Below are 57,671 nucleotides of genomic sequence, written 5' to 3' on the forward strand. Positions count from 1 at the left end.
TCGAAAACAGCAAAAAAAAAGATTGAAAGTACACAAGCTTTGCTTGCCTACTTTCAATCTTTAAACAGTTTATATTAATATGAAACATATTTAAGTGGGTTAACCGAATTTGATCTAGCTCCGTTCCAAGGGCCGATATGAATTTCAAAATGGAGATGGGGACCTGTTGAATTCCCTGTGTTCCCCATATAACCTACCAATTGGCCTTTCTCAACACGCTGACCATTTGAAACGAAAAGGTTCTCGAGGTGGCCGTATACCGTCGTCATCACTTGTCCGTCTATGTAGTGAGTAATCATGACTACATTCCCATAGCTGCGGTCATAATTGGCGCGGATTACCGTCCCGGATGCTGAAGCAACAACGGGTACTGCTCCACTACGCCCTCCTTTACCGATATCAATTCCTGAATGCAGCGTTCCCCAACGCTGGCCGTAATGGGATGTAAGTCTTCCAGTTGTAGGGTTCATAAACACACCATTTGTAACAACTGGAGCAGGAGCAACCGAAGAAGAGCTAGATGAACCGTTGGCTTTAGCTTTAGCGGCTACTGCAGCCTGACGTTTTCTTTCTTCCTCTAGTTCCCGCTGCCTTTTATTCCACGCTTCTATTTCACGTTTAATCGCTTTTTCCTGAGCGGCTAGGATTGCTTCCTCATCTTCAAGTTCATGAAGCTCTTCATGCATTTCTTCTTCTTTATGTTTTAATTGAGTCAACAGTTTATTTTTTTCTGCAATTTGACCATCAAGCTTTTTCTTCATACCCTCAAGATCGGCCAATTTTTTACTTAGTTGGTTTAACTGTTCTTTCACTTCAGCCTCTGTGCTATCAAGTAATGCCTTATCCTCTTGATGCATTTTTATTAAATCTTTGTCAGCCTGCATGAATGAGGTAACAGCACTTACACGATTAATAAAGTCACCAAAGCTTTGTGACCCTAATAATACGTCTACATAACTAATTACGCCGCCGTTTTCCTGAATAGAACGAACGCGTTCTTTAAGAAGCTCGTCCCGTTTTTTAATCTGTTCCTTTAAAACTTCAATCTCCTTTTGGAGCCTTTCAATTTCTTGCTTTGCCTCTTCGATTTGGGCTTCTTTTTCGCGTATTTGGCTGCTTGTGTCCGCAACAGCAAAATCTAGTTTTTTGATTTCATTTCCAACAGCTGCCTGTTCGGCATTTATTTCAGTTACTTTATTTTTTTTCTGATTAATCTCCGATTGCACATTGGATCGTTTACTTTGAACATTTGCTTTTTGATTTTCTAATTGCTTATTAACTTGTACTGCATAAGCGGTGTTAATCGCAGGGGAAAATAAACTGCCGAGCCCCATCATTAACCCGATTCCCAAAATGAGAAGTTTTCGTTTCAAATTGCTTCAGTCTCCCTTCAATTCTCTATTCCCGAGTCGTCAATTTCTGAATTGAATAATGCAATTCCAAATTTTAGCTGTTTCTACTAATCTATTATTATGATCTAGCAAAAATAGGACATGAGCAGTCGATTTCTGTTAAGTTATCGTGAATATTGATACTGTTTGTTGAATGTTGAAATATGTATATATCCTTTTTTGGAAAATTTCCGCATAATTGCTCATATTTTGTTATTAATTTGCACAGTCTATATTATATCATTGTCATTTGGAAAATTGATCCCGAAAATTATTACAAATATATTTCAATAAATTAAGCTGTTTTCGCATATTTTGTTGTTTTAGCTTTCAAAGTTTGTCCGTTGATTTCCGCTGCGGGCACTTGCTTTCCGCGGGGAGGGACGGGAGCCTCCTCGGCGTTACCGCCTGTGGGGTCTCCCGTTCCCTCTATCTCCCGCTGGAGTCAAGTGCCCTCCGCTCCAATCAACTCAGATTATTAAATAAAAATCACATTATTAAAGCAACAAACTTTACGAAAACAGCCTTTAGAAAAGAGCCAAAAATTAAAAACACCGCCTAGTAGCTTGGCGGTGTAATAAATGTAGTGGTTAGTTTTCACTAAAAAATACCATAGACTTCTTCAATCCTTCAAGTTCCTGCTTTAACTGCTGATTTTCTTTTTGGATCGCAGCAATCTCATCGGATTTCGTCGATTCTTGATTATTCTTGGTTGGGGGGAGAAGGGTAACTTTATACCAAACCTTTCCGTCTAAAGTTTCCCTCGTCAGACTTTTGTTCAATTTGGCTTTTGGATATATTCTCTTAATATATTCCGTTTCATCATTAGATAACCGTAATTCTCTAATGGTTACTCCATCACCAAAAGACTCTGCCAAAAATTCTTTAAACTTTTCCTCTTCATTCAGTTTCAAACTTACCCCTCCCCCTAAATATCAAATTCGCCTTAGCAGATTTACTTAAGGCTGTTTTTGCATATATTGTTGTTTTTAGCCTACAAACTTTAAGAAAACAGCCTTACTTGATTGCTTTTACCTGCCCACCGGAATATTCGATTGATTTCTCAACGAGAACGTCCATTGCGTCAATGCAGAATTTCGTCACTTCATCACTTAACTTCATACAGGATAATTCAGTGCATGCGAGAATTACACAACAACATTTCTCTTTGGATATGAGATCTTTAATGATTTGTTCTATTACATTTGCATCTACATCCAAATCACTTTTTATCTTATATATTGTATTCATGACTTGTTCTTGAGAGACCTCGCTCGGAGTATGTAATTGCATATTATAGTTTTTACATCCTCTTTTATAAATCCCGCTGCTTACTGTTCCATTCGTAGCAAGGATTGCAACCTTGCTGTGATCCCCGTATTTCTGATGGATTTTTTTACACGTTTCATCCACCATGTTAATGATATTAATTTCTGTCATTTCTTGCATCTTTTCATAGAAAAAGTGCGAAGTATTACATGGGATCGCAATGTTAGCAACATCCGCTACTTCAAGAAGCTTTAGATCTTTTTTAACAGCTTCTAAAAAAGTATCTTCTTGATTGTTCAAAATAACACTTGTTCGATCTGGTAATGTAGCGTGATTAAGGATGACCATATCAATGTGTTCCTGGTCGACACTAGCGACAGTTCTATCAATAACCCGCTCAAAAAAAACAGATGTTGCCAGTGGTCCCATCCCGCCTATTACTCCTAAGCTTTTATTTCCCATTTTTCAACCTTCTCGATTCATGTTTTTTAACAATGGCTCTTTTCGCATAATAAACCAACAATGTTTACGAAAAAAACCTTTACAATTTGTCTTTAATTACGACCATCGCGTGGCTTCCTAATGCATGATAGCTTTCAAAAAACGCATCTTTCTTATAGGTCATTTGCCCTTTCAGCGGATTCATCACATGTACATTGTTCTCATCATAGCCATTTAAAACTACGGCATGTAAATTAACTGGTGCAGCAAATTTTTCTCCTGTCTCTTGAAAATACCATGAATAGGTCAGCATTGGCTTTTCAAGGTCAAGGGTTACCCAGATAACGACTGGAATTCCCTGATCGAGCTGCCCCAATATTTCTGCTCTTGTACTCCCACTCATATCAATTGTCTGAGCACTTTCTCCAACCGCAGCAAAATACCGGTTTGCTGCTTCTAAAATTGGTGGGGCATAGCTAAAAAAGCCCCCCGTTTCACTTCTCGGATTCCCTGCATACGCTTTATAAGGATTAGCCCCGTATCGCTTGTGATTCTTATGAATAAATGGCTGTTTTGGTAAATAGACATCAGCCATTTGCGTTTTTGAAACCTCATAGCCATACGTATTCAGGACAGAAGTTAATGAAGTAATTTCACAACCGTGGGGAAGCTCCGGCAACTGCATGACGGTTTTTACCGGAATAAATACTTCAGTTATTTGAATTTGACCGTCTACCCATTCATATTTCTGCACAAATTCAGGTTTATTAATTTTTGTAATTAACTCACTTTTTGTGAAATCCATTTCTGTATCATCAGATCCGCCATTAACCCTGATTAGATGACTTACATTGTTAAACATAAAGTAAACGACAAATACAAGGGCAATAAAAATAGTTATGTTTACTATTTTCTTCACTTATCTCTATCCCCTATGAAAGTAATAAAGAACCTTGTCCTACATTTCTTTAAAAAACTTTTTATACCAAACAAGGAAAACATAAACGGTCCAAATATACCGGGCATAATTATGTTTGTTCGTATAATGTTCATCAAGAAATCTCATCAGCTCATCCGTGTTGAAGAATTCTTTCGCGATCTCGGACTGGAACATTTCTTTTACTATATTATAGTATTTTTCTTCCTGTAGCCAATATCTGATAGGTACAGGGAATCCAACCTTTGGTCTGTTTGCCCATTCATCAGGGAGAACTTCACTTGAAGCAGCTCGCAAAGCATACTTTGTGTCTTTGCGATTGACACGAAGGGAACTAGGTATGTTTGAAGCCATTGACATCACTTCTTTATCTAAAAACGGAACTCTTAACTCAATGGAATGAGCCATGCTCATTTTATCAGCTTTTAAAAGGATATCCCCTGGAAGCCATAATTTAAGATCAAGATATTGCATTTTCGATAAATCATCTTTGCCCTTTACTTGATCATAAACCTCTTTCGTTATGCTTTGAACAGATGGACCATTTTTATATCCATCCCGTAATACCTTTAACGCATCTTCCTCTTCAAAAACCTTTGCTTGTCCGATGAATTTTTCTTCTACCTTCTGGCCGCCTTTTACTAAGAAGGTCGTGATTTTATTTTGCGGAAGCACACTGCTCAATTTTGAGAGCGAACGTCGAATAAAGTATGGCACTTTTTCGTATTGTTCTAATTTTGCTGATTTTTGATACCAAGTGTACCCGCCAAAAATCTCATCTGCACCTTCTCCGGAAAGCACAACCGTTACATGTTCACTTGCTAATTTTGATAAAAAGTATAATGGTACGGATGAAAGATTAGACTGTGGTTCATCCATATGATATTGGATCGTTGGTAAAGTTTCAAAGCATTCATCGGCGTTCATGAGCTTTTTATAATTTTCGATTTTGAGGATATCTGATAACTCTTCCGCCAAATTCGTTTCATTAAAGATCCCTTCATAATCTTTGAATCCAATTGAAAAGGTTTTATTTGGCTTTAACAAAGCGGTAGTATAGCTTGAATCCACTCCACCTGATAAGAATGAACCCACCTTTACATCACTGATTTTATGATAGTTAACCGATTCCCGCATTGTTTCATTAATTTGGTCAACATAATAAGATAAACTATTTTCTTTCTCATCAAAATCTATATTCCAATACTGTTTGATCTCCATTTTCCCTTTTTTATAGATCATATAATGACCTGGTTTAAGCTTGAACACACCTTTAAAGAAGGTTTCATCAAGTACAGAATATTGGAAGGTAAGATAAGGCATTAATGCATCCTTATTCAATTCTTTTTTAAAAGCTGGCTGCTTTAAGAAGGATTTGATTTCTGATCCAAAGATCAAGGAATTATCTGTTGTATTTTGCGTATAGTAAAGCGGCTTGATGCCAAAGAAATCCCTTGCAAGAAACATTGTTTCTTTTTTTGTATCCCATATCGCGATCGCAAACATACCCCTTAGTTTCTGCAATAAATCAACGCCATACTCCTCATACCCATGGATCACTACTTCACTATCAGAATCTGTTTTGAAAATATGGCCTTTTTCTAATAAGTCTTTTCTTAATTCTTGATAGTTGTAAATTTCTCCATTGAATACTAATACACAGCTTTTATCCTCATTATACATGGGCTGACTTGCTTCATCTGACAAGTCAATGATACTAAGCCTTCTAAATCCTAGTGCTACATTCTCATCCGTAAAGGATTCCCCACTATCTGGTCCTCTATGAATAATGGTTGTCATCATATCGTTGATTGTTTTTATTTTATCTATTTCTGGATTAGCATGAGCAAAACCAACAAAACCGCACATTTTCTTCTCACCTTTATATTAAGATTGTTATTGCAAGATATGATTTCAAACCATTTCTTTTTGACTTGAAACCCGATTGCGAAGAGGCAGGAATAGCTTTTCTTTTGGATAATGATCCTTTAACTCATGAAGCTGATACAAAGCAATTTCCGCTCCATGATCCATTCCCTGGCAGCCTGCTAACAGAATTAAGTCCCCAGCCTCTGCTTTAGCAAGTGCTCGAGCGATGGCATCTGGCAGCTCGTCATATAAATCAACTTTAATACCGGCTTCAGCCATAACCTCTTCGAATACCTGAAGTTCCTCATCTGTCACTTTATCCTTAGCAGTGACATGAGATACACTCTTGGTTGCAATCATCTCATTAAAACCAAGCTTTGAAGCCCAGCTGACAATGGCCTCCGCATTTTCTCGATTAACTGTGGGCCCTCTTTCACCTCTAATTGCATAAACGAGATGAAGCTTCTTGTATTCCATATACTTCAATGTTTGCAGCGTTACGTTAATATTTCCAGTATTAGCGAAATGATCATCAATAATTTTTATATCATCTTCAAAAATAAACTCAAAACGTCTTTCTACCCCACCGAAATTTTTCAGCGTTTTTTGAATGGTAGAAATTGAGACACCTGATAGTAATGCAACAGTTATTGCAACCATTGCGTTATAAACCGAGTGCAATCCTGGGACAGAAAGCTCAATATCAAACTCACCAGGGATATATTCAGAATCATCTACTTTAATAGACTTTAAAATTTCGAATGTGAATTTGGCTCTTCCAGTTGTTAGATCTAAATCTTTACAACAAATATGCCCTTCCTTACTCTCGACGCCAAATGTGATGACTTGAGCTTTTGTTTCATTTATAAGCGATGTGGAATAAGGACAGTCTAAGTTAAGGACAGCGAAGCTATTTTCGCTCGCATTTCTGATTAAGCTCGATTTAACTTCAAAATATTTTTCAAAAGAACCGTGAGAATCAATATGTTCACGACTTACATTATTTAAAGTCACAATATCATAATCTACCTTCTCTACACGGTGAAGCTCTAGAGCAGATGAGGATACTTCCATACTAACATGGGAAACATTCCGGTCGACCATTTGTTTTAAATAAGATTGTAAATCTAAAGATTCTGGTGTTGTAAGCTCCGATGGGATCACAGAATCGTCAATCTTTATTGATACAGTCCCAATCAATCCAGTTTTGTAACCTTCATTTTCGAAGATTGCATTTGTCATATAAGAAGTCGTTGTTTTTCCATTTGTGGCAGTAATCCCGATCATCTTCATTTTTTCAGATGGATGCTCATAATAGTAAGCAGCTAATTGGGCTAAAGCAATCCTGCTATCCTTCACTAGATATTGAGGGATATCGATCTCATCTTGGAACTCCTCAACAACAGCAGCGACTGCCCCATTCGCCACTGCTTGCGAGAGATATTTATGACCATCCGTTTTATATCCTTTAATACAGACAAAAAGGTGGCCATCAGAAACCTTTTGTGAATGATAGGAAAGGCCATAAACATTGATATCCTTATCATTTAAAACGCTTTGTACTTCTATCGAATGAAGGAGTTTTTCTAACTTCATTTTTCTACCTCTTTTCTATTTCCCAAAATGGGCGCAATGATCCAGATCGTTATCTTTTCTTAAAATATTTACTAGCGATATTTTTCAAAAAGGCAAAAGCAGGCTTAGGATCTTGCCAATCCCAAATGGAGTAAGCCTTTCGTTTGAACAATGAGCGAATGACTTCTTTCCTTGATAGCTGCCCCGTTTTAATATAGTCTCGGATGGCTAGCATATCCTCATAAGCGTACCAAAATACAATCTTTTTATCCTCTTTTACCGCTTTTGGCTCTAACGGCGCGCCTGTCAACTCCCGATATGTAATATAAGGGAAATTAACGCCTACTTTATATAATAGATTGTTAAAATTCGTGATCCTCGCATTGATTTCGATCACATAATACTTGCCGGTTTCAGCATCTTTCTTAAATTCTATTTCCGCAAACCCCTTGTATCCGATTCCTTCTAAAAATTTGGATCCTAATTCGTATAACTCTGGAACATATTTTTGCTCTGTATAAACAGATGCGCCAAAATTAATTGGATACTGGCGATGCTTTTGACACGTAACCCAATGAGTTACTTTTGAATCATGGTTTAAATAGGCATCAAATGTATACATATGATCATCAAAACCGGGAATAATTCGTTGTACGATCACTTCTAAGCCTGCATTCTTTGCTTTATCTAAAGCTTCCACTAATTCTTCTTTATTATGAACCTTAAAAAGCTTCCTTCTAAATGTTGCTACAAAGGAAGGTGAGTCCACAGGCTTCACGATGCAAGGGTATTTAATGATCGTGTCTACTTTTTCGAAAAAGTCTTCTTCATTTATTCTAACCGTTTCCGGGACAGCCATTCCCTTTTCAACTGCCAATTGATGCAGGGTTTCTTTATTCATTACCTTCCTATATAAGCCTTGCTCAATCGGCGGAAGAAGGTAGCTCTCTTTCAGTTCTTCCAAATGCTCATCGATTATCTCTACATATGAATCGTGACACGGAATAAGCACAGGAGGGGCACTTTGTTTACTCGCATACTCTTTTAAAAACCGAATAAACCCTTTCGGATCTTCTTTATAGTGGGGGGCTATTAATCTCTCAGAACAATACTTCGATTCCGCGCCATATCTATTTATATCGGAATAATCTACAGCAACCGTATGTATTCCGTTCACACCTAAGCATCGAATGGTGCTCAAGCCAATATAGTAATTGCATCCTAATATTACAGCCTTATTATTCATACTTTCATCTCCTTGAAAACCTCGTGCGGCATTCATCAATATATAGATAATTACATAGAATTGAGTGACCACGCAAGGTTTATTGAATAAATTCGGCCAAATATCATAGGTAGTTTTTGGGTTATGAATAAGATAAACGATATTTACCTCTATTATGAAAAAGACAAGTGATTGACCTCAGGTAAATATCATAATATTACCTTGAATTTTGGTTTTTAATTTTAGAAATTTGAATTTAATACAAACTAACTAATTTAGCAATCTTAATAAGCAGATATTATATTGAATTGTATAGGCAGATTTAGGTTTAAGTCTAATTTACCATTTTATGGATAATGCATTGAGGCGGATGGATGCTTGAGTATTTTAAATATTTTAAATTAATTGGTTGACATTGGAGTTTTACTAATGTATTATTCTTTTTAATATTATAATTTGTTTTCTTATCAAGAGAGGTGGAGGGACTGGCCCATCGAAGCCTCGGCAGCAGACTTTATTGTACTGTGCCAATTCCAGCAAGCGAAAGCTTGAAAAGATAAGAAGAGAAAAGAGATCGAATCCTTTAACCTCTTCTTATTCAAAGAAGGGGTTTTTATTTTTTTATCCAATAACCAAGTATCCCTATTGGACTAATAAATTACCCCGAAATTATTTCATAAATGCCCGTTAGTCAACTAAAGGCATATTTCCATTCGATAAATGTAATCGAATAGAAATATGCCTTTTTTGATAAAAAAACGCAAGGAAAGGAGATTGATAATTAACAAGAGATTGTCTTACTCATTTGAGTCACGAATGAGGAAAAGTATTTCGACACATTTATTGAAATAAGACATTTCTCAACTCAAGAAAAAGGAAGAGATTGAATAAGACAAAAAATGAAGGTGACGAAGGCAATCTAAATGTGTAGGCAATTGATCATCCCTATTAAAAAAATATTTCAAATGGAGGAGTATACAATGACAGTAACTAAATTGAATCAAAATAAAATTGGAGGGATTCACGCAATCCCTGAACTTGCACCACAATGGAAGAAACTTAATTTAGCCGAGATTCTCAAACGAAAAGCGGCCTTTGTTTCTGTCAGTCAGAATAAGTCACTCTATGAGTCTTGGGGGGCGCAGGGTCACGAGAATCATAGAGAGAGAGGCAATCTTCCAGCGACAATTAAGGTTGTTGAGGCTGCACGAAAAGCTAACAATTTCGTTTCGTTTAGTTGGATTGGCTATTCTGTCTTTCGAGAGGATTATCCTCAATCAATTTTTGATCAGGCACAATATAGTACTTGGATTGAAGGTCTGAACTTTTCTGATGAGAAGAAAGCGAAGGACAATGAACTCGTAGATGAGTTGCAGGCTTTAGTCCTACCCGAAGATTTACAATTTAATGAACTCGCGCTGCAAACAGCTTTTGTCGGTACTCAACTGCCACTTGAGTTGGCTAGAAAAAAAGTGGAGGTCATTGTATTTACGGGAATCCACCTCGATTGGTGCATAGAAGGAAATGTCCGCTCTGCCCGTGATCACGGTTATCTCCCAATCGTAATCGGTGATGCTACCGGCTGCCAAAAGCCCGAGCAGGAAGCTGCTGCAATGGAGCGGATAAATAACTACTTTGCACCTGTCATTTCAGCTGATACTTTCAAAAAGCTCCTTGAGCAGCCCATTTAGGATAATGATAAACCTTTTTCTTCAGACAGATGGAAAATAGGTTTCAACAACAATCTACGAGAGGAAGAATGATATGCAAAGTGTTGGTTTAATGTATTGCGGGGCTGTTCTTTTCATTAATGCCTTGATGTTACTCGGCAAAGTGCACAGCAAAAGTGCAGGAGTATTTAATCTATTTCTTGGGGCTATCCAAATGATTACTCCATTTTATGTGATTTTTACAGCAGGTTCAGATTCTTGGGTTATTTTTAATGCATCAGGTGTCTTTTTATTTAGCTTGACCTATTTATATGTTGGCATTACTAATATAAAGGATTTAGATGGAGCCGGAGTCGGATGGTTTTCTTTATGGGTAGCAATCATGGCTGCAGGTTACGGAACGTTGAGCTTCGTCCATTTCCATGACGCAAAATTCGGGATTATTTGGTTTATGTGGGCATTTCTTTGGACACTTTTCTTTATCCTACTTGCATTAAAAAAGGAAATTTCAATATTCACCGGTTGGGTCACTTTGATCCAATCAATCATCACCGCGACCATTCCCGGTTTTCTAATGTTAATTGGTTTGTGGGATTCAATCGGAGCTGAAGTCATGTGGGCGGTTGCCTTGCTTTTCGTCATCATCGTATTTACACTCTATTATCGTACTAAAGAGCACCTTCAGCATCAAAAGAGCGAATTTTCAACTGTAGCGGGCAAGCTGCCAACATAAATTCGAAAACTTATCCACAAAAGTGAAAAGGCCAAATGCGCTACGAGCATTTGGCCTTTCCAAGTTCCAAGTTTGGATGTTGACACCAGGCACCAAGATATTACCCATTTATTCCAACAGTATCTTGATCTACAAAAGTGGTATCTGCCTCATCAAAACCAAGATCAGTTAATTTTCTTCGGAAGAATCTTGTTAAGAAAAGCATATAAATAAACCCAATAGCAACCCACACGAGCCCACCTATAAACGCATCAGCATGCAAGTAATACCACAGGATTCCCGTGCTACCTGCCCCTAAAAGAGGCAAAACAAGATAAGTAAAAATATCATTTGCCGTTTTATACCTTTTGTTACCGATTACAAAATAGGCAATCACAGTTAAGTTTACAAATGTAAATGCAATCAATGCACCAAAATTAATAACTGCAGCAATTAATTCCAAACTAGGTCCTATTGCTAACAATGAAACAACACCAACTAATATTACATTAAAAGCAGGCGTTCGATATTTAGGATGAACATAACCGAATAACTTTTGAGGTAACACACCGTTTCGTCCCATTACATACAGTAATCGCGATACACTTGCGTGTGATGCCAATCCAGATGCCATAGTAGCAGCAAATGCACCTGCCAAAAAAATAAGCGAAAATATTTTCCCACCAACATATAAACCAATTTCCGGCAACGTATCATCTAAAAGATTAAATACCGAAAGATCAGGAAATAAGGCTTGGGCATAGTAAGAAGTCACAAAGAAAATACCTCCACCAATGAGAACCGTCATAAAAATTGCTCTTGGTACTGTTTTTGTATCTTTAGCCTCCTCCGTGTACATTGTTATAGCATCGAATCCAATAAATGAAAAACATACGACCGTTGCTCCTGTCAGAACAGCAACCATCTGTACATTGGAGTGATAAAGCGGATTAATTGTAAAAAGCGTACCTGTTCCCATTCCTTGATACAATTGCACAGAGGCAAGTACAATAAAAATGATGATTAAAAGCAATGTGAAAATGACAAGAATCGAATTTAATCCTGATGTGGAACTCATACTCCATACATTAATTGCAGTCACGATAAATACGTAAGAAACCACCCAAATCCAAGGAGGCACTTCTGGAAAAATGGATTCCAAATAAAGTCGAATAATCAAGGCATTGACTAAAGGCAGGAGCAAATAGTCAAGCAAAGATGCCCAGCCTACTAAAAATCCAACATGGGGCCCCATCGTCTCCTTTGTATATGTATAAGCGGAACCTGCACTTGGAAAAACTTGCACCATTTTCCCATAGCTGATCGCAGTGAACAGCATCACTACTAATGCGGTTACATATGCAAGTGGAACAACTCCATTTGTTTGTTTTGCTACAATACCAAACGTATCAAACACTACTGTTGGAGTCATATAACCTAATCCTAGAGCAACAATTGCCCAAAGTCCTAGCGAACGTTTAAGTGTAGTCTTTTTAGTCATATAAACCTCCTATGAAAAATACTTTTTTAATCGTTCATATTTTTTATCAAAAATTGGATAATATTATAATTATGAATCAGTAAACATCATTCCATTTTCAGTTATAGTTTTTGATAGCCTTTACTCCAAAGACGAGCACTACACCTAGTGAATAAAAGCTGTAACCAAGTTGATTTCCTTGAACTTGAATATGAACTTTTACTTTATTTTTATGTTTATTCAACTGATGCAACCTTCTCACACATCAAGCTCCCCATTTAAGCGCTTTCAAAAATTGTAAAATTCAAATAAAATATATACTGTTTTTGTTTTTCTGCATCATTAAAAGCCTCCTCTTCTATTTGTTAATTACTTTGCAATATTCATGCCAACTAAATATACAGATAATTTTGTTAGAATAATCAGTTATTTCATCTCACAAACGGACATCTTATATGCAATCATGCATAGATAATGAAATAATGCATAATTTTGCTTTATTTTCAATTAAGGAACAATATAAGGTGAGTCTTCCACCAGTGGGGGTTTTCTTCATCCCTCACTGATGGTTAGATGAACCAATCAGGCTTTTACGGGCAGTTTGTCCCCCACTTATCCTTTCACGATTTCTCGAAGTCTTTTCGTTAAGGGTCTTACTGCCCGTTAATCTGCGATAAATTGGATAATCACAAATAATTGATATAATTTTTATATCTGGTATACTTAGTATATCAATTAAAGGAGGTGCTTGTAATTAAGGTTTGTCCATTTTTAGAGTTTTCATTCCAGATCCTCGGGCGAAAATGGAACGGGCTCATCATTCATTATTTATCTCTTTGCAAGGATGGGACGTCCCATTTTACCGAAATGAAAAGGGATCTTCCACACATTACCCCAAAGGCTCTTTCCATGAAGCTATCTGAACTGATTGAACATGGTTTAGTTGAAAAAAAGGTGGCCCACGGAACACCGGTTACGATTTCTTATGAATTAACAGATAAAGGGCGGTCCCTTGCTTCTGCCCTTCAGCCTATACAGAACTGGGCATTACAGTATATGGAATATGATTCATCAACCAATCAAATAAAGGAAAGAGGAGATAAAATTGACGAATAAAAATAACATGATTTGTGATTTAGAAACTGGCGTGTGCGGAGATGCTGGGGAAGATACAATCGAAACAATTGATCTGAATCAGCCACAAGAAGTGATCAACCTTTATTATGTCACTGACCCAATCTGTTCTCATTGTTGGGCACTTGAGCCAGTTCTCATGCGCTTTGAAGAGCAGTATGGTCATTACTTTACTATTCATACTGTAATGGGCGGCTTGCTGAAAGGCTGGGAAGGCTTTGCAGACGTTAGCAACGGAATTGGCAAACCTTCAGATGTAGCTGGACATTGGAGGGAGGTTGGCGAGTATTCCCGTATGCCAATTGACGGATCAGTATGGCTTGAAAACCCAATCCAATCATCCTACCCGCCTTCTCGTGTCTATAAAGTTATTCAACAAAAGGATGAACACCTTGCTAACGTCTATTTACGTCGGGCTAGAGAAGCTGTGTTTGCTTTTAATCAGAACATTGGAGAAGAAATAGTATTGGTTGATATTGTCAATCAACTTGGACTTGATGGGAAAGAAATTGTAAAAGAAGCAAGTCTTCCGAATGGCCAGCAGCTATTAGATCAAGACTTTGCGCTTGCCAGAAGTCTTGGTGTACGAGGGTTTCCAACAATCATTATGGTTAATGCGGAAAATAAAGGAGTCAAAATTGTCGGTGCGCGGACTCTACAAGATTATGTGAATGGACTGAAGCAAGTTCTCTCTACAAAAGAAGAACTTCAACCAAAGCTTAAACCTGCATTTTCAAAGCTACTTGAAAAAGAAGTTCGATTGTTTTCAAAAGAAATTGAAGTTATGTATGATCTTGAACAAAATGATGTTCAATCATTCATTCAACAAGAACTCTCATCCGATAAGTATCAAATGCAGGAAATCCTCGGTGAAAAATATGTTGAAAAAAGGAAAAACATTTAGTTCTAGCCACCCTGAATTAAATAACCGGTTTATGAGAATTTATTGTTTGAAATACTAACAATGGAGGAGTTTGAAAAATGGCATATTTACTAATAAAATAACTCCTATAATAATGATGCCTGCTTCTTGCTAAAGAAGATTAGCATAGCAAGGAGCAAGCACTTAAATAATGATTGTTTTTTATTTACTCTCCAACATATTGAAGAGAAATATCCGATTCGTCAATTAACTCAAGGTTTTTTGGTATACGTAAATAGGCAATTGATGGGGCATGGCTGACCATATTACCTATTCCTGGTTCGCCATTAAATTGTGTAATGGTAAACTCTTTTTTTATCATTGAAATTTTAATATGTGTTTCTTCTGGTGGCCAAATGGTAAAGGTATTGCCATTCATCTGAAATCGAGAAGGTTCAAGTTTATCGCTAAAGTCCATCCCATTAATAATTAAATTACCTGTATAATAATAAGCTTCGATCTTCCCATCGTCACTCGTCTTCCTTTCTACAAAAACTTGTAATCCATAGTCATAATGGGAAAAAACCTTAAGTGTAGGGTTTTGATAATCAAAGCTGTTTTCACTAAGTAAATACTTGCGATCAATCTCGTCTAATTTCCCTTCACTCAGTGAATTGTATAAATCATTACTTACTGTATCAATATCTTTTTCCTGCACTTTTTCACGACTAATCAGCACACCCTCTGTCATGAAAGGAGCAGCAACCATTGAGATAAGCAACACACCAACATAGATCATTAGCAGCCAATGCGTGATTTTAACTGTGACAAACTTTCTTCTCGATTTAGCCGTCAAGAAGATGATTAGTGAAATAATTAGAGCAAGCGGCAGAAGTGTTACTATGATACTCATCGTCTAACCTCCATCCGATTCAAGATGCTAATCGAAGCGATAAAAAATATCGCTGCCGTAATTACAATCTTGAAAATAAATAATCCAATGGACGACTCCATAAAGAAGAATTGAAAAACATTTGCTATAAATGGCTCCCTTTGCATGGAGGAATCGAGAATCGATGATCCAATAACCAAAACAGGGATCACACCGATAAATATTTTATTCACTTGGACGAGTGTTCCGATTAGGTAGCCGATCGAACTGATACAAAAAACATAAAGGAATGTAATGAAAATGCCCAAAATGAGCTCTTTCAGCAAGAAAGGATGGCCATAAAACTGATAATCAAAAAGAAGATAACCTAAAGCCCGAAGCAAATAGCTTGCTAACGAAGCAGTAATGGCCCCAATGATACTTGCTATTAATAAAAAGAAAATATTCGCTAAACTGCTGCTCATGCGATTCGTTACAAACGTAAAATCTTGATTTCTATATGGCTTTGTCGTGATCGTAATTGCGGTAACGAGCGACCAGATCATCGTAAAAGCAATGACAATATCAGCGGAATAGTATTTCACATCGATCGTCATATTTCCCGAACTGGATCCCATCATCCCTGATCCACCAAATGAAAAAAGTATCGCAATCATTTGAATCATAACGAGTGAACTAAACGAATCGATATTCGCTTTACGCTTATATGCACATTGCTTCTTCACTATTTCCCCTAAATTAGCTCTCATTAAAGACATCGTCAATTCCCCCTTTCAATTCGTTTGTTAAATAGACACATAGATTACTAGGCCGAACGGAGGATATTTCCAAACCTAAATGACTCGCTTCTTGGAGTAAAGACTCGGAAAAATCATTCTTTACAACAGCATACATCGTATCTGCGCCTACGTAATTCTCATAGAATGTCTCTTTTTCATCTATCCATTCATGCACAGCTTTAGACGGTCCTTTTATACCAATTGCCCATTCCTTTAACTCTTCCATCGGCATATGCAAATGCTTTTTTCCATCTTTAATTAGCAGAATATCCTCAAGTAAATCCTCAATTTCATCTAAGTGGTGACTAGAAATAATAATTGTACGAGGATGAGCAATATAATCCTTGAGCAATGCGCGATAGAAATCTTTTCTTACAGCCGCATCCATCCCAGTTGTCGGCTCATCAAAAATCGTTAATGGACAACGGGCTGCTAGGCCAATAATCATATTAAATGTACTTGTTTTCCCTTTTGAAAGCCGATTGTGATAGTGCAGGGGATCGAAAGAAAAGTAGTCAAACAAACGTTTAGCTAATTCCCCATCCCAATTGGGATAGAAGCTGCCTGCCACTTCTAATAACTCACGAAGCTGTAAGGCTGGTGGAAAGCCCATTTGGTCATCAACAAAAATCGAGTTGGCTGAAACGTTAAGGCTATTAAAAGGCTTCTCTGAAAAAACGTTGATGTCTCCTGATGTTTGTTTGATAAAACCAGCAATGATTTTAAGCAAGGTTGTTTTCCCTGCCCCATTTCTGCCAATTAACCCCGTAATTTTATTTTCTTCAATTGAAAAAGAAAGATTATTTAAAACATTTCTCCTCATATATGCTTTCGTCAAATCTTTGCATTCAATAACCTTCATCGTCCACCCTCCTCAAATTGTGCTGTTTTGATCATTTCAATTAATTCTGTTTCACTTATTTGCAGGCGATTAGCTTCCAAAACGATTTCCTGCACTAATCGCTTTAATGTTTGGCTTTTTCGTTTATTTATGATCATTTCTTTTGCTCCAGTAGAAACAAACATTCCAAGCCCCCGCTTTTTATATAAGATGTTTTCGTCAACGAGCAGATTAAGCCCCTTTGCAGCTGTCGCCGGATTGATCGTATACATTTCGGCTAATTGGTATTGTGAGTATACCTTTTGATCGGCTTCAAATTGCCCGTTTAATATTTCTGTCTCAATCCATTCTGCAATTTGTACATAAATAGGCTTCGTTCCATCTGTAAGAATTGTCACCCGCCTCCTTCAAAACTAGTGCATTACTGTTGTAATGTAGTATATGATAATCTAACGAATAAAGCAAGATTATATGTTAAAAAATTCTTTAATTTGTAAAATGGTGTGAAAATTCGTATGTATTTTCCCCGAGTTATTGATGCAGTATCAACCGGGCACAGGCATTATTATTTTTTAAAACGCCCTCACCTTAAGTGTCAACTAATCCAATTATACATATGTTATTTATACAAAATAGTTAAATAAGCTACCTTATTAAGGCGGGTTGGTTGTCCAAATGAAAACGATTGTCTTTATTGGGTGCAGTAATTTCGGAACTAGCAAGGAAGCACTAACGATAGCTAAAGAAATGGGATACTTCGTTGTTCTGTTTACAAATAAGAAAATCCACAAATTTCCGGATGTTGATCATTTTGTTTTTATCAAGGACTTACAGGATGAAGAGAAAGTTATCGATGAAATAACCAAGTTAAAGGAAACAGGCAAACAAATATGTGCATGCATTAGTTTTATTGATCCCTATGTTTCTTATGCCGCAAAATTATCTGATCATTTAGGATTAGTAAAGCTATCTGCAGACTCACTTTTTATTATGGAAAATAAAATAAGAGTTAGAGAAAAATTAACAAACCTTTCTAGTTCCCCTTTTTATAAAATCTTTAATCATGATCTACCTGTTGATCAGTTTGTGCAGAAATACAACGCATTTTTACCATTGATATTGAAACCGCCAGCTTCAAATGGTTCTAAGAATGTATTATTAGTTGAAACACCAGAGAAGTTTAAGGCTGGACTAAAATTTTTACAAAAAAGGTCTCCAAGGCAACCAGTATTAGTAGAAGAATATTTATGTGGACCACAGTTTCTAATTGAGATAATCGTTCACAAAAATAAATTGACAGTTGTCGGAGTAATCGAACAAGAAGTTACTAAAAATGAGCGATTTATTGTGATTGGATATAGCTATCCTGCAATGTTAAAGGATGAAGAATATAAAAACCTTCTTGATTCAATCGCAGACATTATTGATCAAATGGGATTTTCAAACGGCTCATGCCATTTGGAAATGAGAATGGTTCAAGGAAAATGGAAACTAGTCGAGATCAATCCTCGAATGTCTGGGGGAGCGATGAACCGAATGATTGAAGAAGGAACAGGAATGAATCTTATAAAAGAAATATTAAGATTGTCTCTAGGTGAGAAACCTTCCTTAATAGAATCTCGAAAACAGCATGTGTACGCTAGATATTTAACGATAAGTACTCGGGGTAAACTCCTCAAGGTAACAGGTAGAGAACAGGCTTTGAAGCATAAAGACGTAAAATACGTTCATATCAAGCCTCAAGAAGGAAGTATTTTAATCGACCCCCACACCATGGGCAATCGCTATGCATGCATCATCGCAGCCGCGGAATCTCCGGAACAAGCAAGAACAAGCGCAATAGCGGCTGCAAAGGAAATAAAGTTTTACTTGGAACCACTTTAAGCGCTAAATGGGTGGATTGACCAAGTATGAATTCCTTTCCAATCCGCACAATCCCATTGACTCATAAATACTATATTAAAAAGGGCAGATATGGGGGGCTAACAGTGGAATTGAGTTGTGAGCACGGTTTATGTGATGCGCTATTTGAATTGAAATCCTTACAAGACTCTTTAATGAATTCCTCGACGAAATACTTCGGTAAATTACTTAGAAAAATAGTAGGCGTAGATACTATTCCATTCTTTTTATTAACAAAAAAAGGCTTACTCTCACATGTAGGTACGGATATTAATCATAAAAATGGGAAAGAAGAGTTCTTTACAACTAATTATTTTCGAATCGAATCGATTGATCAAGAAAAATGCCGGGCAACGATTTCATTACTTCGTCCTATAAATATACATGGCGATCCTGCACATTCACTTTCTGATGTCATTCGATTAAAGAAAACATCAGCATGTATAGAAATTGAATTATTAAATATTTGCGCCATTCAAACATTAGATACTGAATTACTCAAAAGGAAAATCATTATTGAGCCAAAGTGGTAATGCATTAACCTTCGCCCTAGGTATTCTTGGGGCATTTTTTATCGTCCTTCTTCTATGATCAATCCTATCCGCTATCCATCCCGATAATTTAGCCCATTCTTACAAGTACACTGCTAAAGATCATTTGTTACACCCATCTTTTTAAAATATCAATAAAACTGAACGACTGTCCGTATCAAAAGGATGATGAATTGAATGTAATGTATAAGGTTTTATAGATAAGATAAAAGGAGATTATTCTATGACATTAATAGGAATGTTACATCATCGTAAAGACCCCCAAACTGTCATAAAGTCTTATGCCTATGCGGCAGTTGCTAAAGCAGAGGGAGCGAAATTTGTCTATTTTTCTCCCGGAACAGTGAATTTCGTTAACAATTCCATTAGAGGCCAAGTATATGAAAACGGCAATTGGGTGGAGAAAATCATGCCTTTCCCAGATGTCATCTACAATGCAGGGAGTCCTGAAAAACTTTCCAAGTCGAAGGAAATTATTCAAAGCTTAAAAGAAAAGATTCCTTTTACTACTCATTCAATTGGTAATAAATGGAATATAAATGAAAGATTAAAAGAAGCAAAAGAATTTTCGCACTACCTCATTCCTACCGAAATTGTAAAAGATACGGAGCACTTTTTTAAATTTGTCCATGCATTTGAAAAGGTTGTATTTAAACCGATTGATGGCAGAAAGGGGAAAGGAATCTTTTTCATTTCGAAAAATAAAAACGGTTTTCAAGTTAAGAAAGACACCGAAAATTTTTACTACTCAAAACAACAACTTAACGATTTTATCGAGGCAATGCTGGCAACAGGAACCTATATTTCCCAACCTTATATCCAATCAATTACAAGATCTGGGCAAGTATATGATTTCAGACTCCATGTTCAAAAAAACGGCGAAGGAAAATGGGTGATCACTACGATTTATCCGCGAATCGCTCCAAAAGGATCAATCGTTCCAAATATTAACAATGGTGGTTCCACCAATTATTTAGATCCTTTTTTACAACAAGAATTCAAAGAAGAAGCCTTTAATATTAAACGAACACTTGAACATTTTTCCTTGTCTTTAGCCAATCATTTGGATGAGCTTCAAATGCTGCATTACGGGGAAGTCATTGATGAAATTGGAGTTGATGTTGGATTAGATGAGAATTTGAAAATATGGATATATGAGGTAAACTGGCGCCCAGGTTGTCCACCGGCCTTTTATTTGGAATTAGATGTAGTGATTAATACCATTAAATATGCCATGTACTTAGCAAATAACCAAAAAGCAATAAAAAGTAAAATAATAGCTTCACAGAAGGAGAACAAAGATAAAAAAATGAAAATCCCAATTGTTGCGATAACAGGAAGCGCTGGTAAAACGACATCAAAGGCATTCCTTGCTTCAATCTTAGCAAAAAAATGGAATGTATTTGAATCGAAGGATTATTGGAATACAACAGAACATACCAAAAAACACGCTGAAGAAATCAATTCATCACATGAAGCAGTTGTATTAGAATATGGCATGGCTTACCCTGGTGTCATTACAGAACATTGCAGCATTATTAAGCCAAATATTAGTATTGTGACAAATATCGGCCTTGCCCATGTAGGCAATTTCGATGGCGATATTAAAGGAGTAGCGAAGGCGAAATCTGAATTAATCCATGGGATGGACCAAAAAGGAGTGTTGTTTTTAAACAAGGATGATCAAAATTCAAAGTATTTAGAGACACAAAAATTTAAAGGAAAGATCATCACCACTGGGATCAAATCAGCCGCTGACTATCGGGCCTACGATGTAAAATATGCGGATAATGGAATGACTTTTAAAATGAAGCTCCAAGGGAAGGAAATCCTGCTTTTTATCCCTATTTTAGGAGAGCATCATGTCTACAATGCCCTTAATGCAATAGCTGTTGCAGACTACTTAGGGTTTACTCCAACGGAAATTAAATTAGGGCTACTCTTTAAAAAACCACCAAGAAGACTGACGATATACAACTGCCGTGACAATATTACCGTGATTGATGATACCGTTCACTCTCACCCTCAAGGAGTAAGAGCCGCCATTGATGTTCTTTCAAATATTGCAAAGCGCCGTAAAATAGCGATTATTGGGCAAATGAGGGAACTAGGAGATTTAAGAGAAGAAGAATATCGTAAAGTTGGAGATTATGTTTACCAACAAAAGATGGACATTTTAATCACTTATGGTTATCGAACAGAGGAAATTGGAGAACAAGCAAAAGCAAAGGGTTTTCCTGCTAAAAATATATACCATTACACCGATAAGGAGCAATTACATGACTTGTTAGTAAAAATAATAAAAAAAGATGACACGATCTTAGTCAAAGGAGCTAGTAAAACGAATATGTTTGATACTGTGAAATTTTTAGATCAGACATATGGGACTAAATAAAAAATCACCGAATAAAGACACTCACAAAATGAGTGAATTTATTCGGTTTTTTTTATGAAGGCATTAGGGATTAAAAAGTAAAAGACACCGTTTTATATTCGGTGCCCATTGCCCCGTTCAATCGGACAAATCTTTACAGTATCCACTTTATTTTGGTTCATTGGCCCTCATTTTTATTCAGCTTCTAGGTGGAACTCAATTTCATTTGCAGCATTTTTGGCAAGCTTTTTTGCTTCTTCCATACTTGACCCTGCTGCGATTACATAGGCATATCGATGACCCATCGATAATGGTGGAGTTAGCTTGGCTCCTTTTCTAGGCTTAACGTAGGCTTCAACTACTCCTGGGGATTTGCTTGCCCTCCCTTTTCCAGTAACTTTTTCCAATATTCCACTTTTTGACAGAACGATATACTGGGTAAATACGTAATTTCGACATGTTGGTATTAGGGTAGGTTTTTCCCCTAAACATAACTTAAGAGTTCCTTCTACTAAATTATAACCAAATGCAGCTTGAAGCATTTTATTCATTGCTCCACCAGAGATTCTTGGATTGATCTCAATGAGCTTCCAATCTTTTTTATTATTACGTCGTATTTCTAGGTGAAGCGGACCATTCTTAATGCCAAATTGTGAGACGACAGAATGCAGAATCCTTTCAATTCCAGTTATTATTTCCCTTGGAACATTCACCATCACACCATAACCTGTAATAATAAATCGTTTCCCTCGAGTAATTTCTTGTTCAAGAATGCCAGCAATTAATATTTTATTGTTATACACCAGTGCCTCAACTAAATATTGGTCGCCATCAAAATATTCTTCAATAATAATGGCTTCATCTGGATTCTTTTCCCGCAATCTTAATGTATGTTTATCTAACTGTTCTTTATCTTCCGCAAACAACGCATCTTTAGAACCTGTTGATTTCGGCGATTTTACCATGACTGGAAAGTTAAGTTTTTTGCTCACTTTTTCAAATGAAATAAGTTCATCTGGCTTAATAATAGCAAATTTAGGGGTATAGGGTTGATTCTTTAGAAAAACCCTGGTCTCCTCTTTATTTTCCATTTTAGAAATCGCATTAGATGAGATATAACTTTGACAAAATTCTTCACAAAGAATGGAAGCAATATGAACATACGAATCAATAAAGCTAACAATTGTCTTTATATCCATGCCTCTTGACCGTAGCTTTTTTATTTCAGCTTTCATTTCAGAAAGTTTCGTCGTATCAACTAATATCATTTCATGAACATCAATATATTCTTTCCTTTGGTGCAATTGCTTTTCGTTATTTGTGAAAACAACCGTAAAATAACCGAGTTGTTCTGCTGCTTTAACTGCTTCCCTACTCGATCCAGATTTATTTGTGCCAATAAAGATAATCGTTTTCAAACAGTTCACTCCCTACATAATTTCGAAATAATGACATGTTATATGTTTATGAGATATTCCTTTTTTTGTATGGTTTTGTATCACGAAAGCAGAGAATTAAAGAGTTCAGACATTCTTGAGAAAAGGGAAAAGCTTTAAAAGCGATTTTCCCTGTTACCTTGCCACGATCGCTATTTGCAGAGATTGATACAATATGGAATAAGTCGTTTTGCAACCTCAAATTCTCTATGTTTAGAACCTGGTCGCCAATTCACTTCATAAATCCATAGCTTATGAGAATGATCAATTCCCACATCTATACCGAGCTCATCAAATGGATGATCATATAATTTGTCAAAATGGGTTGAAAACGTTAAGGCGAACTGTTCTATACACTCTTTTATTTCAAGATAATCGTCACCAAATTCTTCAATTAAAAAAGGCACTAATTCTCCTCGGTATCCTCCACTACTAATGTTACTGATCATTTTTGAATTTCCGCTTATCCGTGGATAAATCAAGTTAATTTCCCACTCCCCGTTTCGATTTTTTTGAACATGAATCCGAAAGTCATACGTTAATCCGGCTCTCGTTTTACATTCAATAAACGGCTGCAGCAAATATTTTTTCTCCCGAATAAGACGATTAATAAACAAAGTTAATAGCTTTTCTTTGTAGATTTTTTTTACTGATCCATCAGTCAATTGGTAAGAATCATCAGAGGTTTCCTCAATGAACATAACATTTTTTCCATGATGGCCAGAAAGGGGTTTTATGACGAGTTTTTGATATTCTTGAAAAAAAGGCAAGACATCTTTGCCACTCTTTATTTGAGTGGAAGGAATTAAATAGTCAGCAAATTTCTCCCCACTAAGGACCTTATTATATACCGTCATTTTATTTCCGACAGGATGGCTTGTAAAAATAGCGAAATCTTTTAATTGGTTTTTAATAGCTGATTGCTTTTTTGTCCTTGGAGAACTAATGTTAATGATCACTTCCGGAAATTCTATTTCTTTCTGAATCCAATTCCCACTTTCATAGACCCATCCATTGATTTTCCTTTGCTCAAAATCTATACATTTATAGGAAAAATAAGAAAAATCGGCTCCTTCCATTTTTGCAACAGACGCAAAAGCAAACGCCTTTTTTACTTTTTCTGGGTTATATCGATAGTGGAGCATTCCAATTGAAACCATTACACCACATCCTTACAGAGGTCAGGAAAACCGCTATCGCGGCTTTCAGAGGTTAAAGTCCAGAAATTAGAATAGGGGAAATCGGCGAGTTAGCCAATTTCTTTATTCAAAAATAATGATTCGAAAAGCTGGATAAATATTGAAAACCAAAGTTGATGAAGTAGGGGTTATTAGCTTACAATCGATACTTTTCAACAACCTTGCGATAGGAGGGATCCATTTTTCCAAGGGACATTTTAAAAAGAATAATCATGTCCTCGTTATTAATCTTATCTAAAATTGCTTCTAATTCGTTCGCATCATTTGCGAAAAATACATTAGAAGGATTCATGCCAGATGCAATCGCACTTTCTCCTGTTAGAGCAGCCGATGAACCAACTGCGATTAAATAGTCGACACCTCCATAATCCATCATCGTTTTTCCCATTTTTTCGTGTTGTTCTTTCAACTGATTTCCAAGCCTCTGCATTTTCCCTAAAACGAAGACTTCTTTCTTTCCATTTGAAATGCTTTTTAATACTTCAATGGCTGAGTTAACCGAGCTAGGGTTGCAGCTCCAAGTATCATCGATCACTGTGCTACCATTAAGGCCTTTGTACGTTTTTACATGCCTTTCCATGACTTTAAAGTCCCTTAATCTTTTGATTCCTTCTTCAATAGGGATACCAACTATCTTAGCCGATGCGATTGCCGAGAGACTGTTGTATACATTGTGTTCACCATATCCAGGAATAAAAACCTCATAAATTTCATTAGAGAAATGTAAACGATATTGCATGCCATGGTTTTCATATTTCACATTGGATGCACGGAAATCTGCATCTTTGTTAAAGCCGAATGAAAGCATCTTCCCTTTGAACGATTCCAATGATAATTTCTTGATATTTTCGTCATCTTCATTTAAGATGAGAGTCCCATTGCTTGATAAAACCTCTAACATTTCACCTTTTGCTTGCACATATTTCTCTAAAGTCTTGCATCCTTCCAAATGAGCTTCACCGATGTTTGTGATGACACCGATTGTTGGTTTAAAGTATTTCCCGCTTATTCGAATGTTTCCGGGGTAAGCAACACCCATTTCAAAGACTGCCATTTCTGTATTTTCATCTATTCCCATTAAATATTGCAGATTTAAATGTAAACCATTTTGGCTAAGGAAGGTGCCATGGACCCGATAATCCTTTTTCAAAATATGTTTAATCATTTCTTTTGTAGTTGTCTTTCCACAAGTTCCTGTAACTCCGATAACAGGGATCTGAAAAAGCCCCCGATAATAATCGATAAAATCCAAATAGGCTTTCTTGCTATTCTCCACTATAATGAGGCAAGAAGAGGGATCTATATATCTACCAATTCGATTATCTTCCGTTACAATCACATAATGGCTTTTTCCCATGAATATGCTTGGTTCGATCGGTTTTTTACTCATATGAAAATACAATGAATGGTCCTTTAAGTTTTTTAACTGTCTACAAACATTGTGAATTGCTAATTGATTGTCACCACGAGTCAAATTACCGTTAATAGCTGTTAAAACCTCAGATATTGTAAGTAACTTCATGATCTTTACCCCTGTTCGATCTTGGATTTTAATAGATGGGACGCATAGCTCATCGGTGTAGCATAAGTTGCTTTCCAAACATCAAGCATGTTCGCCCTTCCAAACGTAATGCGTAAATCCCTTCCATTGCATTCGATAAACATCGGAAATCCATCTTCTGTAATGCCAATATCAAAACCTACATCTGCTAGATGAGGGAAATGTTCAGCTAGTTCTTTTACTGCTTTAATGGAGAAATCCTCAATATTTTTATAAACTATGTTAAAATCAAGTTCCTGTAAATCCTTTAATAACTCCTGAAGGGACTTACACTCCCCACCTTTGGCAACATTCGTAACAAATCCACCCGATTTTGCTACTTTTCCAACAATTCCTGTTACTTGCCATTCGCCTAAACCATTCTTTTGAACCGACACGCGCATGTCAAAAGGACTTCCTTCGTAAGTAGCTAAAGGGATGCGCTGCTGAATGATGTAATAACTGTTGGAAATCTTCCTTTTTAATAAATCTGGCCATTCATTTGTAAAAGGTATTTGAATACTTGGTTCACCTTTTTTCTCGTTGTAGGAAACTGCCCAACTTTGTCCCTCTAATCGTTCTACCTTTATAATTCCGCTCCCAAGACTTCCACTATTAGGCTTAATAATCAGTTGATCATGCTTTTCCAACATCTTCTGAAAATTTTCCTTGCTGGCTTTGACTGTTTCAGGCAAATGTGGCTTCAAGTCTTCGTTTTGAATTAATGTTTCATAAACCTTCATCTTTCCATAGCGATTCCTTTCATTAAATACGACTATTCCAGCTTCTTGAAGGTTTTTAATTTTTTCTTTTGCCCCCATAGTAAAAAAAAGACCTCGATTATGAATGATCGAAGGTATAGCAAATTCTCTTTTTACATAATCTCCGTTGGCCTCTTTGACAAATGCCATGACTTGTTTAGATTCAAAATTGATATCACTTAACCTAAAAAAACATGGAACCAATCCATATTGTTCGCATGCCTCTTCATAAAATGAAATCCGTTCAAAATAAGAATGTCCATACTCGATTCCACTATATATCAATCCATCTACCAAAATTCCAATATTTGAATTACTCATATCATGACCTCCAGTTCAGTAAAATAAAACTTGACCAATTGTTCATATAAATAAGCTCAGCCCTTATTACTATTAGATTCCGAGTAAGAACTCTTGGTAACGGCAAATGCCCTGTATTATTTTTTTGTTACACAGGGATAACCGTGAAAAAAGGCAAGCTTCATAGAAGCTTACCTCCTTTTGAGATGCTAGTAATTTTTCTGTATTTCTTCATTTGTTCTAGATTTTGAAATATTCATAATACCAATCTTCAAGCTTTTCCCCAACACCGTTATGATGTTCTGCAGATATCCGATTATCTCTTTTCCCTTGAATAACGCTAAGGTTTTCTCCATGTGCGAGAACATAGGTAACGAACGGATAATCAACCATTGTATGGTTTTTCACGTATTGCGGAACTTTAACATGATTTTTAGTAACCCATTTAAAAGCCGTTTTATTTATATCTGACTTTTTAGTAGTCTTGGGAAAATCTCCATTAGAAAAATAAAATAATGCACAACTTCCACAATATTTATAAAATTGATCCTGTATCCAAACCTCATTTTGAGATACATTCACCATAAATCCTTTATTTAATATAAATGCTTTAGAAATAGGAAGTGATCGTATATATTCTACGAACCGAAAGTGTATCCAGTCATCTGCATCTAAAGGCATGAAATAGCCAGAAAAACCACTTTTTCTTAAAAATGCACCAATCACCTTGCGTTTGTGAAGTTTATCATTAGTAGCTTTTTTGGAATTTGATGGAGGAGGGAATTTTACAGATAACCATGTAACCCGTTCATCATTTAGTTCCTCAATATTTGGCTTTTCATGACCGGCAATAATAATACGAAAATTTCGGTCAGTGTTTTTTAATAGCGATCTTAAGGTCAAGGCTAAGTTGTTCTGAACTTTTTTCCAATCACTGGAAACCTCTTTGCTCTTAAGAGAAATAGCAAATGCAATTTCTGGTTTTTGTTTATCTATTTCCGAATTTACGATGGCTTCATGGCAAGATCCCTTAACAAATTTTTCAACTTGGTTTAACCGTTCTTTTAGATTCATTTTTGTTAACTCACCATCCGATCCCAAGAGTTAAATTGAAGTGGGTATAACTGTCTATAAATGCGGGGATAAAACTTATTCCCTTAGTAAATTTCCTGCATTTCCCTATTTATCTAATATTCTAAAATATTCACAAAACCACTCTTCAAGCTTTTCTCCAACAGTGTTAAATCGTTCTGCAGATATCTGATTATTCATTTTCTTTTTGATCATACTATTGTTGTCTCCATGTGCGAGAACCCAGGTAACGAGCGGATAATCAACCATTGTATAGCTTTTATTTATTTTTCTAAGATATTGTAGAACTTTCCCATGATGTCTCCATTTAAAAAGCTCTGTTTGTAAATCTTTCTCTATAGATGTATCAGGAAGTTTTTCACTCGAAAAGTAAAACAACGCACTGCTTCCACATCCCGTAAAAAAACCATCCCTTACCCAGGCCTCTCTTTGAAATACATTCACCATACATCCTTTGTTTAAAATAAATGCATCAGAAACCGGAAGTGACCGTATATATTCTACAAATCGATAATGTATCCAGTCATCTGCATCTAAAGGCATGAAATATCCGGAAAATCCATGTTTTCTTAAATATGCACCAATCACCTTGCGTTTGCGATATTTATCGCTAGTAAACCCTACGGAATTTAATGGGGGAGGAAATTTTACAGATAACCATGTAACTCGCTCATCATTTAGTTCCTCTATGCACGGCTTTTTATGTCCAGCAATAATAATGCGAAATTTTTGGTCAGTATTGTTAAAAATTGATCTTAAGGTCTTAGACAGATTGTTTTGAACCCTTTCCCAATCACGAGAAACCTTTTTACTCTTTAGAGAAATAGCAAATACAATTTCTGGCTTTTGTTTATCTTCATCTGAATTTATGCTAGCTTCATGGCCAAGTCCCTTTAAAAATTCTTCAACTTGGTTTAACTGTTCTTTTAGAGAGAAAAGGGTGTTAGACATTTTTATCATCATCCATTTGAATCGAATAGCTAAAGAAATCGCGTCTGAGTTTCAGTCTGGAAATATTCTTTTTTTCCATCTTCATGCTAACCCACCATCCTATTCGAAGAGCTTAAAAATAGTTATCTTTTAGTCTTCACTTTGACTTTTCTCATTTTAACCCTTTCGATAACTTTTAATTGTTTCATAATCACTTTTATCCTCAACCTTATTAAACATAGCAATATTCGGTGTCAAGTTCGCTTCAATAATCCAAATTTTACCTTCCTGATCAATTCCCATATCAAGCCCTATAAGGCGGCTTTTCGTATAATATTTTTCTAATTGTCTAGCCGTATTTAATGAAACCTGATCTAATTCAATTAAAATTTTTTGTATAAGCTGAGAGTTTAAAGACGATCTTTCAATAGCTTCTTCTACAGGTACAAGTTCTTTTGCCGCACTTGTTATGATGAAACCGTCCCTTGCAATCTTTGCAAGTTTACCAGTAACAATCCATTCTGAAGATTTTCTTTTACGCTGCACAATTACCCGAATATCAATTGGACTATCCTCAATTTTAGCCAACGAAATCCATTTCTGTATTATATATTGTCTTTTAGGGGAACAATGATTCTCCCTTAAATATTTAAACAATGGCTTTTTTCCGTGAATAGTAATTTTATTAAGTCCAGCTTGAACTCCAAATTTATCCTCACCAAATGAGGTTATTTGTATAACTCCCTTTCCCTTATGACCAAAGCTTGGTTTAATCATAAGTTCACTATATAGGTCCATTAATTCCCATAATGATTCCTCTTTAAATAATTTAGTTACAGGAAGATGAGACGCAAGATTTTCATCTTCCAAAATCAACTTATATTTTGTCCACTTCCCAACAGAAACGCTCATATGCTGTAACTCCCTTATTCGGTTATTTCCCCCATCGATAGACGGCCTCCCAATCGAATAGTACTCAATCGGAAACTTCTTTATTTCATTTAATGTATAGCAATTTCTACCATCAAAAATAATCGGATGATTCATTAAATCTACATATTTTATTAATGGAAAATCAATAATTTCTCTCCATTCAGTAACAATGAATACTGCATCTGTTCCACGAATGGCTTTCTCGATACTCCCCGTAAATTGAACCTCAGGCGGCAGCACTCTCTTTGCATTTTCAACTGCGATTGGATCGTAAGCGATTACTTCCGCTCCCTCCGCTACTAATCTATTTATAATGACAATCGATGCTGCCTCACGGATATCATCTGTGTTTGGTTTAAACGCTAAACCTAATACGGCACATTTTTTACCTTCAAAAATACCAAATCGTTTCTTCGCTTTATCAACAAGAAGAGTTTGCTGTTTGTTGTTTACATCAATGACTGCTTTTAACAAGTGGAATGAATAATCCTTATGGCTGGCTATTTGATAAAGGGCATTCGTATCTTTTGGGAAGCAAGATCCGCCGTAGCCAATTCCTGCTTTAAGAAACTGATAACCGATACGTGAGTCTTTCCCCATACCAATTGAGACATCTTCTATGTTCGCACCTACATTTTCACATATAGTGGCAATTTCATTAATAAAACTAATTTTCGTTGCTAAAAACGCATTTGATGCATATTTAATCATTTCGGCACTGCGAATGTCAGTTTTATAAACTGGTATTTGAAAAGGTTTGTTGATTTCTTCAATGATCGTTGCGGCATGCTCACACTCCGCCCCGATGACTATTCGATCCCCATTAAAAGTATCATGTACAGCTGAACCTTCTCTTAAAAATTCTGGATTTGAAACAATATCTATTTTTACATTGGATATTAAATATTCTTGGATTATTTCCTTTATCTTATGATTTGTACCAACTGGAACCGTGCTTTTTGTCACAACAATTACATCACGTTTTGCATTAAGAGCAATCTGAATGGCAACTTGTTTAATGTAACTTAGATCCACAGATCCGTCTGTCTTTTGTGGAGTTCCAACTGCAATATAGATGATTTCCGAGTTCATAAAACCTTCTGAGTGATCAGATGTAAAGCGTAAACGTCCCCTTTTAATATTATTTATCATTAACCCTTCTAAACCTGGCTCGAAGATAGGCGACTTGCCTGAATTTAATTTCTCGACTTTTGCTTGGTCTATGTCAATACAAATCACACTGTGTCCGATTTCTGAAAGACATACACCAGTAACTAAGCCCACATATCCCGTGCCTACTACCGTAATATTCCTCATGTTGATCGATCCCTTCACAAACTTTGGATGAAGTAACTCCTTTCATAGCATATGATTTCCCTTATTAAACCAATATCGATGGTGCCTCCTAATATATTGGCCCTCATATTTCACTATCAGTTTTATTTTCTCTCAATATTCCCCAAAAATTGCTGATAGCTTCTTTTCATCCTTTTTAACCTCACCCCCCAATCCAACCCGCAATGGTGCATAATAAGTGGATTTTTAGCAGCATCTTTACGATTCGGTCGGCTATTCCATTTAAGAGGCAATTCTCCGATAAGCGGGGAATATTTCGTAGGACCTTTATAGGCCAGAATACGAACATAATAGTTTTTAAACCCGAGCAGCTTTAAAAAAGCTTGTTGATCCCACCATCCACGGCGATGTTTTCTCTTGAATTTCCAAACCTTCTCTAATATTTCTAGTGTTCTCGGGTCACGTTTCACAACGATAACACCAGAGTTTGGGAAAAGCGGCGACCTTCCAAAATAAGTTGTCATATAGACTAAATGATCGGTATTTAGTTCATTACGAATATCGACGCTTGGATCAACAAATATGGTGTCAGAATCCATCCACATGACAATTTCATAGGATTTTAATAAGTTATATAATAATAATATTTTATGTTTTTTAGCCATCTCGTTAGGAAGAAGCTTTTCTTTAATAAATAAGGTATCAATATTATGAAGCTTTCCGTAATATTCGACGGTCGGCTTCATAATATCTAGTGCATCCTCATGATTCTTTCCTGTTGCTAAACAGCAAATCACCATGTTACTGCTAGGTGAAAGTGAAAAATCATAAGAGGGTATCATTTCATCTCTCCTTTAGTTTGTGAATGCCTTACTTTATGTTTACTAACTTCATTAAGTGTTTTCCATAATCACTTTTTAGAAAAGGCTTAGCTAATGATTTTAATTGCTCTCTTGAGATAAGCCCTTTTTTGTACGCAATTTCTTCTATGCATCCTATTTTTAAGTTATGATGTTTTTCTATTTCTTTTACATAAAGTGCTGCCTCAAACAGGGAAAAATGGGTACCCGTATCAATCCAAGAAAACCCTTCCCCCATAAGCTCAACATGTAATTCGTCCATTTCAAGATAAGCTTTGTTAATATCCGTTATTTCTAATTCCCCTCGTTCTGAGGGTTTAAGTTCTTTTGCGATTTCAACAACGCGATGATCGTAAAAATATAACCCGGGAACTGCGTAGTTTGTTTTCGGATTTATTGGTTTTTCTTCGATGGAAACTACTTTTCCAGTATCATTAAACTCAACTACTCCAAAACGCTCAGGATCATGAACAAAATACCCAAAAATAGTTGCACCTGTTTCCCTTTCCATTGCATTACTTATTAATGAAAGTAGATCATATCCACAAAAAATATTATCACCTAGTATTAACGCAACATGATTGCTACCGATAAACTCTTCACCTAAAATAAAAGCTTGGGCAATCCCTTTTGGAGCTGGTTCTTCTATATAGCTTAAAGAAAGCCCTAATTGCGACCCATCTCCTAATAACTCTATAAATCTAGACTTATCATTTGGTGTAGTTATGATTAAAATTTCATTAATACCCGCTTGCATGAGGACGGAAAGCGGATAATAAATCATCGGTTTATCATAAACAGGCAGTAATGACTTGGAAATGATCTTAGTTAAAGGACTAAGTCTTGTCCCACTTCCTCCAGCAACAATAATCCCTTTCAATTTGTCACTCCTTTCTTAATAACCTTTTATTCACCCATATTTACCCAACAATGTAATCAGTAATTTTAGCTGAGCTAATGGAATTCAATCAATCCAGCATCCTTTGTCCTACATAGTATTCAATAATAAATTTTTTGAATAGGTCTTTATCATTCTTCCTTCAATTTAGGTGAGAATACAGATTTGCCAAATTAATCACGTCCCAAACGTAATCTCATAAAATAAAAATATGAATTTATTAGGAGGAATCGAAATGGTTTCTTTAATTGCATGTACCATTAGAAACAATATGATGGACAACATCTTTGAAAATTTCGAAAGACAAAAATGGGAAGAAAAAGAGCTAATCATTATTTTAAATAAAGATGATATGGAAATTGAGATGTGGAAGAAACGCTCAAAGAGCTATGAAAATATTTCAATCTACCAGCTTCCTGAAGAAAAGACTTTAGGCGAATGCTTAAACTTTGGAATCGAAATGGCTCAATATGATATTGTCGCAAAATTTGATGATGATGATTACTATTCTCCTTACTATTTAACAGAAGCTATGGAAATATTTACAACAACAAATGCCCAGTTAGTAGGAAAAGGGAAATCCTTTATGTATTTTGAAAAAGATAACCTATTAACAATTCGTATTTTAGGAAGTGAGAATAAAGCAGGCAAGAGTGGGCTTAAGGGGGGAACACTCATTTTCAGGAAGGAAATCTATCCAAAAATAAAATTCCCAACAATAAAAGGCTCTGGTGAAGATAGCAAATTCGTAGCAATGTGCAAGAGGAATAACATCAAAATTTATACAACGAGCAGATATAACTATGTATATATAAGAAAAGCAAATAATAATTTTCACACCTATAAGCGCTCTAACAAAAGATTAAAACAGAAAAGCCAAATAATAGGAAAAGTAAGTGATTATATTCCAGTCATTACGAAAGCTTTTGGAAATAATAACGAATCTTAAGCTTTAAAAACGATGTGTACCATTAAGGCTCTGACTTTATGAAAAGTTAGAGCCTTTTTCCGATTTTTAATAATCCATTAGTCTTGATCTTGAACCTTTTCTTTTTTATAACTTTTTATCCGTTCATAATCACCATTAGCCAGCTTTTTAAACATAGAAGTATTCGGTGCCAGGTTTACTTCAATAATCCATATTTCACCTGCTTGATCAATTCCGATATCAATGCCAAAAGTTCGCCTTTTTGGATAATCGTTCGCTAGTTTTTTGACCGTAAACAAGGAAAGCTGATCTAATTTCCCTAATAGTCCCTGAATTTGATTATTGTTTAATGTCGATTCCTTTATAGCCTCTTCTACTGTAAGAACAGCTTTAACCGCATTTGTGATAACGAAGCCATTTGCAGCCACTTTCGCAAGTTTGCCCGTGATGCTCCATTCGGAAGAATCGTTTTTTCGCTGCACCATTACACGAATATCAAATGGGGACTTTCCAATAACCGCCAGCGGAATTCTTTGCTGAACGATATAGCGCTTTTTTTTTGATAAGTGATTCTCCTTCAAGTAATCGTAAGTTTCCCTCTTTCCATGTAAAATGATTTTTTTATATCCACTATGAATCTCTAACTTCTCTTCTGGTAAAGATGATACTTGAATAACCCCTCTCCCTTGATAGCCAATACAAGGCTTGATCATGATATGACTGTATTGATCCAACATCCACCACAGGGAATCTTCAGTTAATAATTTTGTATCAGGCAAATGCCTGGAGAGTTCTTCTTCACGTGCCATGAATTTATGTTTTGTCCATTTCCCAACAGAAACGCTCATCTTTTTTCTCCTTTTTAAATTATTGAGACGATCAGATTCGCCTTGGCGTATTTGCGCCCAGATTTCAAGCTTGCTCGATAAATTCCTTTAAAAAATCGAGGCATCCGCCGGAGGCTTAACTTTATTCAGCCGAGGTTTGAACTCACACCGAATTGGATACCTGTTTGCATTCATCTCGCCACTTATACCGTTTAGAGACTTCTGCTGAATAAAGTTAAAGAATCTTCCGCTACCGTCGTTACTATTCTATTTTATAAGGGGAGATTTTCTTGTACCTTTTCCCAAAAAGCATAATTAAATATGATTATACTTCTATGTACTTGACTATTTTTAGAAAAATAGGGATGGACCTAGTCCAACATTTGATCATTTTAATATACATATAAAGAATGAAACGAAAGGAGAGGAAATAATGGGAATTTTTCAACCAGGCTTGCTTATTGATTTTGATTGTAATGGGGTGCTACCAAATTCCTTAACTGGTAATGCTACTGTTACACTTGCGACTGTGAGCCTAACTATTGAATCGAGTAGTAATACCGTTTGGTTAACGGCCTATGCAACTTGGTCTGCTTCTAATACTTCAAACGACGTTAAGTTCACTTTTGTACGAGATGATGGAAAAGAACTCTGTTCCGCAACTGATCATCCTGCCAGCGTAGATACTTTCACTACTGCTTTTACATGTTGCGATAAGGCTCCCCTTACAGGGACACATTCCTATCAACTTCAAGCGACAGGTGTTGGACCTAACAAGAACACAACATTTACTTTTACCACAGGTGATCTTACAGGAGCAGTAATAAACACTTAACATCTTGAATAAGATCGTATCCACATCTAAAAAAGCTCTAACTTTTCATAAAGTTAGAGCTTTTTGTATGCCTTTTATTATCTCTATCATTCTCTTCCCTTCCATCCTTTTTGATATCAATTAAGAAAGGGAACTCATCGCAACATGCTTTGCATATAATATTGGATTTGCCTTAACATTATAATACATTTTTCGATCCTTGATCATTAGCGGAAAATCATGATCAGGTCTTTTGTTGACCTCAATTATCCAAATTTTCTCCTGCTCATCAATCCCGATGTCGATACCAAAATCTGCATAGGCACCTACATCCCTTTCAATCTGGTAAGCAAGTTTACAGCATACTCGAATGATTTCTTGATATTTTTGAAAGGCCTTTAATTCATCATAACCAAATTGCATTTTCAGTGCTTCTATCCCTTCTTTTGCAAAACCATTTGCTTTAAAATTGGAGGATATGGCATTTGTTTTTCCAAACCTTGCGATCATTCCTGTACAGTGCCAGTACCCCGTCTCATTTTTCTGCAAAATGACCCGGTAGTCCACCATTCTATCCTCAAAGGCATGTAACCGAATAGGCTGCTGCAACAAATAATACGAGTGATTTGAAAGGAATTTTGTCATTTCAGTTTCAGACATGCAACGTACTTCGTCGTCATAATTCTTAATCATTTGATAATATTGATCCTTTTTCTCAATAAAGTGAATTCCTTTCCCCCTTGAACCACTTTTTGGTTTTAAATAAACACCGTTATACTTTTCCAGGAAAGCATCCAAGGAATCCCGATTTATTTGCTTCGTTGTTTCTGGCAAGTAAACCCTTAACTCTTCATTTTGGGAAAACAAGTTCCAAAACTCCCATTTATCAAAGTAATGAGAATTAAAGAAACGGCGGTCCATTTTTGATGTTAGATCTTGTAAAGTTTTGTTAGACAGCTCAATCCTCCTAAAAATTGCCCCAGGAAACGGCAATTTTACTCTCCTCCAATGATCAGGGGATTCATGGTCATATACATAACCTGTTATTTGATCATTCGCAAAATCAATTTGGTCTTCACTAAATACAAAAAGAACGCCGTTTATTTGTTTGTAAGCTAAAGTATAGGTTAAATATCGATCCAAGTTTTCCGTTAATTTCTGTTCTGACTTTCCTAAAAGGATGCCGATTAAAGGACCAATAATAAGTTCACTGTTTTTAAATGAAATTTCATATTTTACTTTCGTATCCATCAATAGCTTTTGTATAATACAATCACTAACTTGAATTGTATTTCGATCTCTTAATTTATTAACATATACAACCGATTCAATCCTTCTCTTTCCATATGAAATGGAAATCCTTTCGTTATTTACGATTCCAATCGTTTCCGCCGTATTTTCATCCATACATATATACGGGTCATTTGAATTTTCTGGTTTGATCTCATATCGTATCATTTCAATTCACCCCTAAAACCTGCTACCCATTTTGAATAGTGTAACGGGGCTGCTTTTGCATGGTAATAAAGCTGGAAATCATTTGCATCAAGGGCAATGGTCATATCTGGAGTCCGATTATTGATTTCAATAATCCAGAGGTTTTTATCTTTATCCATTCCAATATCTATCCCTATATAGGCCAAATGGATCCCTCTTTTCTCCAATAATCTACAGCACAGAATGGAGATTTGCTCCATTTCTTTATACTTTTTATAGGCCTCTTTGAAATCTCCGCCATATATTTCACTTAACGTTTTCCATGACTTCTCTGCAGATCCTCCGCTTGATATATTGCTGACGATACTTTCTTTTTCGCCATACTTCGTTACCATGCCAGGGACAGCCCAAGATCCATGCTGGTCTTTAATGACAATCGCTCGAAAATCGATGACGCGATCATCATATTTCAGTAAAGGGATCCCTTTTTGAAATATATATTTTTTCAGATTCAATTCTGTTCCCATATAGTATTCCACTGCGTCCCAGTTATCTAATACTGTGATCATGTTTAATCCGCTTAACCGATAATTTAATTTATATTCTTGCTCGCCTTTCACCAGCTGATAAATTCCCATTCCCTTCATACCTGAAATAGGCTTTAAGAAGATGCACCCGTTTTCGTCAACAAGCTTCTTTACTTCTTGGAGATTTACTGCTAGACCGGTCTCCGGCAAGTATCCGCTTAATTCATCATTTGTAGAAAGCCACTGCCACATTTCCCATTTATTAAAAACATGCGAGTTAAAGTATTTATTACCAATTAAATTTTCTAAGATCATTCTTTCAGCTTTTTTCACTGTCTTCCTGCAATACATAACTGAAGGAAAGGGAAAAGTCCCTTTCATCCATTCTTTTTCAATTGGGTTATAGGAAAAACCATTAACGATCTTGTTTTCTTCGTCAATCCCATCAGAAGTTACCAAGAGAATGAGACCGTTTATATGCTGGTATTCAAGTAAATATTTTTTATAGATCCTCATTCTTTGCTCCGTCATTTCATCGAACTTCCCTAATATGAAGAGACCAATAATAGGGCCGATTAATAAAGCTTCTTCATCGATCGTTACTTCATATTCAATGAAATCAGGAAGTGAAAAACCACTCAAAAGATCAGCTGAAATATGAATGACTGATTCTTCTCCCTGATGCTTGAGTAGGGTTACTGCGTTTTTTCCGATGGCGCCTACCTTTACGTTAATCACCTGAAGCTCAGAAATAGATAGTTTCTCCAAATCGGCAGAATGAAGGGAGATAGAATGGCTAGATGTATAATTGGTTATGATTGTAAACTTCATCTAACCCTTCCTCCTTTAACAATTTAAATTCCTGTAAGCAAACAGCATAAAGAAGAGGCTGATACCGGATTTTTAAATACATGTTATAGTCCATGGCTTTAAACCCTTTGAAACTCGGGTAAATATTCGCCTCGAGTATCCACGGGTACCCTTCTTCATCTAATGCAATATCTAATCCGAATTCGGCAAAATGCCCTTCTTTTTTGTCCATCAATTGACAAAATCTTCGACAAAGCACTAATATCTTTTTATGAATCTTTGTATACGAAAAATCTTTACCTGACTCTTGGATCACTTCTTCCAAGGTCATCGCTTTTCCACCTCTGGCAATATTGGTCAGATCCTGGTTCTTACCAGCAACTCTGCACTCTATACCAGAACATCCCCAGGTTTCGGGGTCATATTTTTGCATGACTACCCGAACATCTAATGGTCGTTCTTCTAGCTTAAGAAGCGGGATATACGTTTGATACAAATAATTTAGGCTAATCACATCTAACCGAATCAATAATTCTACTAACGACTTAGCCTCATTAAAAAAATGTCGAACTCGAATCTTTTTACTAAAATCAGTTAATATAAATCTCTCTTCATTGTTATTTTCATATTCAAGTATATAAATTCCCCTGCCACGGGATAAGTGAACAGGCTTAATAATGATTTTTTGTTTTACTTTTACAAAATCTATTAATTTAATTAAGTCATTTTCATCTTTTAATAAATGAGTAGTAGGCAAATGTTTTTTTATTTCGGGTTCTTCCCGTAATAAATAAAGGTCGGATTTCTTAAAGTGGTGGGAATTGAATAATTTATTATTCGTTATTTCAATTAACCGATTAATCCGCTCTTGTTTTTGATGGAAATTTCTGCGGAATAATGTGGATGGAATTGGAGCTGAATCATATCTCCAGCCTTTTGCAACTGGATCATAAACCATGCCATAAGCAATATTCTCGTTCCAATCTATGGAGCGAGGGGAAAAAGCGATGACTAATCCGCCATATCTTTCATACTCTCCAAAGCGGTCTTCATACTTTTTCATATATTCAAGGTTATAATTCTGATTTTTTTCACCTAATAGGAAACCGATTGAAGGGCCTAAAACGACTTTTCCACTGGAAATTTTAAATTGATACACTAAATCCGCAGGAATGTGCATTTTTTCCACAACTGAAGTAGATAAATAGATTTCTATGGGAAAATGAAATGAATTATTACGTAAAACAACTGCTTCTTCATTGATTTTGAAGCAACATGTTTCTTCCTTAACTCCTAATGATAAGATCTTTAAATGATTTTGCTCGTTGGAGGAGACGATCCCATTTGGCAGCTTTATGATCATTTCATCATGTTCAAATGTTTTTAGCTTTACCCAAATAACTTTTTGTTCCTCTAAACCCCTTGCATGTTTACTGTCTATTTCAGGAAGTAATAAATCTCGATTTGGAGTTGCTTTCATTTTATTTTCTACCGTTTTATGATCTTCCATCACCAGCCCCTTTGCCCGCTCAATTGGCCACTCAACTATTTTTTTACATATTACAGGCTTCCAATCAGAAAGATCATTTATTATACTTCGTACGGAACAAAGTGATTTCAAATAGAATTCTCCAGATTTTGTGATGATGAATTCAAGTCCTATTTCATAAATCCCTGGATAATAATACTGGATTAACCTTAATATTTCTTGTGCAATCCTCCTTACTTCATCCTCCGATTCATCCTGAACCTTTTGCTCCCCTGTTACCATTTCTAAGCATTCAAAAAACGAATATTTATTATTATTTACATCCTTGCAGAAAAGGGCTGGGGTCTGCCAATTCCCATCTGCCAATTTTTGACCTAATAAATATATAGTAAAAGGAGAAATCTCCTGGGTATCATCCTCTGCCATATATTTATTGAATTCTGAATACGATTTAATTAATTCATATAGATTTTCCTTTTTTATTAAATGATGTTCATTTATGATGTGTAAATCCGGATGCTGGGAAAGCTTCCTTATTTTTTTTATATTTTCTTTTTTGTTATATTTCTTTGTACTATAGATAATGCCCGGAAGGTCGACTCTCCCCATTTTGACTACTGAATCTCCGTTAATTTTAATCGATTCTGCCTTAAGGTCTTTTAAAGAAACATTTTGTATTGTAAAAAATAAAATATTAAGGTCGAGTTCTTCACCTTTTTTAGCATATTGGTGGAAATATCCATCTCCCTTTCCAGTATTGTGGATTAACCTTTTCCATTCCAGCTTGGAAAGTAAGATCCCGACGGAGTCCTTTTGCATAACCTGCGCCTCCTAAAAAAAATTATTAGGTCCTTTATCATAAACTATATTCATTCCCGATAAAAAGGGTATAGGCATAAGCCAGAATGACAATGGATTAAAATATCGTTATATATAAAAAGGTGACAGCTGGCTTAGAAAACCAACTGTCATCTTTCATCCGCTGAGTAAGATTCACTGTATGATTCATTTCTCTACTGGACCCATCAAAATTACGAATGATCTTTGCTTATATAAGAATTGATTTTTTTAATTATATGATCAGTTTTTTCGTAGCCGGATTTTCTAATTAACCTCTTTTTCAAAAAAACACGGTTATGATAATGAATTATATATGGATCTATTTTATCTGGATGAAATTTCGGATGAAGTTTGTTATGAATTGTGAAATTCATCTCTATCGGAAGCGGCTTAAAAGGAATTCCTTCATCAGCTATAGCAAGTGATAAAGCAATCTGATCAGTAAATGTTCTTACTTTTGATAAATGCTCAAGTTTTAACAATGCCTTAATATACTTTTCCCAAGATGATAGTAGCCTGTCCTTGTAGATTCTTGGTATTGTCACAACGCCACTATTAAAATAAGGAATTGTTTCATAATTCGAGCCTAAAAGGTCATATCTTTCAGATGGTAATTTTATACCGAAATAGGAAAATAAATTCTCCCATTGTTCGATCGTTAGAGGATCTGAGTATGGGGGACAAGCTTGAATAAAATTTGAGGATATTTCCCTTGAAAAATCATTAGCGATGACTAAATCACAATCGAGTGCAATTAAGACGTCATAGTCCTCCTTCATTTCAAGCATTCTTAATTTATTGGCATAAGGGTATCCTTGAATGAATGGTTCCACTATATTTACTTTAACCCCCATATTTTGTAACGCATTCTTAACATCAGGATCAACTGATTGTATGAAATTCGCAACCGAATTCGCCTCGGCAAGTTTTCCCCCAAACTTTTTAATGGTTTTAAACAAAGTCAACACCCGAAAATTAAACTTTTCCGTATTCTCCCCTACACAGGAAATTAAAATTTTGGGCAGATTCGTTTTCATCCTTACTTACCCCCCTGTAATAATGTTCATTATGATTCGTACCTAAAAACAAAAACGCAGCGCATTACTTATCGACGTACAGCCTAGAGGAACTATGACGAGATAAAGGGAACACAATGAGCGTCTTTCCGAATTGATGTTGACTTATCGTAGAAAGAGTACCGAAGTCCGCTAGGCGATAGGCGTCTGGAGCTAGGCGGAGAAATTACACTAAAAAAGGTTATCCACAAGTCGAGAATTTACACCTCTTCTATTATTATTTTGAAAATAAGGAGATCTTTTTTAGTTTTAGCTTGGATGCATCGTCTAATTGATTAATTTTTTCCTTAAGAGCCTGTTTGGCAAAATTATATAATTCCATATCCAACTCATTGTTTTTCTTAATAATATTAATCACATCTTCAGAAAGCTGATCTTTTGTCAATCTATTTGGAGTTACATTGTCCTTTTTGTAAAAGCTATCGAGTTTACTCCAGCCTAATTCCTGACTCATTAAAAATAAGGATTCATTATACATTTCAGTTATGCCGACTACAGAAAAATAGTTTTTCAAATTTTCTTTCGCTAAATCTAAATCTGGAACCCCCCCACCTGAAACTTGCCGAGTTTGCATATTTACCGTCTGTATTTTAAATCTATCGCTTTCCATAAACTGTTTAATACTTAAATTTTTCGCTTTCCTATACATTTTATTTCTCTTATCTATTAATAAAAAATAATATAATGAGATTAGGCGCTCAACAGGATCTCTGAGCAATGTACAATAGGTAAATGCTTTCGGAAATTGTTCGTGTATTCCAAAGGGAAAATGTCCTCTAATACATTGAAGTTTTTGTATCTTATCCTTCGGAAAATTTATCTCCGGCGCTTTGGCTCCCCAAAAACCTAAACGACGAGTATGAACTAATTCAAATTCTTGATATTGTTTTTTTAATATACTCTCTAATGTTGTTCCTCCTGTTTTCGGAATATGCATGAAAATAACTAATTTATCGGTATTATTACGAATATTTTTTTCCACTAACATCACTTCCTTTTATTTATTTTCCCGCTTTTTCTCCTACTAGAATAATTAATATCCTTGATCGAAAGAGACATAAATCACAAGTATTTTTCTATTTTCATAGTATGAAGCTTGGTCCTATTTTGACAGGACAATTGTTAAGGGGAAATATACTCATTTTTGAGTATGTTGAGATTTATGCAGATCAACTGAAAAGATGGATGAACTATTTCCCTTGGAAACAGTTTTCGATCTTAGAGAGTAAAAATTACTACCGTGATTCAATAACGAGTATAGAGTTCCATGATTTTGTTAGCTTCCAAAAAAGCTATCTATTCCTTATCAAGAAATAGATAGCTTTTTTAAACTAGAATATAAGTTTTACGCCGCTTATAAATATGAGCACTGCCATAATGACTCTAAGTGGCTTTGCAGGTACTTTTGCTGAAAGGGAACTTCCTAATAGTACCCCGGGTATCGATCCTATTAATAGATTAGCTGCCAATAGATAATCGACATGCCCAAGACCAGCATGTAATATCCCTGCAACAGTGACTAGAGCAAAGGCATGAGCAATATCTGTACCAACGACTTCCGATGTTCTTATTCGGTAGATGTACAACAATGCAAGTGCAAATAAACTTCCCGACCCAATCGATGTAAGACCAACAATAAACCCTAATAAGAAACCAATCAGAACGCTTAGCCCTTTTTTCCCTTCTATTGGATCTGTCTTCTCTAGTTTCATTTTAAAGTGATTACTAAAAAAGTTTTGAAAAATCATTGCGGCGGCAACGAAAATGAGAACATACCCAATGGAATGCTTAATTATCTGTTCTAGATTTTGAAAATAAAAATCAAAAATCTTCAGCGAAACAATTGCGATTACCGCACCTGGAATACTCCCAAAAGACAAATACAAAACGATTCGACCATTAATCGTCTTCTGTCTCCAATGCTGGATTGTTCCAAACAATTTTGTTGCAGAATTATAAAACAGGTCCGTTCCAACAGCTACGATAGGGTTTATCCCGATTAGCATTAATATTGGAGTTAAAAGTGATGCTCCCCCTACTCCAGTCAAACCAACAAGAAAACCTACAAACAATCCCATAACAATAATTCCTATTTCCATTTTTACTTCCTCCACCGGATCCTTATCGGATTAAATTTGTTTTCCAACTAAGATAGGTGTTTACTACATGGTCACATGCTAGTGGTGATTCCTTATCTCTTGTTACAGAATATGCAAATAAACTTTTAGTTGGACTAGTTATCTTGCGGAAATGGCCTCCCAATCGCTTTTACCTTTGCTTAATAAAGTGCTTTGTTAATCAATGTTGTTGACCCTTTAATAGAAAGTGCAATAAGTATCTCGTCAGCATCAATTAAATGATTTATATTAACTTCCATCCTTTTATCTCTAGGTTTGTGCTTGTTTTCTGTTCATGCCGTTTCCATTGCATCAATCCGTTCATAAACTAAAATTGTGAAGGTGAAAACATATTTGAAAGGCGAGTGGCATCTTGAATAATAATGGTGATTCCAAGAATCATGTTTTCTGGCATCAACCAGCGATAGAGAAAGAAGATCGCGAAAAACTGCATGGCCATAAAAGTATAATGATTTGGTTTACGGGGCTTTCAGGATCAGGGAAGTCAACAATAGCCAATGCTCTTCAGCATCAATTATTTAGAAAAAACATTAGCGTTTATTTATTAGATGGCGATAATCTCCGTCATGGCATTAATAAAAACCTCTCATTCACTGCTGAGGATAGACAAGAAAACATTAGGAGAACAGCTGAAATAGGCAAGCTGTTTGTAGATGCTGGAGTCGTTGTACTTGCTGCACTTATTTCTCCATTTGAAAAAGAGCGATTGAATGCAAGGGCACTTTTTAAACCAGACGAGTTTATTGAAGTTTACATCAAATGTCCACTACTGGAATGTGAAAACAGAGATCCGAAAGGACTTTATAAAAAGGCTAGAAAAGGAGAAATAAAAAATTTTACTGGAATCGACCAGCCTTATGAAGCACCAAAAAATCCAGAAATCATCATTGATACAAATAAATTATCGATTGATGATTCTGTAGAAATCCTCTTATCATACCTTTTTGATAAAGTTTGTCTTATGCTAAATCCAAAGGAGTGATTGATTTTGCCATTAAGTATTCCTCATGGCGGCAAGTTAGTTAATCAAATAGACTTAAATTACAATTTTTCTACCCTTTCAAGTGAAATTGAAATAGATGCAATGGCACTATCTGATTTAGAGTTAATTGCAAATGGAGCTTATAGTCCACTTATTGGCTTTCTTGGAAAGGAAGACTATAAATCTGTTATAGAGAAAATTAGGTTGGCAAATGGAGTTGTTTGGAGTATCCCGATTACCCTTCCCGTTTCTGAAGAAGCTGCACAGAAGCTAAGGATAGGGGAAAAGGTGAAGCTAACGTTTGAAAATGAAACTTACGGTGTATTAGAACTACAAGAACTTTTTACTCCCAATAAAAAAGAGGAAGCAGAAAAAGTGTATCTAACAACCGACCCCGATCATCCTGGTGTCAAAAAACTTTTTGAACGTTCAAATGTATATGCAGCCGGACCTATTATATTAACAAAAATCCCACCGAAAAATCCTGATTTTAGCCACTACTACAAAACGCCATTGGAAATAAGAAAAGAATTTGAAAAAAAGCATTGGAACACAGTTGTAGGATTCCAAACGAGAAATCCTGTTCACAGAGCTCATGAGTATATCCAAAAAACAGCACTAGAAATAGTTGATGGCTTATTTCTAAATCCCTTAGTTGGTGAAACAAAATCGGATGATATTCCAGCAACTATTCGAATGAATAGTTACAAAGTGTTATTAAAAAACTATTACCCATATGACCGTGTATATTTAGGTGTATTTCTCGCCGCCATGAGATACGCTGGGCCAAAAGAAGCTATATTCCATGCCCTTGTTCGAAAGAATTATGGCTGTACACATTTTATCGTTGGACGAGACCATGCTGGAGTAGGTGATTATTATGGTACCTATGATGCACAAAAAATCTTTACACAATTTAGTTTTGAGGATATTGGCATCACGATTCTTTCCTTTGAACATAGCTTTTATTGCACAAAATGCAAAAATATGGCTTCAAGTAAAACGTGCCCTCATGACAAAAAAGACCATTTACACCTATCTGGAACAAAGGTCCGAGAAATGCTGCGTACCGGGATTACTCCACCTCCGGAGTTTAGTCGCCCCGAAGTGGCTGAAATCTTAATCAAAGGGTTAAAAAATTCATAATGAAAAAAGCTGTTTAATAGAAAACAGCTTTTTTCATTATAGTTCGAATCCAAACTCCCCGATCTTATGCTCTTCATTATGAAAGTCTGAGCCGCCTGTCATAAGTTTTTTATACTTTTTCGCTAGACTTTTATACCGGATGATGTCCTCTTCGCGATGTTTACGATGCCAAACTTCGATTCCATCAAAAGGCAGCTGCATTAACTCTTCCACGATTATATCATCTTGAATAAGCAAAGGATGGGCTAAAACCGCCGTTCCCCCGGCGTTGTGAATCAAGTTGATTCCCTCATCGGGAGAGTGAACCATCTTATCCACTGCACAAGGTTTTCCATCACCTAAATAAAGATCAAATACTTCTTGGGTGTTTTTTGCATATCCTTTAGCAACCACTGCTTTTGCTATATGGGGGCGAGCAATTATGTCTCCTTTACTATATTTTTGGACATCATCAGAAGTAATCGTCATCCCCAGTTCACAAAACTTGTTTACAATCAATTGAGATCGATGATAACGATGTTCCTTCATTTTCTGTAAAATATCTAATAACTCTTTTGATTCTTGAATATGATAGCCTAAAATATCAATGCTTTTTCCTTTATACTTCGTGCTTAATTCGATACCTTGTATTACCGTTAAATTCAATTTTCTTCCCGTTTGTAATGCCTCTTGAAATCCATCTATTGTATCGTGATCTGTTATGGCAATCGTAACTAATCCTTTTTGTGCTGCCATTTTTACAACTTCACTAGGGGAAAAACTGCCATCTGAAGCGGTTGTATGCAAATGCAGATCAAAACAGCCATTCTCAAGGGCTTTCTTAAGCTCCAATCAATTCTCTCCTTTTATGAGTTTCTGGAAAACTGGAATATTACTATTTCTAATCCCTTATTTTCCTCCTTACAGGTTATTTATCTTTTAATTATATGTGAACTACTTAGGTAAATCATACAAGCAAAATTAATAATCAAACGTACAATGTACAAAGTGAAAGGAGTGTAAACATCACAATGAAGCCCCTCTCGGTTAGTCATATAAAAACAATCCTTGATGGCGAATTGATTCAAGGGTCTGATGATGTGATTGTTCATTACGGTGCATATCGTCTTAAACAAATAAAAAATCGCAATACCATTTTCTTTTCAAATACGATGATTCTTGATTGGGAACGCCTAAAAGAATTTCTCCCCTTAGTGCTTGTAACAAATCAGAGATCGAGCCAAGCCAAAAACATTAAAAATTTAACCGTCATAAAAGTAAAAGATGCGGAAAAAGCATATTGGAAATTTGTGGAATATTATCGCAATCTATTTCAAATTCCTGTTGTAGCCATTACAGGGACTTCCGGAAAGACGACGACAAAAGAAATGGTTAAGCATATTCTCTCAGCAGATAAAAAAGTTGCAGCTACAATTGGCACGAATAATTCACGAACTGCTCATTTGCAATACCTCCTGAGTATTGATGATGAAACTGAGGCCGCAGTTTTTGAAACAGCCGTTGGTACCCCAGGGGACGTGTTAAAGGCAAGTGAATATTTCAAACCTACGATCGGGATTATTACGAATATAGGGGCGCATCACTTGAATTATTGCAAAACGCTTGAAGCTTATATTGATGCCAAAGGTGAAATGATAGCAGCGCTTAATCATTCAGGCCTACTTATTATCAATGCGGATGATCCAAATAGTAGAAAAATAGATTTAAGTAATTTTCATGGAAAGATCATAAAAATTGGAAAAGATTCAGCTTGTCATTTTAGAGCTTCCGATATTAAATACCGTAAAAAAGGTATGGATTTTATCGTCCGTCATGAACAAAATAATTACCCAATGTTCGTACCGGGATTTGGAGAACATCAAGTTTATAATGCGCTTTGCGCTGTTGCAGCTGCCCACGCAATAGGCGTTAGTCTTCCTAAGGCTGCCGATCGATTAAAGAAATTCAAAAAGTTCAATAAGCAAATTCAAGTATTTGAAGGGATAAATGGTTCTACGCTTATAGATGATACATGGAGCATTACAACAACTTCATTGGAGGCAGCTTTAAAAGTGTTAAATGAAGTCGGAAAAGCTAAGAAAAAAGTAGCTATATTAGGTACCATAACTGATTTAGGATCTTGGGGATATGTGATTCATGAACAAGCAGGGGAATTAATACATCAGAACGGTGTAGATGTTCTCGTTACGATCGGTTTCCATGCGCGCATAATGGCTGAACACGCTGTGAAAAGCGGCTTGAATGCACAGGTCTATACATTTAACAATAGTCCCCTAGCATATGATCTTTTAACAAAAATCGTAGATGAAAATACAATTATCCTTATTAAAGGAGATATGTACAGCAAGCCAATTATCGAATTAGCGTTTAAATTACGAAAGAAAAAGTAGCTCCCCCTTTTCATGATGATTACTCAAAGGGGGAGCATTTTTTATACAAGTTTGTATTTTCGGCCATTCGATTTTGTAATAACTTATTCTTCTACCACCCACACGAAGATATCACTAAGAACATATAATTAATAAAATTAATAAAATTATATTACTTCTGAGGTGTATATCTTGAGTGATTCATTAGGAAAATGGAAGCAAAGTTTACTGTTACGACAAAGTCCCTTAACAGCAAATAGTATTCCAGAAACGGACATTTACAGTCTTAAGAACCTGATAGATTTAATGAATCGGCATGACTATGTTTATGTTAAACACGATACCTCTGGACAAGGAAGAGCCATGTTTAAGATTTTCAAACGAAATGATGGGCACTATTGTTTTAACGGTTTTACCTTCCAAGGTAAGCTAATAAATAAATGTGTGACAGCAATTGAGGATTTCCACCAACTTCTACACCCATTTGAGAAATTTGGGCGATTAACGAACTATATTATTCAAGAAGGTATCCCGAGTTTGACTCTGAATAGACTCCCGTTTAGCATTCGATCTCATGTTCAGAATCTAGAGGGACAATGGGTAATTGGTGGAATGTTCGGAAAAATAGGTAGCGATGAAGCAATCGATCATGGAATTGCCAATACCCATCAAGGCGCTCAAGTCGTACCGATGGATAAATTGTTATCCGTACATTTGAAGATGGATGATGCTAAGAAAGATGAAGTAATTGATTCTTTACAGAAAGTTTCTATTTCGGCTGCCGAAGTGATCGCATCGCAATTTCCTTGTCGGGAATATGGGATTGATTTGGGGCTACATCGCAATGGAGAACCTGTCATATTTGAAGTGAATACGACTCCAGGAATCGGTGGATTTGCCCGTATCGAAAATAAGGCCCTATGGGAACGAATTGTGGAAATTCGGAAATTGCAGAAGGAGCTGAATTTAAAAGATAGCTTTTTATAAGCGGAAGCTCGCCATTTTTAAAACGTTTTCCTTTATGCAATACCCAGACAATAACCATTTATTTTTCATATTATATTTTGAGGAAAGGAGGAGCTTGATTGCAGCCATTACTAGTAAAAGACATTCGGAATTTACTTCAAGGTGAATTAATTTGCGGTTCAGAACTCTGGAAGGTAAGAGATGCCATTTATTATAAGCGGCAAGATCTTACGAAGCGGTATACACTTATATTTGTCAGCAGAAGTGATTCTATTAACTGGGGGGAAATTAATAACAAGGGGCCTTCTCTTGTCATTTCTGACCTGCCTGCTTCGGAACTGAAAAAAGCCCTGTCAGATACAACTGTCATAAAAGTGAATAACCTTGTGCAGGCATACTGGAAATTTATCGAGTATTATCGCGGTCTTTTTCATATCCCTGTGGTGACAATAACGGGGACATGCGGGAAAACAACCACGAAAGATATGATCAAGCATATTTTAAGTAAGGATCGAAATGTCCAGGCATCTATTAGCAGCCAGAATGAGCCCCGAAGGTCATTTCCTTATTTAATGGGGATTGATGAAAAAACAGATGCCGCCGTGTTCGAGCATGGACTAGGAAACTCAGGTAATATTAAACACCAATGTATGATCTATCAGCCGACAATCGGAATCATTACAAATATCGGTGTTCATCATTTAGATGGGTGTCATAATCTTGAAGGCTATATAAAAGCGAAATCAGAAATAGTAGATGGAATAAAAAAAGGCGGCACGCTCATTTTAAATGCGGATGATGAAAATACGAAGAAAGTGCCTTTGCAATCATTTAAAGGCAAAATAATCTATTTCGGAAGCAGTACGCGATCAGATTTCAGGGCTTCTACTATCAAGTTTTCAAAAAACGGAATGGATTTTCTGCTTCATTTTAAAAATAAAACATATAAAGCTTTTATCCAAGGATATGGTGAACACCAAGTATATAATGCACTGGCTGCCCTTGCTGCCGTTAATGAGATTGGAATGAAAATGGAGGAGGCAATCTCGCGTCTTGCATCTTATAAAAATATGACTAGACATTTAGAGGTTTCTAGTGGGATTGGTGGAAGCACGATTATTGATGATACATGGACAAATAATCCTACCTCTGTGGAAGCTGCATTAAAGGTACTGGACTCCATTGGCAAAGGAAAAAATATCATTCTTGTCTTGGGTGATATTAACCGATTGGGGAATTTTGAAAAGAAGTATCATCGTGAAATCGGTAGCATGGTTGCTAAAAGGAACATCCATACTCTTATTACGATCGGAAACAAGGCAGAGGAAATTGCAAAACAAGCTGCGAGAGATGGAACGAAGGCTAATGTCCATAGCTTTAAAGATGTTAATGGGATCATGGATATTTTAGACCCAATTCTTAACCGCCATGCCATTCTACTCATCAAAGGACCAATGTCAAGCCGCTCAATGATCGAATTTGCCAATCGTTTAAAAATGGATACTTGAATTTAACCTAAAGCATCTACCAAACTAGAATAAAAATTAATCAAACGATTGATTAAAACTAATCAATCGTTTGATTAAAACGTCAGATTGAAAAAAAATCGCCTGTGGTAACTTGGAAGAGTATTGCATTGACCGAAGATGGTCATCATCACAATAATTCTTCTATGTATTAATTAAAGGATAGCTTTTAAAGGACACGTCGTGCTGCAACGTAATTATTTTTAGCCCAAACGGAGTCAAGACTATCTTTAACTATACTGCCTGTCGTCGAAAGAGAAATAAATTGATTCCCTCCAAGGTAAATACCTGTTTGTGTAATTTTCGATCCGCTATTATCTGTTGAGAAAAATAATAGGTCTCCCTTTTGCAGGCTTGCTTTTGTGACTGCTTTACCCATTTGCGCCTGTTGGCTTGCTATTTTATATTTTAAATCAATGCCTTGATTTTTATAAACATAGTATGTATATCCAGCACCTGTAAATATTAAGTTTTTTTCATCATAAACATAGCCAAATTTCGTTTTGCCAATCAGACTTGAAGCAAAATCTACAACTCTATCAGCTGATGAGACATTCGCTTTAGGCGCTGATACCTGTGTAGTCGGTTTTGCCGGTGTAGTCGACTGCGCGGTTGCAGTCGACTTTACCAGTGTAGTATTATCTGTAAAAACTCGTTTTGCCGTAATATAATGCTGGTTGTAATAATCCACAAACAGAACTCTAGTTAAGATACCACTTGAATTTGGAATAATTATTCTGTGATCACCCGCGTAAATAGCTACTGAAGATGGGGTGCTTGAACCTATCACACTATTAAAAAAGATCAAATCACCTTTCTTTAAGCTTCCGCGAGAAACGGTTGTACCTAGTTTCATTTGTTCTTTAATATTCGTTGTTCCTAAATTAACACCATTATTTTTATACACATAGTTCACAAAACCCGTACCAGTAAACTTCAGTGCTTTCTCATCATTCACACTGCCCATTGTCACTTTATTCATTAAATTAAAGGCTTGTCCAACAATGTTATCCCCTTTTGTTGCTGGGTTTGAAGGCAGTAAGCTTGGTAATACTCTGCGGGCAGAAAAGTAAGCGTCTGTATAATATGGTTTGCTATTCATATCGGCAATGACAATATTTTGTTTTGAATCCGCCATATGAATCACTTTATTGTCGCCAATATACATCCCTACATGATCGGGATCCGTGCCTGTCTTTTTACTTTTAAAGAACACTAAATCCCCTTTTTGTAGTTGATTTCTTGGCACGTATGTCCCTTGCTGTACCATATAATTTTCATTATAAGTAGCAAGATCTACCCCATTCTGTTTAAAAATATAATCAATGAACGTTGCACATGAAAATTTGTAAGGGTAAGTTGACTTGTACTCGGCAGTGCTGTAAGTAGCCTTTCCTATTAAACTCTTACCTGTTTGAATTAATTGATCAGCCTTTGCTTCAACTGCTAGCTGGTTATTCTGCGCATTTACTGTTGCGGCTGAAACCTTTATTGGATTAATTGCGATTGGGGCCGCTCCTAAACTACTAAAACCAATTGAGAATGCTAATGTAGTTGTAACCAAAAGTTTTTTCATAGGTTACCTCCTGATGTGTTTTATTTCTCTCACAACTAACTTTAGCATATATTAATAACCTTCTTTTGTGGGAAAACATCCCATCAACCTTGGCAATATGCCCTAATCCCGTGCCCTTAAAGGGTTGTACCAGGTAATTTACAGTTTGATTACAAGGTTTACAAAATAGTTAATCTCCATTTTAGAGTAGAACATGGGGACCAGTTAATTGTCCCACCAAATATTTACGATCGTTTTTGTATTTTACATCGAGGCTAAAGATCAAATAATGAATAAGGGCTGTCAAAAAGGGGCGTCTCTAAGCCGAAAAAATCGACTTATGAGACAGCCCCTTAAATTGGTCTAAGCTTTTATTTCTTCATAGTATGATAATGCGCTATAACTTCTTGCGTAATTTCGCCGTTTTCAACTAGCCCGCTTACTTCCCTCAGTACATACGGTACACCGTGTTCCTGTATCATTGCTTGAAGCTTTACTGCTTCCTCATCTTCCTTGTAATCAAAAAGGAGGGCTGATGCGATCGCCTTTGCAAGATTCGTGTAAGGGAGTCCAGCCTTCATCGCTTCGACAGCTGGACGCACTAAGCGATCATCCGGTCCTAGCTTCCTTAGAGGCGAACGGCCTACTCTCGTCACTCCATCATTCAAGTATGAATTTTGAAAACGATTGATAATTTTGCCGATATATTGCCCGTGCTCTTCCGGATTTAAGCCATATTGTTTGATTAAATAATCACCTGTCTCGCTAAGTGTCGCTCGAACTTGTTCGACGATCTTTTCATCAGCCAATGCCTCATCAATCGTCGATTTATTCTCAAGATAACCGAGATAAGCAATGACGGCATGTCCGGTATTAACGGTAAAAAGCTTTCTTTCAATAAAAGACGCAAGGTCTGAAACGATTTTCATTCCTTCAATCGGCGGGATGCTTTCCTTTGTCTCAACAACCCACTCAAAATAAGGTTCAACTAAAACATCGAGCGAACCCTGATTGTTCTGGATGGGAACAATGCGGTCGACGGCGGAATTAAAGAAATAGACTTTGTCCGCTACATTCGCTTTTGATTCTTCATCTAAATGCTCCAATATATAGCCTTTTAAAAGGTCGGTAGCCGAAATTTGGTTTTCACAGGCAATCACATATAGCTTTTCCTCGTTCTCCTTTAGTCTTGCAGTTAACCCCTTCGCTATTAATGGTGCAATACGTGGCAGGATATTCGGTCCAATTGCGGTTGTAAGATAGTTTGCTTTTGTGATCGCTTCAACTACTTCTTTTTCCTGTGTCAAATTATTTAATCCTGATACATTTTTTATTGTTACGGTTTCTTGTTGATCTGTGGCCAATTTAACTTGATACCGCTTTTCCTCGTTTAATTGATTAATAATTTGGTCAGCAATATCAACAAAAGTCACATGATAACCGGATTGTGAAAAAAGCGCGCCTATGAATCCTCTTCCGATGTTCCCCGCTCCAAAGTGTACAGCCTGTTTCAATCGTATCAGTCCCTTATTAAATTTGTATGAAGATAATCTAAAAAAATGCCCTCTAATCTAGTGCGGATTAATTCCTCATTTGATGATGAAAAAACCATAATGGCTTCATTATTCTCAATTAAACTTGTACTTATCAAGCTTACTATTTCCTGTTCTATCAAGCTTAATTCCTCAGGTGCCAACATTAACAACAAATTCTCCATGTACATATCATTTCCGTCCATCCCTTTAACTAGACAAGGCTCAGTCAAATGGCTAATTTGAAAAATTAGCTCCTGGACCTTCTCATGCCTGCAGTGGAAAAGCCCCATTCCCGTATTCGGTATTCCAAGCCCGCCTATTCTTTCCCGACCCTTAAGTGATTCCATAACATCATCTACATTTGTTAGAAGCTTTTCTTTTTCCGCCATCCTTAACATGTCTTCAATGATTTGATCATACTCTTTTAGCTTCGGGATCTGATAGACGCGAAAATTATTGATAACAGCTTGGATGCTTTGTTGTACATCCTTCAGCTCTTGTAATTTTTTCGTAAGTTCTCCCTTTGGTGGACTAAATTTTGGAGCAGCTTTTCCTACTGATTTTATATAGTTCTTTTTTCTCGTTAAATTTCCAATATCATTCTTTATATAGCTTCTGATTGCTAATATATTTTCCTCATTTAACAGCGGAGAAACTAATATATATTCTGTTCCTATGAATGGAAGCCGAACGGTGGAGATGATCACATCATAGCTTTTTAAATTCCCATGCCTTTGAATATCTTTAATCGATTGGATTTCTACGGAATTAATCTCAATTATTTCTTTTTCTATTCTGCTTGCCAGCATCTTAGATGTACCTATTCCCGTTGGGCAGACAATCAGTGCTTTAATCTCTATTTCCTCTTCGTGCATCATTAATGCCGATCCAAAATGGAGGACAATAAAGGCGATTTCATCATCGGGAAAATTAGAAATCTCTTCAAATTCCATTTCTACACTTTTTTTTACCGCCATAAATAGGACAGGATATTTTCGTTTTACCTCCTCTTTGAGAGGGTTAAACAATCCCATCTGTTGCTTGATCCGAAAAAGCGAAGGTTCCATATGAGAAAGAAGCCCCTGATACAAAGAAAAATCCTTTGTTAAATCAACATGAAGTTGGGAGGACACATCTTGGATTAAGTTTTTTATTTTCTGACTAATGACTATTCTGTCATATGGAACATCGCCCACTGCTTGTAGCTTAGAGCCCTTAAGGATGACCGCCAAATAGATCATATCGTCTTGCGTTAAAGATACTGAGTATGATCTCTCTAGCTCCTCGCTTATACTCTTGATTAGGTTGTATTCATTAACGATTTCATCGGTCCAGCCGATATTTTCCTCTATTTGAAAACGGGCTTCCGTCCTTTGCATAGTAATACAAATATGTACAATTAATCCGATGTAATCACCATCTGCAAGGCGCGGCTGTATATTATTAAAAGTAACATTTACTAACCTATCAATTGTAAGGAAGTAGTCTGAGCGGAAATAATGTAAGATCCTTTCTTGTGAATTCCTTCCACTTTCCAGTAAAAATAAATTCTCAATTAGGTCTTCATTAAAATAAAGTAAGAAAAAACTTGCTAGAGCTTTTCGTTTATTTTGTTCTGTTCCAATTAGTTCGACCCCTACTCCTCTTTTTCTCGTAATCCGAACATGAAAATTCCTTAGCCAGTCTGTGAGTTCATCCAAGTAAATGGCCAATGTGCTCATGCTTACACCTAAAGAGGAGGATAACGATTGAATTTTTACATATTCTTCTTGTAGCAAGACGATTAGCAGCAGTAGTTTTCTTTCCTGAGGTGTTTGATCGATAGGGTCAATACCAGCTAATTGCTGGATAATTCGAAAGATCTGTTCATTTTTCCCCTCAACCATAAGCCCTTTATCGATATTGCGGGCTAATCGAAGCTCAAATGATTGGAGAATCTTTTCTATGTTTTTTAAATCACGATGAATGGTTCGGACACTTACATTTAAATAAGTCGCAATCGACAAAGCCGTATGTTTTCCTGATGTTTTGATAATTAATTCGATAATTACTTTTTCCCTTGAGGTAATATGCATGATACCCACTCATTTCAGTTTAGGAAGTAAAGCGCTCCTTGGCGCGGAACTAGACTGCGGAAAAACAGTGAATAGAAAAGCGCATAAGAACGCTTTTCTATTCGTTAAAAATAAGTATTTATTTTTTTCCTATAATATCCATTAACTCTTGAGCTGACTTAGCTCTCACCATCTTCTCAATATTCTCCATATCAGAGCAAGTAACCGCTATTCCAGATAAAATCTCAAGATGTGTGCCCTCTTTCCCAGCAATACCGAAAATCAAGCGTACTTTTTGACCGTCAAAATCAACTCCGTTTGGAACTTGCAATACGGTAAATCCAGATGTAAGGACATCCTTTTTCGCTTCTTCTGTACCGTGCGGGATCGCAACATCATTTCCCATATAGGTTGAAGTCATTTCATCACGAGCAATCATGGCTTCAATATAGCTTTCGTTTACATACCCCGCATTCACTAAAGCCCTTCCAGCAAAGCGAATTGCCTCTTCTTTATTGGAGAAAGATTGATTGAGAAATACATTTTCCGGACGAAGCAGACTGTCACTATCGGGATTACTTGGGACAACCGCTTCAGCATCTTCAACAATTTCATGTAGTTCCGCGTTGGCAGGAAATTGCAATTGGCTGATTAATTTATCATATTCTGGACTTGATAAGAAATTATCCACGGATATGTGATACGCATTAGGTGCTTTGTTCTGTGCTCTTGGGGTTAGCTCTTCCTGTGTAATGACAATTTGTGCATCAGATGGGATGTTACTAATCGCCATATTGGTTACAGAAATATTCATCCCTGCTTCCTTCACTTTCTTGCGTAGAAGAGATGCACCCATCGCACTTGAACCCATTCCAGCATCACAAGCAAAGATAATTTTGTTAACATTTTCAGGCATCGTACCCTTTGAAGCAAGTACATTTGCAACAGAGCTTTTCTTTCCTTTCATTTCTTGCATTTTTCTTGCTGCCTCTTCGATATTATCATCTGTTTGCTTGCCTGTTTTTAGTATGAATGCAGAAACAACGAAAGAGACAATTCCAGCTACTAGCACTCCAGCGAAGTTCGCAATATACGCACTCGTATGATGTGGAGTAACAGCAGCGATGGCAAAAATACTGCCCGGTGATGCTGGGGAAAATAATCCTCCACCTAACAGAACCAAGGTGAATACGCCACTCATCCCACCTAAAATAACAGCAATAATCAACATCGGACGCATTAGAATATATGGGAAATAAATTTCGTGAATCCCACCAAAGAAATGGATAATGGCTGCTCCAGGCGCTGATCTTTTCGCATTCCCTTTTCCAAATAAACAATAGGCTAGCAGGACGCCAATTCCAGGGCCCGGGTTCGCCTCAAGAAGAAACAGTATGGATTGACCTGTTTGTTTCACCTGTTCGACCCCAATTGGCGAAAGCACACCATGGTTGATCGCATTGTTTAAGAATAACACTTTTGCAGGTTCGATCAAGATACTTG

The 57,671-nt window shown here is 36.3% G+C and carries 48 protein-coding genes, 1 pseudogene and 1 riboswitch (1 of these 50 running past the window's edge); of the genes and pseudogenes, 14 read left to right on the forward strand and 35 right to left on the reverse strand.

Features of this window, described 5'->3' with window-relative positions; translation table 11 throughout:
* Positions 1-74 precede the first annotated feature (74 nt).
* From BGM26_RS13220 to BGM26_RS13250, 7 genes are all read right to left on the reverse strand, one after another.
* Positions 75-1,373 carry a murein hydrolase activator EnvC family protein gene (locus BGM26_RS13220; protein WP_217040257.1) on the reverse strand — a complete coding sequence of 433 codons (1,299 nt, stop codon included), beginning with the start codon at positions 1,371-1,373 and terminating at the stop codon, positions 75-77.
* Between the two features lie 608 nt (positions 1,374-1,981).
* Positions 1,982-2,305, reverse strand: a complete 324-nt coding sequence (locus BGM26_RS13225) for a hypothetical protein (RefSeq protein ID WP_217040258.1) — start codon at positions 2,303-2,305, stop codon at positions 1,982-1,984.
* Positions 2,306-2,408: 103 nt separating this feature from the next.
* Positions 2,409-3,122 carry an aspartate/glutamate racemase family protein gene (locus BGM26_RS13230; RefSeq protein ID WP_217040259.1) on the reverse strand — a complete coding sequence of 238 codons (714 nt, stop codon included), beginning with the start codon at positions 3,120-3,122 and terminating at the stop codon, positions 2,409-2,411.
* A gap of 79 nt (positions 3,123-3,201) precedes the next feature.
* The gene (locus BGM26_RS13235) at positions 3,202-4,020 is read right to left on the reverse strand and encodes a C39 family peptidase (RefSeq protein WP_217040260.1); all 819 of its coding nucleotides are present in this window, start codon (positions 4,018-4,020) and stop codon (positions 3,202-3,204) included.
* Between the two features lie 39 nt (positions 4,021-4,059).
* Complete coding sequence (gene asnB, locus BGM26_RS13240; RefSeq protein WP_217040261.1) at positions 4,060-5,907, reverse strand: asparagine synthase (glutamine-hydrolyzing); 1,848 nt, start codon at positions 5,905-5,907, stop codon at positions 4,060-4,062.
* Positions 5,908-5,952: 45 nt separating this feature from the next.
* Entirely contained in the window at positions 5,953-7,503 is a 1,551-nt protein-coding gene (locus BGM26_RS13245) for a Mur ligase family protein (RefSeq protein WP_217040262.1), read from the reverse strand.
* Between the two features lie 49 nt (positions 7,504-7,552).
* Entirely contained in the window at positions 7,553-8,728 is a 1,176-nt protein-coding gene (locus BGM26_RS13250) for a carboxylate--amine ligase (RefSeq protein ID WP_217040263.1), read from the reverse strand.
* 440 nt (positions 8,729-9,168) lie between these two features.
* Positions 9,169-9,270: riboswitch (SAM riboswitch) on the forward strand.
* A 417-nt stretch (positions 9,271-9,687) separates the two neighbouring features.
* Here BGM26_RS13250 and BGM26_RS13255 point away from each other — a divergent pair.
* A complete protein-coding gene (locus BGM26_RS13255) occupies positions 9,688-10,398 on the forward strand; it encodes a cysteine hydrolase family protein (RefSeq protein ID WP_217040264.1) in 711 nt (236 codons plus the stop codon).
* A 73-nt stretch (positions 10,399-10,471) separates the two neighbouring features.
* Positions 10,472-11,110, forward strand: coding sequence for an AmiS/UreI family transporter (locus BGM26_RS13260; protein ID WP_217040265.1), 639 nt, complete (start codon positions 10,472-10,474; stop codon positions 11,108-11,110).
* 100 nt (positions 11,111-11,210) lie between these two features.
* On the opposite strand, the gene BGM26_RS13265 is transcribed toward BGM26_RS13260, so the two are convergent.
* Both BGM26_RS13265 and BGM26_RS21710 read right to left on the reverse strand, forming a co-directional pair.
* Positions 11,211-12,590: an APC family permease gene (locus BGM26_RS13265; RefSeq protein WP_217040266.1), complete on the reverse strand. Its 1,380-nt coding sequence runs from the start codon at positions 12,588-12,590 to the stop codon at positions 11,211-11,213.
* A gap of 97 nt (positions 12,591-12,687) precedes the next feature.
* A complete protein-coding gene (locus tag BGM26_RS21710) occupies positions 12,688-12,813 on the reverse strand; it encodes a hypothetical protein (RefSeq protein ID WP_302053231.1) in 126 nt (41 codons plus the stop codon).
* Between the two features lie 509 nt (positions 12,814-13,322).
* On the opposite strand from BGM26_RS21710, the gene BGM26_RS13270 reads away from it, so the two are divergent.
* Positions 13,323-13,685, forward strand: a complete 363-nt coding sequence (locus BGM26_RS13270; RefSeq protein WP_217040775.1) for a winged helix-turn-helix transcriptional regulator — start codon at positions 13,323-13,325, stop codon at positions 13,683-13,685.
* Positions 13,686-13,692: 7 nt separating this feature from the next.
* Positions 13,693-14,607 (forward strand): DsbA family protein, encoded by a 915-nt coding sequence (locus BGM26_RS13275; protein WP_217040776.1) that lies wholly within the window; start codon positions 13,693-13,695, stop codon positions 14,605-14,607.
* 184 nt (positions 14,608-14,791) lie between these two features.
* Here BGM26_RS13275 and BGM26_RS13280 read toward each other — a convergent pair whose 3' ends face one another.
* From BGM26_RS13280 to BGM26_RS13295, 4 genes are read right to left on the reverse strand one after another with little or no spacing between them, the layout of a single operon-like run.
* Positions 14,792-15,478: a hypothetical protein gene (locus tag BGM26_RS13280; RefSeq protein ID WP_217040267.1), complete on the reverse strand. Its 687-nt coding sequence runs from the start codon at positions 15,476-15,478 to the stop codon at positions 14,792-14,794.
* Complete coding sequence (locus BGM26_RS13285; protein ID WP_217040268.1) at positions 15,475-16,215, reverse strand: hypothetical protein; 741 nt, start codon at positions 16,213-16,215, stop codon at positions 15,475-15,477. The genes BGM26_RS13280 and BGM26_RS13285 overlap by 4 nt, the downstream gene beginning before the upstream one ends.
* Positions 16,196-17,098 (reverse strand): ABC transporter ATP-binding protein, encoded by a 903-nt coding sequence (locus BGM26_RS13290; protein ID WP_217040269.1) that lies wholly within the window; start codon positions 17,096-17,098, stop codon positions 16,196-16,198. Before BGM26_RS13290 ends, BGM26_RS13285 begins: the two co-directional genes overlap by 20 nt.
* Positions 17,095-17,475, reverse strand: a complete 381-nt coding sequence (locus BGM26_RS13295) for a GntR family transcriptional regulator (protein ID WP_217040270.1) — start codon at positions 17,473-17,475, stop codon at positions 17,095-17,097. Before BGM26_RS13295 ends, BGM26_RS13290 begins: the two co-directional genes overlap by 4 nt.
* A gap of 277 nt (positions 17,476-17,752) precedes the next feature.
* Between BGM26_RS13295 and BGM26_RS13300 the strand changes: the two genes are divergently transcribed.
* From BGM26_RS13300 to BGM26_RS13310, 3 genes are all read left to right on the forward strand, one after another.
* Complete coding sequence (locus tag BGM26_RS13300; protein ID WP_217040271.1) at positions 17,753-18,961, forward strand: ATP-grasp domain-containing protein; 1,209 nt, start codon at positions 17,753-17,755, stop codon at positions 18,959-18,961.
* Between the two features lie 26 nt (positions 18,962-18,987).
* On the forward strand, positions 18,988-19,512 hold the full coding sequence (locus BGM26_RS13305) for a CotY/CotZ family spore coat protein (protein WP_217040272.1): 525 nt from the start codon (positions 18,988-18,990) through the stop codon (positions 19,510-19,512).
* 241 nt (positions 19,513-19,753) lie between these two features.
* Positions 19,754-21,925, forward strand: coding sequence for a YheC/YheD family protein (locus tag BGM26_RS13310; RefSeq protein ID WP_217040273.1), 2,172 nt, complete (start codon positions 19,754-19,756; stop codon positions 21,923-21,925).
* A 173-nt stretch (positions 21,926-22,098) separates the two neighbouring features.
* On the opposite strand, the gene BGM26_RS13315 is transcribed toward BGM26_RS13310, so the two are convergent.
* From BGM26_RS13315 to rfbA, 10 genes and pseudogenes are all read right to left on the reverse strand, one after another.
* A complete protein-coding gene (locus BGM26_RS13315; protein ID WP_217040274.1) occupies positions 22,099-23,322 on the reverse strand; it encodes an ATP-grasp domain-containing protein in 1,224 nt (407 codons plus the stop codon).
* Positions 23,323-23,492: 170 nt separating this feature from the next.
* The gene (locus tag BGM26_RS13320; RefSeq protein WP_217040275.1) at positions 23,493-24,500 is read right to left on the reverse strand and encodes a YheC/YheD family protein; all 1,008 of its coding nucleotides are present in this window, start codon (positions 24,498-24,500) and stop codon (positions 23,493-23,495) included.
* A gap of 175 nt (positions 24,501-24,675) precedes the next feature.
* A complete protein-coding gene (locus tag BGM26_RS13325) occupies positions 24,676-26,061 on the reverse strand; it encodes a UDP-N-acetylmuramoyl-tripeptide--D-alanyl-D-alanine ligase (RefSeq protein ID WP_217040276.1) in 1,386 nt (461 codons plus the stop codon).
* Between the two features lie 5 nt (positions 26,062-26,066).
* A complete protein-coding gene (locus BGM26_RS13330; protein ID WP_217040277.1) occupies positions 26,067-27,161 on the reverse strand; it encodes a YheC/YheD family endospore coat-associated protein in 1,095 nt (364 codons plus the stop codon).
* A 219-nt stretch (positions 27,162-27,380) separates the two neighbouring features.
* Positions 27,381-28,214: a hypothetical protein gene (locus BGM26_RS13335; protein WP_217040278.1), complete on the reverse strand. Its 834-nt coding sequence runs from the start codon at positions 28,212-28,214 to the stop codon at positions 27,381-27,383.
* A 105-nt stretch (positions 28,215-28,319) separates the two neighbouring features.
* Positions 28,320-29,183, reverse strand: a complete 864-nt coding sequence (locus BGM26_RS13340; protein WP_217040279.1) for a hypothetical protein — start codon at positions 29,181-29,183, stop codon at positions 28,320-28,322.
* A gap of 156 nt (positions 29,184-29,339) precedes the next feature.
* A complete protein-coding gene (locus tag BGM26_RS21565) occupies positions 29,340-30,074 on the reverse strand; it encodes a YheC/YheD family protein (protein WP_254119557.1) in 735 nt (244 codons plus the stop codon).
* A 36-nt stretch (positions 30,075-30,110) separates the two neighbouring features.
* A pseudogene (locus BGM26_RS21570) lies at positions 30,111-31,412 on the reverse strand (UDP-glucose dehydrogenase family protein); the annotation flags it as partial.
* Between the two features lie 122 nt (positions 31,413-31,534).
* Positions 31,535-32,233: a putative nucleotide-diphospho-sugar transferase gene (locus BGM26_RS13350; RefSeq protein WP_217040281.1), complete on the reverse strand. Its 699-nt coding sequence runs from the start codon at positions 32,231-32,233 to the stop codon at positions 31,535-31,537.
* Between the two features lie 28 nt (positions 32,234-32,261).
* The gene (gene rfbA, locus BGM26_RS13355; protein WP_217040282.1) at positions 32,262-33,131 is read right to left on the reverse strand and encodes a glucose-1-phosphate thymidylyltransferase RfbA; all 870 of its coding nucleotides are present in this window, start codon (positions 33,129-33,131) and stop codon (positions 32,262-32,264) included.
* Positions 33,132-33,384: 253 nt separating this feature from the next.
* On the opposite strand from rfbA, the gene BGM26_RS13360 reads away from it, so the two are divergent.
* Positions 33,385-34,098 carry a glycosyltransferase gene (locus BGM26_RS13360; RefSeq protein ID WP_217040283.1) on the forward strand — a complete coding sequence of 238 codons (714 nt, stop codon included), beginning with the start codon at positions 33,385-33,387 and terminating at the stop codon, positions 34,096-34,098.
* A gap of 77 nt (positions 34,099-34,175) precedes the next feature.
* Here the strand turns inward: BGM26_RS13360 and BGM26_RS13365 are convergent, their stop codons facing one another.
* Entirely contained in the window at positions 34,176-34,925 is a 750-nt protein-coding gene (locus tag BGM26_RS13365; protein ID WP_217040284.1) for a YheC/YheD family protein, read from the reverse strand.
* 412 nt (positions 34,926-35,337) lie between these two features.
* Between BGM26_RS13365 and BGM26_RS13370 the strand changes: the two genes are divergently transcribed.
* Positions 35,338-35,739 carry a hypothetical protein gene (locus BGM26_RS13370; protein ID WP_217040285.1) on the forward strand — a complete coding sequence of 134 codons (402 nt, stop codon included), beginning with the start codon at positions 35,338-35,340 and terminating at the stop codon, positions 35,737-35,739.
* A gap of 120 nt (positions 35,740-35,859) precedes the next feature.
* On the opposite strand, the gene BGM26_RS13375 is transcribed toward BGM26_RS13370, so the two are convergent.
* The 6 genes from BGM26_RS13375 to BGM26_RS13400 all read right to left on the reverse strand — a co-directional run bounded on the left by BGM26_RS13375 (position 35,860) and on the right by BGM26_RS13400 (position 43,996).
* Positions 35,860-37,176 (reverse strand): YheC/YheD family endospore coat-associated protein, encoded by a 1,317-nt coding sequence (locus BGM26_RS13375; protein WP_217040286.1) that lies wholly within the window; start codon positions 37,174-37,176, stop codon positions 35,860-35,862.
* Positions 37,173-38,513 carry a YheC/YheD family endospore coat-associated protein gene (locus BGM26_RS13380; protein ID WP_217040287.1) on the reverse strand — a complete coding sequence of 447 codons (1,341 nt, stop codon included), beginning with the start codon at positions 38,511-38,513 and terminating at the stop codon, positions 37,173-37,175. The genes BGM26_RS13375 and BGM26_RS13380 overlap by 4 nt, the downstream gene beginning before the upstream one ends.
* On the reverse strand, positions 38,479-40,800 hold the full coding sequence (locus tag BGM26_RS13385) for a YheC/YheD family endospore coat-associated protein (RefSeq protein ID WP_217040288.1): 2,322 nt from the start codon (positions 40,798-40,800) through the stop codon (positions 38,479-38,481). The genes BGM26_RS13380 and BGM26_RS13385 overlap by 35 nt, the downstream gene beginning before the upstream one ends.
* Positions 40,801-41,012: 212 nt before the next feature.
* Positions 41,013-41,858, reverse strand: a complete 846-nt coding sequence (locus BGM26_RS13390) for a glycosyltransferase family protein (protein ID WP_217040289.1) — start codon at positions 41,856-41,858, stop codon at positions 41,013-41,015.
* 256 nt (positions 41,859-42,114) lie between these two features.
* The gene (locus tag BGM26_RS13395) at positions 42,115-42,879 is read right to left on the reverse strand and encodes a sulfotransferase family 2 domain-containing protein (protein ID WP_217040290.1); all 765 of its coding nucleotides are present in this window, start codon (positions 42,877-42,879) and stop codon (positions 42,115-42,117) included.
* A 349-nt stretch (positions 42,880-43,228) separates the two neighbouring features.
* Positions 43,229-43,996: a sulfite exporter TauE/SafE family protein gene (locus BGM26_RS13400; RefSeq protein ID WP_217040291.1), complete on the reverse strand. Its 768-nt coding sequence runs from the start codon at positions 43,994-43,996 to the stop codon at positions 43,229-43,231.
* 391 nt (positions 43,997-44,387) lie between these two features.
* Here BGM26_RS13400 and cysC point away from each other — a divergent pair, with 391 nt between their 5' ends.
* Positions 44,388-45,017: an adenylyl-sulfate kinase gene (cysC, locus tag BGM26_RS13405; protein ID WP_217040292.1), complete on the forward strand. Its 630-nt coding sequence runs from the start codon at positions 44,388-44,390 to the stop codon at positions 45,015-45,017.
* 6 nt (positions 45,018-45,023) lie between these two features.
* Positions 45,024-46,163, forward strand: a complete 1,140-nt coding sequence (sat, locus tag BGM26_RS13410) for a sulfate adenylyltransferase (protein ID WP_217040293.1) — start codon at positions 45,024-45,026, stop codon at positions 46,161-46,163.
* Between the two features lie 36 nt (positions 46,164-46,199).
* On the opposite strand, the gene BGM26_RS13415 is transcribed toward sat, so the two are convergent.
* Positions 46,200-46,994, reverse strand: coding sequence for a PHP domain-containing protein (locus BGM26_RS13415; RefSeq protein ID WP_217040294.1), 795 nt, complete (start codon positions 46,992-46,994; stop codon positions 46,200-46,202).
* A 179-nt stretch (positions 46,995-47,173) separates the two neighbouring features.
* Here BGM26_RS13415 and BGM26_RS13420 point away from each other — a divergent pair, with 179 nt between their 5' ends.
* The 3 genes from BGM26_RS13420 to BGM26_RS13430 all read left to right on the forward strand — a co-directional run bounded on the left by BGM26_RS13420 (position 47,174) and on the right by BGM26_RS13430 (position 51,006).
* Complete coding sequence (locus tag BGM26_RS13420; RefSeq protein ID WP_217040295.1) at positions 47,174-48,553, forward strand: Mur ligase family protein; 1,380 nt, start codon at positions 47,174-47,176, stop codon at positions 48,551-48,553.
* 171 nt (positions 48,554-48,724) lie between these two features.
* A complete protein-coding gene (locus BGM26_RS13425) occupies positions 48,725-49,519 on the forward strand; it encodes a YheC/YheD family protein (protein ID WP_217040296.1) in 795 nt (264 codons plus the stop codon).
* Between the two features lie 98 nt (positions 49,520-49,617).
* Positions 49,618-51,006 (forward strand): Mur ligase family protein, encoded by a 1,389-nt coding sequence (locus tag BGM26_RS13430; protein WP_217040297.1) that lies wholly within the window; start codon positions 49,618-49,620, stop codon positions 51,004-51,006.
* Between the two features lie 187 nt (positions 51,007-51,193).
* Here BGM26_RS13430 and BGM26_RS13435 read toward each other — a convergent pair whose 3' ends face one another.
* The 4 genes from BGM26_RS13435 to BGM26_RS13450 form a co-directional block, all read right to left on the reverse strand.
* A complete protein-coding gene (locus BGM26_RS13435; protein ID WP_217040298.1) occupies positions 51,194-52,600 on the reverse strand; it encodes a C40 family peptidase in 1,407 nt (468 codons plus the stop codon).
* A gap of 350 nt (positions 52,601-52,950) precedes the next feature.
* Positions 52,951-54,093, reverse strand: coding sequence for a mannitol-1-phosphate 5-dehydrogenase (locus BGM26_RS13440; RefSeq protein WP_217040299.1), 1,143 nt, complete (start codon positions 54,091-54,093; stop codon positions 52,951-52,953).
* A 5-nt stretch (positions 54,094-54,098) separates the two neighbouring features.
* Positions 54,099-56,189 carry a BglG family transcription antiterminator gene (locus BGM26_RS13445; protein WP_217040300.1) on the reverse strand — a complete coding sequence of 697 codons (2,091 nt, stop codon included), beginning with the start codon at positions 56,187-56,189 and terminating at the stop codon, positions 54,099-54,101.
* 118 nt (positions 56,190-56,307) lie between these two features.
* On the reverse strand, positions 56,308-57,671 hold the 3' portion of the coding sequence (locus BGM26_RS13450) for a PTS mannitol transporter subunit IICBA (RefSeq protein WP_217040301.1). The gene runs 532 nt beyond the window's last position; 1,364 of the gene's 1,896 nt are visible here — the last part of the coding sequence; the start codon falls outside the window, past its right edge — the gene reads right to left on this strand; the stop codon is at positions 56,308-56,310.

Source organism: Bacillus sp. FJAT-29790 (assembly GCF_019039215.1).
Lineage (GTDB): Bacteria > Bacillota > Bacilli > Bacillales > Cytobacillaceae > Cytobacillus.

What these genes read in the sequence shown, in the direction of transcription:
- BGM26_RS13445 (WP_217040300.1), bottom strand. Translation starts at nt 56,189, where the DNA reads ATGCATATTACCTCAAGGGAAAAAGTAATTATCGAATTAATTATCAAA.
- BGM26_RS13435 (WP_217040298.1), bottom strand. Translation starts at nt 52,600, where the DNA reads ATGAAAAAACTTTTGGTTACAACTACATTAGCATTCTCAATTGGTTTT.
- BGM26_RS13370 (WP_217040285.1), top strand. Translation starts at nt 35,338, where the DNA reads ATGGGAATTTTTCAACCAGGCTTGCTTATTGATTTTGATTGTAATGGG.
- BGM26_RS13255 (WP_217040264.1), top strand. Translation starts at nt 9,688, where the DNA reads ATGACAGTAACTAAATTGAATCAAAATAAAATTGGAGGGATTCACGCA.
- BGM26_RS13250 (WP_217040263.1), bottom strand. Translation starts at nt 8,728, where the DNA reads ATGAATAATAAGGCTGTAATATTAGGATGCAATTACTATATTGGCTTG.
- BGM26_RS13375 (WP_217040286.1), bottom strand. Translation starts at nt 37,176, where the DNA reads ATGATACGATATGAGATCAAACCAGAAAATTCAAATGACCCGTATATA.
- BGM26_RS13335 (WP_217040278.1), bottom strand. Translation starts at nt 28,214, where the DNA reads ATGAATCTAAAAGAACGGTTAAACCAAGTTGAAAAATTTGTTAAGGGA.
- BGM26_RS13400 (WP_217040291.1), bottom strand. Translation starts at nt 43,996, where the DNA reads ATGGAAATAGGAATTATTGTTATGGGATTGTTTGTAGGTTTTCTTGTT.
- BGM26_RS13385 (WP_217040288.1), bottom strand. Translation starts at nt 40,800, where the DNA reads ATGCAAAAGGACTCCGTCGGGATCTTACTTTCCAAGCTGGAATGGAAA.
- BGM26_RS13275 (WP_217040776.1), top strand. Translation starts at nt 13,693, where the DNA reads ATGATTTGTGATTTAGAAACTGGCGTGTGCGGAGATGCTGGGGAAGAT.
- BGM26_RS13390 (WP_217040289.1), bottom strand. Translation starts at nt 41,858, where the DNA reads ATGAAAACGAATCTGCCCAAAATTTTAATTTCCTGTGTAGGGGAGAAT.
- BGM26_RS21565 (WP_254119557.1), bottom strand. Translation starts at nt 30,074, where the DNA reads ATGAGCGTTTCTGTTGGGAAGTGGACAAAATATAAGTTGATTTTGGAA.
- BGM26_RS13330 (WP_217040277.1), bottom strand. Translation starts at nt 27,161, where the DNA reads ATGAGTAATTCAAATATTGGAATTTTGGTAGATGGATTGATATATAGT.
- BGM26_RS13365 (WP_217040284.1), bottom strand. Translation starts at nt 34,925, where the DNA reads ATGAGCGTTTCTGTTGGGAAATGGACAAAACATAAATTCATGGCACGT.
- BGM26_RS13265 (WP_217040266.1), bottom strand. Translation starts at nt 12,590, where the DNA reads ATGACTAAAAAGACTACACTTAAACGTTCGCTAGGACTTTGGGCAATT.
- BGM26_RS13280 (WP_217040267.1), bottom strand. Translation starts at nt 15,478, where the DNA reads ATGAGTATCATAGTAACACTTCTGCCGCTTGCTCTAATTATTTCACTA.
- BGM26_RS13420 (WP_217040295.1), top strand. Translation starts at nt 47,174, where the DNA reads ATGAAGCCCCTCTCGGTTAGTCATATAAAAACAATCCTTGATGGCGAA.
- BGM26_RS13325 (WP_217040276.1), bottom strand. Translation starts at nt 26,061, where the DNA reads ATGAAGTTACTTACAATATCTGAGGTTTTAACAGCTATTAACGGTAAT.
- BGM26_RS13310 (WP_217040273.1), top strand. Translation starts at nt 19,754, where the DNA reads ATGACATTAATAGGAATGTTACATCATCGTAAAGACCCCCAAACTGTC.
- BGM26_RS13285 (WP_217040268.1), bottom strand. Translation starts at nt 16,215, where the DNA reads ATGTCTTTAATGAGAGCTAATTTAGGGGAAATAGTGAAGAAGCAATGT.
- BGM26_RS13320 (WP_217040275.1), bottom strand. Translation starts at nt 24,500, where the DNA reads ATGGTTTCAATTGGAATGCTCCACTATCGATATAACCCAGAAAAAGTA.
- BGM26_RS13230 (WP_217040259.1), bottom strand. Translation starts at nt 3,122, where the DNA reads ATGGGAAATAAAAGCTTAGGAGTAATAGGCGGGATGGGACCACTGGCA.
- BGM26_RS13340 (WP_217040279.1), bottom strand. Translation starts at nt 29,183, where the DNA reads ATGTCTAACACCCTTTTCTCTCTAAAAGAACAGTTAAACCAAGTTGAA.
- BGM26_RS13360 (WP_217040283.1), top strand. Translation starts at nt 33,385, where the DNA reads ATGGTTTCTTTAATTGCATGTACCATTAGAAACAATATGATGGACAAC.
- BGM26_RS13350 (WP_217040281.1), bottom strand. Translation starts at nt 32,233, where the DNA reads ATGATACCCTCTTATGATTTTTCACTTTCACCTAGCAGTAACATGGTG.
- BGM26_RS13260 (WP_217040265.1), top strand. Translation starts at nt 10,472, where the DNA reads ATGCAAAGTGTTGGTTTAATGTATTGCGGGGCTGTTCTTTTCATTAAT.
- asnB (WP_217040261.1), bottom strand. Translation starts at nt 5,907, where the DNA reads ATGTGCGGTTTTGTTGGTTTTGCTCATGCTAATCCAGAAATAGATAAA.
- BGM26_RS13290 (WP_217040269.1), bottom strand. Translation starts at nt 17,098, where the DNA reads ATGAAGGTTATTGAATGCAAAGATTTGACGAAAGCATATATGAGGAGA.
- BGM26_RS13380 (WP_217040287.1), bottom strand. Translation starts at nt 38,513, where the DNA reads ATGAAGTTTACAATCATAACCAATTATACATCTAGCCATTCTATCTCC.
- BGM26_RS13305 (WP_217040272.1), top strand. Translation starts at nt 18,988, where the DNA reads ATGAATTCCTTTCCAATCCGCACAATCCCATTGACTCATAAATACTAT.
- BGM26_RS13245 (WP_217040262.1), bottom strand. Translation starts at nt 7,503, where the DNA reads ATGAAGTTAGAAAAACTCCTTCATTCGATAGAAGTACAAAGCGTTTTA.
- BGM26_RS13300 (WP_217040271.1), top strand. Translation starts at nt 17,753, where the DNA reads ATGAAAACGATTGTCTTTATTGGGTGCAGTAATTTCGGAACTAGCAAG.